The organism is Clostridium sp. Marseille-P3244 (genome assembly GCF_900120155.1).
Classification (GTDB): domain Bacteria; phylum Bacillota; class Clostridia; order Lachnospirales; family Lachnospiraceae; genus Mediterraneibacter.
Map to the genome: position 1 here is coordinate 920,514 of NZ_LT635549.1, position 57,330 is coordinate 977,843.

Below are 57,330 nucleotides of genomic sequence, written 5' to 3' on the forward strand. Positions count from 1 at the left end.
TATGGAGAACGCTGCGTCGAGTATTTCGCGGGGAAAAAGGGACTGTTTCCCTACAGGGTGCTGTATGTGGCAGTGGCGCTGATCGCTCCGGTTCTTGCGCTGGATCTGGTCTGGAAGATCGCGGATATTCTTAATGCCTTGATGGCAATCCCTAATCTCATCGCGGTACTCCTTTTATCACCGGTCATTGTAAAAGAGACAAGGAAATATATACATAATCTGGATGCTGTGGATGATACGCCGGTTCCGGTTGTAAAGACAGGCGTAAGAAAATAACAGAACGGGCCGGGAGGCAGTGACAATAGGAGCAGGGATAAAGATGATAGCAATAATTGATTATGATGCCGGAAATATTAAAAGTGTGGAGAAAGCTCTTCTGCTGTTGGGACAGGATGTGAAGATCACCGGGGATGGCAACGAGATCTTAAAGGCAGATAAAGTTGTACTTCCGGGAGTGGGAGCTTTTGGCGACGCGATGAGGAATATAAAAGACAGGGGCCTGGAGAGAGTGATCCGGGAAGTTGCGGAGAAGGGGACTCCTTTTCTGGGGATCTGCTTAGGGCTCCAGCTGCTTTTTGAGTGCAGCGCTGAGGCTCCGGGGGTGAAAGGCCTGGGAATTCTAAAAGGAGAAATTTTAAAAATACCGGAACAAAAAGGACTTAAGATTCCTCATATGGGGTGGAATTCACTGCATCTGGAAAATAGTGGAAGACTTTTTCAGGGAATAAAAGAAGGATCATATGTATATTTTGTTCATTCATATTATCTGAAAGCGGCGGATGAAAAAATTGTAAAAGCATCTACAGAATACGGGACACACATTCATGCGTCTGTGGAGCAGGGCAATGTATTTGCCTGTCAGTTTCATCCTGAAAAAAGCAGTGATGTGGGACTGGCGATACTACGTAATTTTGTGGAGCTGTAAGAAGAGTTCTGAGGAGAAACGTTATGCTGACAAAGAGAATTATCCCCTGTCTGGATGTAAATGACGGCAGAGTGGTTAAGGGTGTCAATTTTGTGGACTTAAAGGACGCCGGCGATCCTGTAGCGATCGCAAAAGCCTATGATAAAGCCGGGGCGGATGAACTGGTGTTTTTGGATATTACGGCTTCTTCGGATAACAGAAGGACCGTGGCCGATATGGTGAGAAAAGTTGCGGAGTGCGTGTTTATCCCGTTTACTGTGGGTGGGGGAATCCGTACGGTGGATGATTTCCGGGCCATCCTGAGAGAAGGAGCGGACAAAGTTTCCATTAATTCATCCGCGATCAATACACCAGAACTGATCCGACAGGCGGCGGACAAGTTTGGGAGCCAGTGTGTTGTGGTTGCCATTGACGCAAAGAGGAGAGCGGACGGATCAGGATGGAATATCTATAAAAATGGCGGACGGATCGACACAGGACTGGACGCTGTAGAGTGGGCCAGACACGTGGAGAAGCTGGGAGCCGGGGAAATACTGCTTACCAGCATGGACTGCGATGGGACAAAGGCAGGGTACGACCTGGAACTGACCCGGGAGATCGCAGAGAACATCTCTATTCCCGTAATCGCCTCCGGCGGTGCCGGACGACTCGAACATTTTAAAGATGCCCTGACGGTGGGAAAGGCGGATGCGGCGCTGGCTGCATCCCTGTTCCACTATAAAGAACTGGAGATCCGACAGGTGAAAGAGTATCTGCGAGAAGAAGGCGTGGCAGTTAGAATGTGAAAAAAGTGTGAACGGGGACGTGTACCTTTTAAAAAGTGCCTGTCCCCTTTTTAAAGAATATTCAGACAATAAAGGAGATCAGCGATGGCCGGGTTAGATGGAGACTGGTATGAGGCCCTGAAGGGTGAATTTTCGAAATCTTATTACAGGAAACTTTTTGAGACGGTAAATCAGGAATACAGGACAAGGAGGATTTTCCCTCCGGCGGAGGATATTTTTAATGCTTTTCATCTGACGCCGCTTAAGGATGTGAAGGTAGTGATCCTGGGACAGGATCCGTATCATAACAACGGGCAGGCGCACGGGCTGTGTTTTTCTGTCAGGAAGGGCGTAGAGATCCCGCCTTCCCTTGTAAATATTTATCAGGAACTTCATGATGATCTGGGCTGTACGATCCCGAGTCATGGATGCCTGACAAAATGGGCGGAGCAGGGGGTGCTCCTGTTGAATACGGTCCTTACGGTGAGGGCTCACCAGGCAAATTCGCATCGTGAGATCGGCTGGGAAGAGTTTACAGACGCGGCGATCAAGGTTTTGAATGAGCAGGACAGGCCTATCGTGTTTATTCTGTGGGGCGGCCCCGCGCAGAGGAAGAGATTTATGCTGAATAATCCCAAACATTTAATCCTTATGGCTCCGCACCCTAGCCCGCTGTCCGCTTTCCGGGGATTTTTCGGCAGCAGGCCGTTCAGCCAGACAAATGAATTCTTGGAAAGCCATGGGGTCAGCCCGATCGACTGGCAGATTGAATAGCAATGGTGTCATAAGAAATATTCGAACGGTACAGAAAAATTTCTTGCATTTTGATAAAAACAGCGGTATAATCTTTTCGTGCCGAATGCAGATGTAGTTCATCGGTAGAACACCAGCTTCCCAAGCTGGGGAGGCGGGTTCGATTCCCGTCATCTGCTTGTGATTTTCCCGGAAATGCTGAAAACACAGCATTTCCGGGTATTTTTTATTCAAAAGAGAAGGGAAAACTTTATGATTCTTTTTGGTACGGAGCACCTGGAACTGTTCAATTATATCATTCACCATTTCCTTCAGATAGAAATATTCGAGGGAAGACAGGATGCCTCAGAGGCAGATGATATGGCGGTTGGGGATGCCATCGAGGTTTTCATGCCTAAATATTTGTTCCGGGAACAGTATGCCAGATGTGTGCAGGTCTTCCGTCAGTTGTTTTACTGGACAGAGGATGAGTTCTGCCATGAGATGGGAGCGCTTCATGAAGTGGCATTATATGGATTTTTGAAATATATGTCCGATCTAAGGGAAGATACAGAAGATTTCGACAGTATTTATTTTGACGAGAAAAGCCGCAGACTTATCCAGGAAGCAGCCCGGTGGGATGTCCGGGAGGACGGTGAGGCTACGTTGGAAGAAGCAATGGAGCTTTATTACAATATATGGAACTATCCGGATCTGATCCTGGAAGATGAAGACTTTCAGGTAATACCGGCTCTGTATAACAGAAGGATCAAAGGAGATCCTTCTATGGAAAACTTTCTGGGGATCAACATAGACTATTTTTTTGATATTCTTCCTGTGGATATCCAGAAAAAATACAGGACCGGATGCATTACACTGACCGGAGAGATAGAGAGGCTGCTTGCTTATATTCAGGACCGGATCAGCCATGGGAGCCTTTACCGGCTGTTCTGGGAAAACGGGAAACCTGTAAATGAAGGGAAGATTCAGGTGATCCTGGAAAATATCATGGATGCTTATTTTCACGGTCAGGAGATCGACATCACAAGAGAAGCTCTGCTGGGGACCGGACAGGTAGATTTTAAACTTTACCGGGATCACGGGGAAGACGGGAAGATACTGATCGAGATCAAAAAGGCGGACAGCCCCGCTCTGAGAAAAGGCTATGAGAAGCAGCTGACAGAATATATGCTTTCGTCCAGATATAAAAATTCATTTTATCTGATCGCGTGTTTCACGGATGAAGAATATGAACGGGCGGACCGGTTTATCAGAGAGCACATTTATACGGACACAGTCCAGCTGTACATCAATATAGCCGTGCTAGACCTGCGTATCCGGAAGACGGCGTCAAAAATGTAAGCAGGGCCGTCTCCGGGACATTTCTGTAAATATGCGCATCACTGTTTATTCCTCGATCACCTGGATCTCCAGATAATCAAAATCGATGGAATCAACGAAATTGTCCTGGTAGAACCTGGCTTTGGCATGCCTTTTGAATTCGGCAATAGTGGAATCAAGCCAGATGGGCTTGCTTAGATCAAATTCATAGCAGATCTGATCCAGCGCATTAAATATTTTATGGGTGCGGGTATCATCCGTGCTGTCACAGATGACGGTGTCCCTGAGCATCCGATTGTCCTTAAATTCTTTACCCCATAAACGAAACATAGGTCTACTCCTTTCCATGCAGCTATTCTAACACAGAAGAGAAAAAGGGAAAAGTGATTTCTTCCATTGCCGGGAAAGACACTTTTTGATATAGTGTTAAAGGACGGGAGGTAGATGGGAAATGATCAGACTTTGTACAGAGGCAGACAAAGAGCCCCTGACAGACTATTTGAAGGATGAGCCATATGGCAGGGCGATCGCGGCAGCTATAGAAGAATTTGGCCTGGACGTCCGGTTTCAGACAGTGTATTTGGATGAAGCCCTCAAGGAAGAAGGCGAATGTGAGAAGGAGATCCGCGGGGTCTATCTTTGGATGTACAATAACCTTCTCCTCTATTCGAAAGAAAATCAGATTGAGATTGATTTCCTGGAACAGATGATGGGGATACAGGCGCCGGAAAGGGTGGCGGGCAGGAAAGATAATGTGGATATTGTCAGCTGGCTTCTTACGGATTATCATATGGAAACAGGGAATACACTGCCGGAGATCACCGGGGAAAACGGAAAAACGGTGGAGTGCCTGGACAGGCGGGAACACGAAGGAGAATGGGCAGTACTAACCAGATAAAGGGGAAAATATTATGAAAAAGTTTTTGGACAGGATATTTATTGAGGGATTAAGTGGTATGGCGCAGGGCCTTTTTGCCACATTGATCATCGGTACAATTATTCAGCAGATCGGTACTTTTATCGGAGGAAACGCCGGGGATCTGATCTATACTCTGGGGAAAGTGGCCGCCGGACTGACCGGCGCGGGCATCGGCGTTGGAGTGGGAAGAAAGCTTGACGCCGGGCATCTTGTGATCGTATCCGCCGCGGTGGTCGGGATCGTGGGAGCATTCGCGGGTGATCTTCTGTCAGGGGACATCCTTGTAGATGGAAATCTTGTTCTGTCGGGCCCGGGAGAACCTCTGGGAGCTTTTGTGGCCGCTTATATTGCCATTGAAATCGGAATCCTGATATCCGGCAGGACGAAACTGGATATTATACTGACCCCGCTTGTATGTATCGGGATCGGCTCTGCGGTAGGACTGCTGGTAGGCCCTCCGATATCGGGATTTATGACATGGCTGGGGTCACTGATCAACTGGGGGACAGAGCAGCAGCCTTTCCTGATGGGGATTGTTGTATCTGTGCTGATGGGAATGATCCTCACGCTTCCGATCAGTTCGGCGGCTCTGGGCGTGATCCTGAATCTGTCAGGTCTGGCGGCAGGAGCGGCAACGGTAGGGTGCTGCTGCAACATGATCGGGTTCGCCGTGGCCAGCTGGCGTGAGAATAAATTCGGCGGATTTCTGGCTCAGGGGATTGGGACGTCTATGCTGCAGGTGCCCAATATCGTGCGGCATCCTCAGATCTGGCTTCCGGCGATCCTGTCCAGCGCCATTTTGGGACCGTTAGGCACGATGGTGTTCCATATGACCAACAATGCCACCGGCTCCGGGATGGGAACCGCGGGCTTGGTCGGCCCTCTGATGACATGGCAGGTTATGACCCAGACGGAACCCGGGACAATCGTACTGCTCAAGATTATTCTGATCCAGTTTGTACTTCCGGCGGTGGTGACACTTCTTATTTCAGAATTTATGAGAAAGAAGAGATGGATCCATCCTGGAGATATGAAACTGGAACTGTAAAAAATCATAAAAAAAGAGTGAACTCTGTGACAGAGTACACAAAAAATGATATACTAAACAAAACGAAACAACCAATGGGGGATATCCGCGATGAAAGGTGAACAACAGGTGGAGGCTGCATTGAAGAGCTACGAGGATGTCGACAGTTGGAAAACAGTTATATTTCTATATAATGCAGCTTTAAAAGAGGTTGGCACAAAGCTGGAGATCCTGAATGACGAATTCCAGCATGTGCATCAGTATAACCCGATCGAGCATATCAAGACAAGGATCAAGACGCCGGAGAGTATTGTAAAGAAGCTGAAACGATATGGTTATGAGGCTTCTATTGAAAATATGGTACGTTACATAAATGATATCGCCGGGGTACGCCTGATCTGCTCTTTCACGTCAGATATCTATCGTCTGGCTGAAATGATAGGAAATCAGAGCGACCTGAAAGTGATCTCCATCAAGGATTATATAAAGAATCCCAAGGAAAGCGGCTATAAAAGTTATCATATGCTCGTATCTGTTCCGATTTTTTTGTCTGACAGTGTAGTTGATACAAAGGTAGAGATACAGATACGGACCATTGCCATGGATTTCTGGGCAAGCCTGGAACATAAGATTTATTACAAGTTCGAAGGGAACGCGCCGGATTATATCAGCAGGGATCTACAGGAGTGTGCCAAGATGGTGTCTGAACTGGATGAGAAGATGCTGTCACTTAATGAGGCGATCCAGGAGTGTATCATTCACGACGAAAGACAGGATAATATGGATGATGTTCTGGATAATGTGATCGGGAACAGAAAAGAACAAAATCAGTTACAGAAGATAAAATAGAAAATGGGGACAGGTACCTTTTAAAAAGTACCTGTCCCTTTTTGCCATCTCCCGGAAGCGCCACATGGAAGCACAAGCCCGGATGATGTTACGGGAAGGCCGATCTCCTGGGAGTCCACGTGGCCTCCCCAGGGTTTCAGTTCAGTGGCGATCATATAGGTGAGCACAGCGGGAGCCAGTCCTGTTGTGTACGAATTTACAAGGAAAAACAGAGCATCTCTGGACAGGATTTTTGTACACAGCCTGATCAGAGGATGGATCATATCTTCGATCTTCCAGATTTCGCCTTTGGGGCCTCTGCCGTAAGAAGGTGGATCCATAATGATAGCGTCGTAAGTATTTCCTCTCCGGATCTCCCGTTCTACATATTTCACACAGTCGTCTACAAGCCAGCGGATAGGAGCGTCTTTCAGGCCGGAAGATACGGCATTTTCCTTCGCCCACGCCACCATTCCTTTTGAGGCATCAACGTGAGTGACGGAAGCGCCGGCCGCGGCGGCAGAAAGTGTGGCTCCGCCGGTGTAGGCAAACAGATTGAGTACTTTCACCGGCCGGCCGGCACCACGGATGATCCCGGAGAACCAGTCCCAGTTAGCCGCCTGCTCCGGGAAAAGACCTGTGTGTTTGAAACTAAACGGCTTCAGATTAAAAGTGAGGTTTCCATAATGGATCTGCCACTGTTTGGGAAGGCTGAAGAATTCCCATTCACCTCCACCCTTCTTGCTGCGGTGGTAATGTCCGTTTCTGTTCTCCCAGCCTTTATTTTTACGGGGTGTATCCCAGATTACCTGTGGATCCGGGCGCACGAGGATATATTTTCCCCACCGTTCCAGTTTCTCCCCTTTCGAGCAGTCAATGATTTCATAATCTTTCCAGTTCTTTGCGATCCACATAAAACGAATCCTTTCTATGACAATATTTCTGCGGTATGATTCCTATAAATGAAGTGTATCTGGTTTATTATAACATAGATCTTGGAAGCGGGCATGTTTTCTTTCAAATGCCGGAGGAAGGATTAGAAACGTGTATCCAGGCATATGAAATCATGTTATAATGTACTCAGTTATAAAAAGGAGGAATGTGCCATGATCACGGTGAATGCGGTAGGAGATATCTGTCCGATCCCGGTCGTTAAGACCAAGAAAGCACTGGGAGAGCTGAATGGGCCGGGGCAGATCGAAGTCTTTGTGGATAATGAAACAGCGATGAAGAATGTAACCAAAATGGCAAAAAATTCCGGCGCCAAGACAGAGCAGGAAGTGCTGGAAGAAGGCCGGTACAGGATATTGATCACAGTTGGAGAAAGTGTACAGAATACCCGCACCAATGAAGGGGACGGCAGGATGGAGCAGACAAAAGTCCCGGCTTTGGTATCGGACCGGGATCCGGTGTGCAGGACCTGTGTCGGCACAGTTGTGTCTGTCGGCTCGGACCGGATGGGGGACGGAAGTGATGAACTGGGCCATATTCTCATGAAGAGTTTTATATTTGCAGTGACCCAGCTCGATGAGCTGCCGGACAAGATGATCTTCTACAACGGCGGCGCCAGGCTGACAGTGGAAGGGTCAGAGAGTCTGGAGGATCTGAGAAACCTTGAGGAACAGGGAGTGGAGATCCTGACATGCGGCACATGTCTCGATTACTATGGCCTGAAGGAAAAACTGGCCGTAGGGGGAGTGACCAACATGTACAGTATTGTGGAGATCCTGCAGAGTTCAGTCAGCGTGATACGCCCCTAAGTGACCTGCAAGAGCTTCAGACGGCACGAAAGAGGCCGCAGAAGGAAAAGGGAGAAGAAGCATGAACGAAAAAATTCGGTTAACACAGTTCGCAAAACATGGAGGATGCGCGGCGAAGATCGGACCCGATACCCTTTCCAAAGTGCTTGGAAAGCTGCCGCGGTTCAGTGACCCGGAACTCCTCGTCGGTTTTGAGACATCGGATGATGCGGCAGTCTATAAGATAAGCGACGATACAGCGGTGATCCAGACTCTGGATTTCTTTACTCCGGTAGTGGATGACCCTTATACATTCGGCCAGGTGGCTGCCTCCAACGCGCTCAGCGATGTGTACGCTATGGGAGGAGACCCCCGGATTGCGCTGAACATCGTATGCTTTCCGGAAGATCTGGATCCGGATGTGCTGGGTGAGATCCTGCGGGGCGGTGCAGATAAGGTGAGGGAAGCCGGCGCAGTGCTTGTGGGAGGGCACTCCATACAGGACGACGTCCCAAAATACGGGCTGTCGGTGATGGGAGTGGCCCATCCTGAAAAGATTTATAAAAATTTCGGGTGCCGGGAAGGGGATGTGCTCATCCTGACCAAACAGATCGGAAGCGGAATCGTAAATACAGCGGTGAAGGCGCAGATGGCGTCCGCGGACGCAGAACAGGAAGCAGTCCGAGTTATGACATCACTGAACCGCAGAGCAAAGGAAACGATCCAAAACTATACGGTCCATGCCTGTACAGATGTAACCGGGTTCGGACTTCTCGGGCATTGTTCCGAGATGGCCTCAGCCAGCGGGGCGGTTCTCGAGATCCATGTAAGAGATATCGCTTATATCCGCGGAGCAAAGGAATATGCCCAGATGGGCCTGATCCCCGGCGGAGCGTACCGGAATCAGAGGTACGCCGAAGATCTGCTGGATCCCGGGGATGTGGAAGAAGTGTACGTGGACCTGGTCAGTGATCCGCAGACATCCGGGGGGCTTTTGCTGGCGGTGCCGGAGGATGAGGCGGGCTCACTGCTTAAGGATCTTGGAAAAGCGGGCCTGGGTACGGAAGTTTCTGTGGTCGGCCGGGTGGCCGGATGCGGGGCCAGACCTGCGATACGCCTGAGATAAAGGAGCAAAACAGATGAATTTGAAACAACTGGAAGCATTTGTCAGAGTGGCAGAGACAAAAAGCTTTTCGGCTGCCGCGCGGCAGCTGTATCTGACGCAGCCCACGGTCAGCTCCCATATCTCCGCCCTGGAACAGGAACTGAACGCCTGTCTGCTGATAAGGAATACAAAGGGCGCCGCATTGTCTGAAGAAGGGAAAAAGCTTTATGCATATGCAGAGCAGATGCTGGAGTTAGAGCAGAAGATCCGGGAACAGTTCGGGCTGGAGGGAGGACGGAAAGGCTGTGTTCTGCGGATTGCCGCGTCTACAGTTCCGTCTCAGTATCTTCTTCCGGAAATCCTTGCAGAGTTTCATTCCAGGTATCCGGAAGAACAGCTGAAAGTGCTGGAGACTGACAGCGAAGGTGTGATCGATCAGATCTTGTCTCATAAGGCGGATATCGGTTTCACCGGAACCGTTCTGGAAAAAGGAAACTGTACATATCTTCCGTTCTACCAGGATGAACTGGTCCTCATTACGCCGGCTTCGGAACGGTTTCAGGAAAGAGTGGGACAGGACATATGGTCCTGGGTTGCGAAGGAGCCTGTTATCCTGAGAGAAGAAGGATCGGGAACCAGGAAAGAAGCGGAACGGATATTTGCCCGGATGGGGATCCCCATGGAGAGTTTCCGGACAGCGGCTGTCATAGAGAATCCGGAGACGATCAAACGCACAGTGGCAAACGGCACCGGAATCTCTGTATTGTCCCGCCTTGCCGCGGCAGAAGAGATCAGCAGCGGGAAACTGCTGGCATTTCCTCTGGGAAGCGGAGGGGGAAAACGCAGCATCAATCTGGTCTATGATTCCGGATATCCTGTCCTTCCGGCAGCAGATAAATTCATTGAAACTGTAAGAGCGATGTATGAAAAGACAGGTTGTCTTTAAAGGAGAAGGCAGAATAAAACAGCCTCTCTTATAGATTTTTTCTATAAGAGAGGCTGTTTTATTCTGCCTTTTGATTGGACGAAAAAACAGAAGGAACCTATACTGAAATTACAGCAGTATGTACCCGGCGTCACGAAAGGAGCGGTCAGGAAATGATCTACATGGATAACGCGGCGACAAGTCTGCAAAAACCGGCTGAAGTCAGCCAGGCTGTACTGAAGGCGTTTGAAACCATAGGAAATGCCGGACGGGGAGTTTCAGAGACTGCCCTGTGCGCGGCACGGATCATCTATGGGACACGGGAAAAACTGGCCCGTTTTTTTCACGCGGAATCCCCGAACCGGATTGCTTTCACGGCCAATTCGACGGAAAGTCTGAACATGGCGATCAAGGGAACGATTGCTCCGGGAGACCATGTGATCACTACCGTGCTGGAACATAATTCTGTTCTGCGTCCCCTCTATGAATGTCAGAGGCAGGGAGCAGAACTCACGATAATTGGCTGCGATGAGAAGGGGAATGTCTCCTGCCGTGAGATGGAGGCTGCCATCCGCGGAAATACGAAGGCCATTGTCTGCACTCATGCATCGAATCTGACCGGGAACATGATCAATATAGAAGCTGTGGGCAGCATGGCAGAAAAGCACCGTCTTCTTTTTATCGTCGACGCCTCTCAGACGGCGGGGGTGTATCCGATCGATGTCAGTAGAATTGGGATTGACATCCTCTGTTTTACCGGGCATAAGAGCCTGCTGGGGCCCCAGGGGACCGGAGGCATATATGTCAGGCCGGGAGTTGAGGTCCGGCCGCTGCTGAGCGGGGGAAGCGGGGTGGATACCTATAACCGGCACCACCCTTCCCAGATGCCGACTGCTCTTGAGGCAGGCACTCTGAACGGACACGGGATCGCGGGGCTGGGAGCGGCGCTGGACTATCTGGAGTCTGTCGGTCTGGAGCAGATCCGGAAAAGAGAGCTGGCATTGATGTGGCGGTTTTATGAGGGAGTTTCCCAGATCCCCGGGATTAAAGTGTACGGAGATTTTGACACGGAAGACCGTGCCCCTATCGTTGCTCTCAATATCCGGGATTATGATTCTTCCCAAGTCAGTGACGAGCTGGATACAGAATACGGCATTGTTACCCGCCCGGGCGCACACTGCGCGCCTTTGATGCACCAGGCATTGGGAACAGAGGGACAGGGTGCCGTGCGGTTCAGTTTCTCCCATTATAATACGGAGGAAGAAGTTGATAAGGCTGTAAAGGCAGTAGCAGAACTGGCGTGCGGGTAAAGTGCAGGTGGAAAAGAAAAAGGAACAAAAGGAAAACAGGAGGGAAACATGAATTTATCTGATTCAAAGAAAAAACTGGCGCTGGCCGGTATTATATGCGGTCTTGTGGCTGCATGTCTGGCTTATTTCGGGAATCCGGCCAATATGGCTTTCTGTATCGCGTGTTTTATACGGGATACGGCCGGTTCTCTGGGACTTCATTCTGCGGAGACTGTACAGTATGCAAGGCCGGAGATCATAGGACTTGTGCTGGGCGCATTCCTGATCTCCGTGGCGACAAAAGAATACCGCTCCATGGCAGGATCTTCTCCGGCAGTACGTTTTGTGCTGGGAATGATCATCGTCATCGGCTCCCTGGTATTTTTGGGCTGCCCGCTTCGGATGATCATCCGTATGTCCGCGGGAGATCTGAATGCCTGGATCGCGCTGATCGGATTTATACTGGGAGTGGGAACAGGCGTGTTTGCGCTTAAGAAGGGATTCAGCCTGGGACGGGCGCATATGACGAACCGGATGAGCGGAGCCGTACTTCCGGTACTCATGGCGGGCATCCTGGTTCTCGCGCTGGCCACGACTCTGCTGAAGAGCAGTCAGAGCGGCCCCGGGAGTATACATGCCCCGATCATTATTTCTCTGGCAGGGGGACTGATTTTCGGCGCTGCCGCGCAGAAATCAAGGATGTGTTTTGCGGGAAGCATCCGGGATGTAATCCTGATGAAGAATTTTGATCTGCTGACGATCATCGGGGCCTTCTTCGTGGTGATGCTGATCTTTAATATTGCCACCGGAAGATTCATCCTGGCTTTTGATACGCCGGGGATCATCGCCCATTCAGATCATCTCTGGAATATTCTTGGCATGTACGCGGTGGGGTTTGCCGCAGTGCTGGCAGGAGGATGCCCGCTGCGTCAGCTTATACTGGCAGGCCAGGGATCCTCGGATTCTGCGGTGACCGTGATCGGCATGTTTGTAGGAGCGGCGCTGGCCCACAATCTGGGACTTGCAGGCAGCGCTACAGCAGTAAATGCAGAGACGCAGGAGATCACGGCCGGAAGTGTGCCGTTTAATGGAAAAGTGGCAGTGATCATCTGCATTATCGTATGTTTTATCATTGCATTCGGCAATAAGAGAAGCGAAGGAAAGTAAGGAAGAAATATTTCTTTCATATGAAAAAGGAGGAAAGGATCATGAGGGAAGTAGACGCCAGGGGGCTTTCGTGCCCGGAACCGGTCATGCTTACAGAAGAGGCGATCAGAGAGGAGAAAGGCCCTGTCCGGGTTCTGGTATCAGAGCCTCATCAGAAAATGAACATCGAAAAATGCGCGAAGGATCACGGAAGGAAGACTGTGACTACAGAGACCGAAGACGGATTTGCCGTGACGATCGAGCCTTAATATGGTAAAATATGATCCATGAGGAAAAAGGAATTAAAACTTGTTGTAACATTTCATACGACAGCAGATGCCATGGCAATGGAGGAAGCCTGCCGCAGGGAGAAGATCCCCGGCAGGCTGATTCCCGTGCCAAGGAGCATATCCGCGGGATGCGGGATGGCCTGGTGCGCGCCGCCGGATCAGAGGGATGCTCTGGCCGGTGTAATGCAAAGACACGGGCTCGGGCAGGAGGGAATCCATGAGTGTATGTTGTAGAAGCTGTGCGGCAGCAGGCCGCAGTGCATGAGGAACACAAGAGTTTATCACATTTATAACACAAAAGATTCACACTATTTTGTTACCGTCTTCCATATACTGTAATATATTCAGGAGGGTAAAACATTGATCGAAGTGAGGAATCTGGTAAAGAAATATGGGACTCATCTGGCCGTAGACCACCTGAGCTTCAAGATTGAAGCCGGGCGGATCTACGGTCTTTTAGGTCCGAACGGAGCCGGGAAATCTACGACCATGAATATCATGACAGGATATCTGGGCGCCACCGAAGGTGAAGTGATCATTGACGGACATGACATTTTGAAGGAACCGGAAGAGGCGAAAAAGCATATCGGATATCTCCCGGAACAGCCGCCGCTGTACATGGATATGACTGTGAGGGAATATCTGGAGTTCGCGGCTGAGCTGAAAGGGATTTCCAGGGGGAAACGGCAGGAAACGATTGAAGAGGCAGAGCGTCTGGTGAAGATCCAGGATGTGGAACACCGGCTTCTCAAAAATCTTTCCAAAGGATACCGGCAGAGAGCGGGCCTTGCGCAGGCTGTACTGGGGTTTCCCGAGATCATTATCCTGGATGAGCCCAGTGTGGGACTGGATCCGAAACAGATCATTGAGATCCGGGAGCTGATCCGCAAGCTGGCAAAACAGCATACGGTTATTTTAAGTTCCCATATCCTTGCGGAAGTGAGAGAGGTATGTGATCATATCCTGATCATTTCCAGAGGAAAACTGGTGGCCAGCGATACGCCGGAAAATCTGGAGAAACAGCTGGGCGAACATAATGAGATAGAGATCGAGACGGAAGGATCTCTGGCAGAGATCCGGAATATTCTTAAAAATGTGCCTGGTATCGAAAGGATTGAAGGCAGGGGAAACAAAGACGGTCTTACCTGCGCGTCAGTCACCGAAAAAAAAGGAGAGGACGTCAGACGCCAGGTCTTCACGGCGTTCGCTTCGGCAGGGGTTCCCCTCCTTACGCTGAAATTGTCGGGAACCAGTCTGGAAGATGTGTTTATGGAACTGACACAGAATGATACGGTGCCGGACGCGTTTTCAAAGCATATCAGGGATCGAGAGAACGCAGATAGGCCCGCAGGAGAAGAGGAACAGGATACTTCTGAACAAGATGCTGCTGAGCCGGACATAGGAGAGGAGGATGAGGACAATGCTGGCGATCTATAAAAGAGAACTGAGATCTTATTTTCAGTCCATGGTAGGGTGCGTGTTCGTGGCATTTCTCGTGGCGTTTACAGGGATCTATTTTATGGCGTACAACATGACCATGGGATATCCGTACTTTTCCTATACATTGTCCGGGTCGCTGATCGTATTTCTGGTGGGGATCCCCCTGATCACGATGCGGAGTTTTTCGGAGGAGAGAAAGAACAAGACAGATCAGATGCTCCTGACAGCTCCGGTCAGTCTGGGTAAGATCGTAGCCGGAAAATATCTGGCGATGGCCACAGTGATCGCAATTCCCAATGTGATCTTCTGTATTTTTCCACTGATCATAAAGGCACAGGGGACGGCATATCTTGCGGTGGATTATATTTCCATCGGAATTTTCTTCCTTCTCGGGTGTGTGTATGCCGCCATCGGAATGTTCCTGTCCTCTCTTACGGAGAGCCAGATCATCGCGTTTATCAGTACATTCGGCATTCTCCTTGTCTTATATTTATGGGACGGGATCCTGTCCCTGCTTCCCGCTTCGTCAGTCAGTGGGCTGGTGGGGATCCTGATCCTGCTGGCGGCGATCGTGGTATATGTATGGCAGATGACGGGAAATTCCGTTCTGACGGGAGAGATCGGTATTATCGGAGCGACGGCAGCGATCATCGTTTATATCGTCAGATCAGAAGTGTATGAAAATCTGCTGACCAGACTTCTTGGCAGACTGGCGCTGGCCAATGTGTTTACGGATGTTACTGCCAACAGCATTTTAGATGTATCTGGTATAGTCCTGTATCTGTCAGTGATTGCCGTGTTTCTGTTCCTTACTGTTCAGGCGATCCAGAAAAGACGCTGGAGTTAGGAGGGTCGGACTGTGAAGAAACTATTAAAGACAATAAACAGCAACAGCGAAAAAGGTGGAGCCAGAGAGGGCAGGAGTATCAAGGAGAGATTCCGCACAGCGGGAACAAAGCATGGGACTTACAGCGTAGGGATTACCGTTCTGGTGATCGCGGTGGTGATCATCGCGAATCTGATCGTGGGCCAGTTCCCCGAGGCATTCCGCAGCATTGATGTGAGCAGCACAGGGATCTATGATATTTCCGATACGTCAGTGGAGCTTCTGGAAGGGCTTGACCGGGAGATCGACATGAAGGTACTGGCGGTAAAGGATGAAACAGATGAGCGCATCACTACGTTCCTGAATAAATACGCGGCGCTTTCCGACAGGATTACAGTGGAATGGATTGATCCGGTACTTCATCCGTCAGCGCTGACGGAATACGATACCACAGAAAATACGATTGTGGTTTCCTGTGAGGAAACAGGTAAGACAACTACAGTCTCGTTCGGGGATATCCTTGTGATGGATGAGTATTCTTACTATTATTACGGAACTACTTCCTATACAGAGTTTGACGGCGAGGGGCAGCTTACCAGTGCCATAAACTATGTGGCCAATGATGTAGAGAAGACGATTTATCAGACAACAGGCCACGGAGAGTCACAGCTGTCTGCGACGATCACAGACCTGATGGAGAAAAATAATTATAATCTGTCAGAATTAAATCTTCTGATGACGACGGAAATGCCGGAAGACTGCGATCTGCTGCTGATGTACGCTCCGACGGCGGATCTGTCAGAGGAAGAGACTCAGATGCTGACAGATTATCTGTCAGGCGGCGGGAAAGTCATGATCCTCCTGGGAGATACCAATGCCACAGAGCTTCCGAACCTGGAGGGAATCCTGGAAGAATACGGGATAACGGCGGCCGATGGATACATTGCGGATCCGGAAAGAGCTTACCAGGGAAATTATTACTATATTTTTCCGGAACTCTCCGTTTCAGGCGATCTGGCGGAGGGAATCTCTTCCCAGATGGTGCTGCTTACCAATACACATGGCATGAACCTGACAGATCCGGCCAGAGACACCATTTCCACCACGCCGTTCATGACGTCCTCGGATCAGGCATATGCCGTTACGGAGAATTCTCAGGAGCAGGGAACCTACACTCTGGGCGCAGTGGCGGAGGAAACGGTCGGCGGCGAAGAGAGTGAAGATACAGAATCAACGGAATCCGGGACAGAAGATACAGAAGACGCAGACTCAGAAGAGACAGACTCAGAAGATTCTGAAGGCGGAAGTGAAGAATCAGCGCAGAGCAGGCTTACCGTTATCTCTGCCGGCAGCCTGATCAGCCAGGAGATCACGGATACATTCCCCCAGCTTGAGAACACCCAGCTGTTTATGAATGCGGTGACAGCAAATTTTGAAGGGGTTCAGAATCTGTCTATTGAAGCCAAAAGCCTGAGTGTGGAATATAATACGGTACAGCACGGAGGACTGTTCAGTCTGCTGATGATCTTCGGGATCCCGGCCGCCATTCTGATCTCAGGATTTGTCGTATGGTTCAGGAGGAGGAAAGCATGAAAAAGAAGCAGAGAAGGATCCTGGCGCTGAGCGTGGTCCTTGTGGTCCTGGTGGCAGTATATCTGGGAATGGATGCATGGAACAGGAAAAAAGAACAGACGGCAGAAGAGGAAGAAAAAGCCTCCGTGATCCATGTGACAGATACTGAGGCAGAAGAGATTACAGGGATCAAACTGAACGTAACGAACGGAGAACTGGAATTTATAAAAGAGGACGGAACATGGTACTATGCCCCGGACAGAGATTTCCCGCTGGATCAGAGCTATCCTGAAGAGATCGCTGCCGTCGTCGGAAATATTACGGCAGACCGGCAGCTGGAAGATGGCGACACCATGGAAGATTACGGATTGGATGAGCCGGTATATACCGTAGAATATACAGACAGCGGGGGAAATACTACAGAGGTGTATTTCGGGGATCAGACCGGAGACTGGTATTATGTGACGGTGGGGGATACCGGTGTTGTATATACGGTAGAAAACACGGTCATTGACGGGCTGGATTATTCATTGGACGAGGTAGCACTCCTGGATGATTATCCCAGTATCGGAAGCGGAAATCTGGTGAGAGAAGTTATCACACAGAACGGACAGACCACCACATATGACAGTGAAGATGAAGACCAGTCAGAAGATATCGCGGCGATAGCCGGCGGGCTTGGCGCAGTGACACTTTCCGAGGCTGCGGACTATTCTGTTGAAGATGAAGATCTGGGCGACTACGGCCTGGATGAAGCGTCACGGATCACCGTGGAGGCAGTATATACGAATGATGGCGAAGAAGAGGTGCTTACGCTGTATATTGGCGGCGAAGACGGAAACGGCGACAGATATGTGATGATCAATGACTCACAGATCGTGTATCTGATCTCAGATGAGATATGTCAGAATATTCTGAACAATTGATCAATCGGGGTCAGGCACCTTTTAAAAGGTGCCTGACCCCGATTCCCAGAATATTCTGAACATTTAATTTAATATGAATTTTATTGACTTTCCGGGGAAAACGGTGGAAAATATATCCCATAGTATTTTTCGACAATTTTTGAAAGGTGAAGACAATATGAAAGAAAAACTGATACGTTTTATGCAGGGAAGATATGGAGTGGATCAGCTTTCTAAATTTCTTCTTATTGTGGGCCTGGCTATCATACTGATATCTGCTTTTTTTGGAGGACATGTGGCCGGGATGATCTGTTATGTACTGGGATGGGTGGTCCTTATATACTGTTATTTCAGGACTTTTTCCAGAAATGTGTCCAAACGTTACGCGGAGAATCAGACGTTCCTGACGAGGACATACCGGGTCCGAAGCTTTTTTCAGAGACAGAAGAGCCTTTGGGCACAGAGGAAGAATTATCATATTTATACATGCCCGTCATGTAAGCAGAAAATACGTATCCCGAGAGGAAAAGGCAGGATCGAGGTACGCTGCCCGAAATGCGGGACAACATTTATAAAAAAGAGCTGAGTGTATGACAGTTTGTATAAAAAGAGTGCAGGCAGAATGTCGGCCGCCGGCTTGAAGAAAATCTGGGAGGGAATATACGGGAAATGTCAGATCCATACAGTGTGCTGGGGGTAGACAGGAGCGCGTCGGATGAGGAGATTAAGAAAGCTTATCGGCGTTTGAGCAGGAAGTATCATCCGGATGCCAATATTAACAATCCTCATAAAGAAGCGGCTGAGGCAAAATTCAAGGAAGTTCAGCAGGCATACCAGCAGATCATGGATGAGAGACAATACGGTTATGATGCTGGCGGTGCCGGGGAGAATGAATACGGTCCATTCGGGTACGGCCCATTCGGGGGATTCGGAGATTCCTGGACCAACAGCAGACAGAACCGACAGGAGACAGAAGAGGATGTTCATATGCGCGCGGCTGCGAATTATATCCGCAGCGGACATTATAAAGAAGCCTTGAATGTACTGGATGGCATCAAAGAAAAAAGTGCGCTCTGGTATTTCTACAGCGCTTCTGCAAATTCAGGACTCGGTAATAATGTAACAGCAATGGAACAGGCCAGGGAGGCCGTGAGGCTGGAACCGGAGAATATGCAGTATCAGATGCTGCTTCAACGCCTGCAGAACGGAGGGACATGGTATGAGCAAAGGCAGCAGTCTTTCTTTGGCTATGGAGGGACATTTGATACGAGCTGCTGCGCGAAGCTCTGTGTGGCAAATCTTCTGTGTAATTTATGCTGCAGTGGAAGTGGATTGTGCTGCGGAGGCTATGGAGGCGGCCGCTACATCTGAGCGGGGCAGAAAATATTGCGGCAACAGTCATGATATGCCACATTTTCAGCCTGGGGCGCAGTGGTAACGGGATTTTAGCGGGAACGGACAGCGCCGATGCCCAGAGCACCCGGGCCCGTATGAGTTCCGATGCTCATAGTGAGGGGAAAATAAATCAGTTCCATATCGGGGAAATTCTGTTTTAATTCTGTTTTAAATCTCTCCAGTTTTTCGGGATCCATTTGTGTGTTGGCAATCCCGATTTTTAAATTCCCTTGTTTTTTGACGGGATATAATCGGGTTTCCACGTCCGTTTTAAGGGCATCAAGCATGATCTGAAAAGCGGATTTCATTCCTCTTGCTTTTGCGTAAGAATCCAGCTTGTCCCCCTGGATAGTGAGGACAGGCTTTAATTTAAGAACGGTACCGATCGCGGCCGCGGCTGGTGTGATCCGTCCGCCTTTTTTAAGATATTCGAGAGTATCCACCGCAATATAAATGGTGGCATCCAGTGACTGCTGTTCTAAAATGTTTCGGATTTCTTCTCCGGTCTTGCCTTCACGGGCGAGACTAACCGCGTCCAGGACGGCCAGAGCCTGAGTGACAGAAATACGGTGATTGTCCACCACAAATACTTTTCCTTTATAGGGTTCTTCATCAGCAAGGGAAAGCGCTGTCTGGCAGGTGTTGCTGAGTCCCGATGACATAGGGATGAAGACGATCTCCTTATGAGATTCCAGAAGACTGTCCCACATGGCTTCCACATCTCCCGGTGAAGGCTGAGAAGTAGTGATAGAAGCACCCTCAGTCTGCTTTTTATAAAAAGTTTCCGGGTCAATGTCTAGTCCTTCGTAGTATGTCCTGCCGTCTATAATAACTGGCATTGGCAGGATATGGATACCATAAGTTTCTTCTTCTGAAGGCATGATTCCGCAGTTGCTGTCTGTCATAATAGCAATTTCCGGCATATTGTTCCCTCCTGATCTGTTGACCGTTACTTTAACAGGTGTTAAAATTATAGCAAACTCACGTATGTTTCTCAATGTACAATAATCAGAAATTGTAAAGTATTTATACAAGAAAGGATAAATGTTAAGAAATGGAAGACAGACGTATCATGAAAACTAAGCGCAGTCTGAAGTCTGCCATGATCGCCATGCTGGCCGCAGAAGATTTTGAACATATTTCTGTCACAGAGCTGTGCAGGGCTGCGGAGATCAGCAGGATCACATTTTATTCTCATTATAATGACAAGTATGCTCTCCTTGATGATATATTTAATGACATGCTCCGCACAGGAACGGAGGATTATTACAGGAGACAGAGGGAAGGAAATCCCGCGAACGGTCTGGCGGCCGGTTATGTAAATATGCTGGACAGTATTCTGGAGCTGTATTATGACAGATTTGATTTTTTCCAGTATACAAATCCGGAGAAAAATCCATATCTGGCTTCCCGCCTTTACAGTATTATCCTGGAAACAGTGGAGATGCACACAACACATGTAAAACAGAGGCTGAAACTGCGCTATTCACCCAAAAAGATCGCAGGATTCGTTTGTTTTGGCATGTTGGGATTTGTAAATGAGTCCCACGAAGAGAAAATCCCTCTGGAGCAAATCAAAAAAGAGGCCAGGATGCTCCTTACTGACCTGCTGAAGTCAGGTATATTAACGGAAAATGACAGTTGAGCCGTAAGGTAGTACGGATTTGTTTCCCATGATGGTAAATAAATTAAAATCTGTATATAAATCCGGGGGAGACTGTACAGAAGATCTGAGACTTAAAATAAAAAAGAGCCTGAAAAATGGAAGCAATGGGGCTCGAACCCATGACCTCTCGCGTGTGAGGCGAACGCTCATCCCAGCTGAGCTATGCTTCCATGTGCATTATTATAACACTCTGTGGGGGAAAATCAATACTTGTTTTTCCTAAAAATAAAATCCCGCAATCGCATGGATTACGGGATATATGCGGAAGAAGAGACTTGAACTCTCACAGGATTAACTCCCACTAGAACCTGAATCTAGCGCGTCTGCCATTCCGCCACTTCCGCTCGACAAATGGTATTCTACCATAACAGGCACTGTTTGTAAACCCCTAAATTTAATTTGTGACCTCATGTCTACGGTCCGTAGACATAAGGAAAAGGAGCGTGTATTGTAAAATTTCCCGGGTTTGTTATGATAGTTAAGGAAACTGGATCAATCATTACGAACCATAAAGGAGGAGTATGGATAATATGACGGGAGAATTTATTGCCCGGCGCAGAAAAGAACTGGGGCTGACTCAGAGAGAACTGGCAGAACAGCTGGGCGTTACCAATAAAGCTGTATCAAAATGGGAGACCGGGCAGGGAATGCCGGACGTAGGAACCCTCCTGGAATTAAGCAGGGTCTTACAGGTAAGTGTAGATGAGATCCTGGCGGGGGAAGCTGCAGGAAGCAAGGGACAACAGGACTCTTCTAAAGATTATGAAGGAAGACTTCTGGATCTTGCGGTGGACAGGGCGGAGAAAAAGATTTCGGAACTGCATATGGGATTTCTGGATGTATTCGGCGTGGTCCTTTTTCTTCTGGCACTGGCGGTGATCTTTATTCAGATATGGTATTTGGTGAAGGGAAGAGGCGGGGGACTGGTATATCTTTCAGTCTGGATTCCATGCGTGTTGTGTGGTATGGCAGTCTTGCTCATCTGGTCTGCCGGGATCTGTATTAAGAGGACGCGCTCAGTCTGTCTGAAACCAGTTGTCATGATCATAGCTGTTGTTCTGTTTGTCGGCGGGATAGCTGCGAATGCGGTACTTTTTTCAGCGGGGAAAGAGATCCTCAGCATGTCTCCGGACTTTTCTCAGGTAATGTGCCTGAAAACAGATGAAAGCGGGAGAGCGGTATTATACAGACAGAGGGCAGTTATCTTTGCTGCCCAGGCAGATGTATTTCCTTTTACTGTAAAGAATGAGATAAAAGTTCAGTGGCTGGAGGATGATGTATGCGCGATGACCTATGAATCTCCGGACGACGGAGAGACGCATCAGTATGTAGCCACATATGGCGACAGAAATGAAGGAGTATCCTATTATTATGTATTCAATGCGGTTGAAGGAACATGGCGGGCAGAAGGAAATTATGAGGATTGCACCATTGAAGTACGGATGGGGGCGAATGCGGGAATCTATCTCAGTACACCGGAGGGAACGGAATTTTATTCTGCAGAGGAGTGTCTCCAGTATGGGACGCTTGCTATGGTATTTCCAAATGACGGGCCCAGATGGACCCTGGTGTTGAATAAAGACTGTGTCATAAAACCAGGAGAATCCGCTGTAGCAGAGGGAGGAACGCTCACACTGTGCCGGGTTGATATGGACAGAACGGCTCCGCTGATCATGCGTAGATAATCAACAGAGGGAATGACAGATATGGGAAACAGGACAGAGAATAAAAACAGGAAGAAAAGACGGATCATTTTTACTGCGGGACTTATTGCCGCAGTCTTTGGAGCTGTCATGCTGGCAGTTTTTGCAGGAACGGGTATCTGCCGGGCACTGAAAGACTATTTCCGGTATTCCTCCATGCAGGGAACAGGAGTGATTCTGGAAGAACAGGGACTGAATGGGCTTTTTGAATGGATCAGAGAACAAAACGATGTGCCGGAGGTCGTTAATATCTCTTATCTGGAACTGGATCTGGCAGAAAGCGGAGAAATTTATGATTTTACTTTATCTCTTCAGGAATTTGACGCAGAAAAGGAATATATACAGGATGTGCGTTTCTGGTATGACAGCACAACAGGAGAACTGGGGCGGCAGGAAGAGACGGTTACAGCTCTTGCGGCAGTGTATGATCCCAACGCAGAGCCCGGGTATCTGGATCAGCAGATAAAACAGATCCCGTTTAACCGGGAAATGGATGTGCTTTATTTCGACCAGTATGTTGTAAGATTTATGAAAGACAGCAAGCCGGAAGCCGGCGCTCCGGTCATTGACGGCACAGATGGAATGGGATTTCCCGTGCTGACATGGGAAGAGTACCGGCAGGGGGCCGGGGGTGTGAGCGACGGAAGTTCCCAGGTGATCCTTTCTCTGACAGACGGAACCGGTACGACGGGAAGAAGTGTTGACTATTCCTCCCCTCCTGCAGATGAAGATGCCCTGGCCGGAAGTCCGGAGACTGTCATGCAGACAGATTATAAATTTGAAGGGGAAGATCTGATGCTGACGGATGACCAGGGAGAAACCTGGGTTTCTGCCGGACTTACGTCTGCACAAATTCAGGAGACGCTGGATACATACCAGAAAGGACAGATCCTGCCGGAAGAGAGTTTCTGTTCGGACGGGAACGGCATGTTTGCAGTATTTTACGGACAGGATCCTGTGCTTCATCTGTCCCGTGACGGCGGAGATACATGGGAGGATATTTCTTTTTCGCTGGAATTTCCCCGTGCCTGCATTGCCAGGACGATTGAATTCCTGGACAGTGAGAACTGGTACGCGGGACTGGGGACAGACTGGTCCATGGGAACCGGAGGCGCTGCCTATGTGTGCTGGACTCATGACGGAGGCGCCACATGGACGACAGTTTCTGTCGGGGATACGGACGGAAAGATCCTGAACGGTCTTGTGTTTACAGATACAGAAAACGGGCTGATGTCAATGGAAGATCTTTATGGAGACGGGCAGTGGCCTCATATCTATGTCACGGGAGACGGGGGAAAAAGCTATACAGAGATCGGACTTCCCTGGGACACACTGCCGGATGATGTGACATTTTTAAATAAAATCGACAGTCTTGTCTATGAGAATGGGATGTATACTCTGACGCTGGGACAGGGAGAATATGGAAACAAAAAGGCAGAATTTACAAGCAGTTCCCCGGGAGAGGGATGGACATATCAAGACAGCTATACGGGAACCACACATACATGGGGATAAAACAAAAGAAAACCACAGAGAACCGCAGAACAGATCTGTACGGTTCTCTGCATCCGGTGTTTCAGGTACAGACATCAGCGGTACCGGAGGATTTTATGGAAGCTTATAGCAGGCCATCCCATAGGGAATGAAATATCCCTGTTCATGCCGGCATACCGGACATATCTTCGGAGCCTGTTTCCCTTCATGGATGTATCCGCAGTTGGTGCACATCCACCGGGCAACGTCCTCGGATGCATAATAAGTGCCGGATTCAAGCATGTCGGCAAGACCTTTAAACCTCTCTTCATGAATGTGTTCAATCTCCGCGATCTGGAAGAACGCTGAGGCGGCCTCAAGAAAGCCTTCTTCTTCTGCCATTTTCCCGAATGCCTGGTAGACATCCGCGAATTCTTCATGTTCATTGTGCTCTGCGGCCCTCAGCAGGCCTGCCAGGGAATCCTGTTGGTCTACAGGGTATGCGCCGTCAATGTGTATGGTCTCTCCCGACAGTTCTTTTAAGAGATCATAAAACCGTTCCGCATGGGCGCGCTCCTGATCTGCGGTGTATCTGAAAACTGACGCGATCGTAATCATTCCCAGGTTTTCTGCGCGCTCAGCGGCGATTGTATATCGGTTCCTTGCCTGACTTTCCCCGGCGAATGCCCGCATCAGATTTTCTTTTGTCTTACTTTCCGAAAAATGAACAGCCATAATATATTGCACACTCCTTTTTGATAAAAAGTATGTGCCAGAACCTGTGGGATTATTCCAAAATAAGGGCCGGTACAGTAATTTTTATTTTTGATGTTTTAAGAAGAGAAAATGACATGATATAATAAATTAAAATGATTTTTCTGGGAGGGAAAAATGGACGAGAGGATCCTGCAGTTTTTTGACGGGCACGAAGAGGCTCTGCCGCTGTATGAGAAATTTGAATCAGAAGTTCTCTTTCGGATACCCGAAACAGAGATTAAAGTGCAGAAAACACAGATTTCATTTTATAATAAGCATATGTTTTCCTGTGTTTCTTTTGCCAGAGTAAGGAGAAAAAAGGAATGTCCCGACAGTTATATTGTTATTACCTTCGGACTGAGCCGCAGGGAAGAGTCACCTCGGGTCGATGTTGCCACAGAGCCTTACCCCGGAAGGTGGACGCACCATATACTTGTCTCAGAAGCCGGGGAGATCAATGACGAACTTATGGGATGGATCGAAGAGGCGGCTCTCTTTTCCGCCGGGAAATAATTTCGGAAACAGCCGGTCCCATTGCGGACCGGCCGTTTTTGTCAGTTAAATCCGATCAGTCTTCTTGCCACGGTGTATGCAAGAGAGGATACTTTCCGCCCCGACCGTCCCGGAAGGTTCATGGTCTGCCCGAGAATACCGTAGCGGATCTTCAGATAAGTTTTATAATCTTTTCGTTTGAGATAATTCCACAATTCTTTTTTCTTGCCAAGGTTTTCCTGCTTTTTTGAACGGATGCACAGGATAGAGGATACCGTCATCATGATAGCCAGATAGTTGATCATATATTTCCGCAGCTTCTTGCTGGTAATCATGCGGAGTTCATACATGGCGATCATCGTTTTCGTGACAAACAGCTGCTGATCGATCCGGCTGATCATGACTTTCTCATTGACGGACTGATCTTCTCTTCCGATAAAATATCTGTAAAAATCTACGTTCAGATAATACAGCGTCCGCACGTGGGGCAGAGGATAATATACATAGATATTATCTACGTAAAATGTATGTTTGGGAAGCTCCAGCTGGCACAGCTTGAGCATTTCCGTACGGTAGATGACCGAGTGCATAAGAATGTACTGATCCAGGCGGAAATGGCCGATATCGTCCCAGCGGAAAATCTGGTTCTCCGGAAGTACATTATCATAGCGGATGACTTTTTTATGGGCCATGCCGACTTTCTCATACACATAATTGGAGATCACCATATCTACCGGAGAATCCGCATCCACAAATCCTTTGACTGCCTCAAGGATCTTGAAGAGGGAATCTCTGTCTACCCAGTCGTCGCTGTCGACGACTTTAAAATATTTACCGGTAGCGTGGGCCAGGCCGCTGTTGACAGCGTCACCGTGCCCGCCGTTTTCCTTATTGACGGCTTTCACTATGGTCGGGTATTTTCTGGCATACTGTTCGGCGATCTCCTGTGTATTGTCGCTGGAGCCGTCATTAACGATGATGATTTCCACATCCTCTCCACCCGCCAGTATGGAATGGATTGCTTTTTCCATATAAGCTTCTGAATTATAACATGGAATGGCAAATGAAATATATTTCATAATCTTTCTCCCTGTCTGAATTTTAAAATATTTGTTATTCTGCATTATACCATTGTTCTTTCTGAGTTGTAAAATTTATTTTTTTTCGATATAGTATGTATATTGGCTGAATCAAGAGTGTTTTATGTATATATTTGTAACCGCCGGGAAGATTGTGTACCCGTAAGCCAAAAAGACTGAAGGAGGAGACAAATGAAAAAAAATGTGATCGTAGGGCAGTCCGGAGGTCCTACAGCAGTAATCAACGCCAGCCTGTACGGAGTGGTGCGGGCTGCTCTTGAAAGAAAAGATTCTATTGGTTCGGTGTATGGGATGATCAACGGGATCGAGGGATTTTTAAACGGGCAGATCATGGACATGGAGCCGCTGGAGATTTCAGGAGAGCTGAAGCTGATCCGGACTACCCCCGGTTCTTATCTGGGATCGTGCAGATACAAGCTTCCGGAGGATCTGACAGATCCCGTCTATGAGAAATTGTTTCAAAGATTCGGGCAGTACGGGATCGGGTATTTCTTTTATATAGGAGGTAACGATTCCATGGACACGGTGAGCAAGCTTTCCCGGTATGCCGACAAGGCCGGAAGCGAAATCCGGTTTATCGGGATCCCAAAGACCATCGACAATGATCTTATGTATACAGATCATACGCCGGGGTTTGGGAGCGCGGCAAAGTATGTGGCTTCTACGGTCCGGGAGATCGCAGTGGACGCCGCCGTCTATGATAATAAAAGTTCTGTTACGATCGTAGAGATTATGGGCAGGCATGCGGGATGGCTTACGGCAGCGGCGGCTCTGGCCAGAAAATGCGAAGGGGACAATCCGGTATTGATTTATCTGCCGGAAACCGCATTTGATGAAGAGCAGTTTGTACGTGATGTTAAAAGGTCTCTGGAAACGGTCCCCAACCTGGTGGTGTGTATCTCGGAAGGGATCAATGACGGAAACGGGACATTTATCTGTGAGCGCTCCAGCAGTGTGGGAGTGGATACCTTTGGTCATAAGATGCTTACAGGTTCCGGAAAATATCTGGAAGAGCTTGTGAAGGAACAGCTGGGAGTCAAAGTCCGGTCCATTGAGCTGAATGTATGCCAGAGGTGTTCCTCCGCTATGCTGTCAGGCACGGATCAGGCCGAAGCCGAAGCGTCCGGCGCCCGGGGAGTTGAGCGGGCTCTTGAGGGAGAGACAGGAAAGATGATCGCGCTTGAGAGGCTTCCGGGAGAAGGATATCAGATCGAGTATAGGACAGAAGACGTGGATCTGATCTGCAATCAGGAAAAGACGGTGCCGAAAGAGTGGATCTCAGAAAATGGATCTGATGTAAGGAGGGAATTTATTGACTATGCGCTGCCCTTAATCCAGGGAGAGGTATCAGTGCCCCGGGAAAACGGCCTTCCACTTTTTGCCTGGAGAAAGTAGAGGTCGGCGACCGCATAATCAGGTTTTCTGCGCATAAATATATACAGTATGCAGAATGTCTGTGTATGGATGCCGGGGAAAACGGCAGGAAATTATGAGTATGCGGGAGGAAGAGATAATGAGCCAGAAGATGGAAAATATTTTAAATCTGGCCCTTGAAGCGACCCCTGAGGAACGAGAGCGCTCAGGAGAACTTGAAGTAGGGTATAATCCTGATACAAACGCCTGGGAAGTGATTGTCAAGTATTCCGGTTCTCTCGAAGAAGTGCGCGGCATTGCGGTGTCAGTGACCGAACTTCTGAACGGTTACGCAGTAGTCGTTATAGAGGAAGAACGTCTGGAAGATCTGGCAGGACTGCCCCAGGTTGAATTTATCGAGAAGCCAAAGAGCCTGTATTTTCAGGCAGATGTGGGAAGAAGGGTATCCTGTATCGATTCGGCACAGGCGCCTCCTTTCTCTCTGAGAGGAGAGGGAGTACTCATCGGTGTTGTGGACAGCGGGATCGATTATGAAAACGCGGCGTTTCGGAATAATGACGGATCGACCCGTATTGTATCTCTGTGGGACCAGACGATCCAGGGCAGGCCCCCCGAAGGATACGCCTCCGGTACGGAATATACCAGGGAAGAAATCGACAGAGCGTTGTCAGAACCGGTACCCGAGGCGCGTTTCCGCGTAGTGCCCAGCAGAGACATCAGTGGGCACGGAACGGCAGTTGCCGGGATCGCGGCCGGAAACGGGGCAGGGAGCGCCGGAGGGCAGTACCGGGGGACAGCCCCGGAATCAGAATTGATCATAGTAAAACTGGGGGCTCCCCGCACCGAAGGATTTCCAAGGACAACAGAGTTGATGCAGGGAGTGGATTACGTCATCCGCAAGGCGCTTGAGCTGAAAAAACCTGTGGCTGTTAATATCAGCTTCGGAAATACGTATGGTTCCCATGACGGGACTTCCCTGCTGGAGCGATTCCTCGATGATATATCAGATTCATGGAAAAATGTAATCTGCGTGGGCAGCGGAAACGAGGGAACAAGCGCGGGACACGCGGCCGGGACCATCCGCAGCGAAGAAGAGGAGACAGTCCAGTTTGCGGTCCAGAGTATGGAGCCGGCATTAAATATTCAAATATGGAAATCCTATGTGGATGAAATAGATATTTCTATTGTCAGTCCTTCCGGTATGCGGACAGGACCGTTCCAGGAGATTCTTGGTCCTCAGAGATTTATTATGGGTGGCACAGAGCTTCTGATCTACTATGGAGAGCCAAAGCCGTACAGCGTCAAACAGGAGATTTATCTGTCGTTTATCCCGCGCGGATCCTATGTAGAAAGTGGTGTATGGAGGATCATCCTGACTCCCCGCAGGATCGTGGACGGCAGATATCAGATGTGGCTTCCCGCCCAGGCCGCTTTAAATACAGGCACCGCGTTTCTGCTGCCGTCCAGCTCTTCCACACTGACGATCCCATCCACGGCGTCTCTTGTAGTGACCGTGGCGGCTTATGATGCCCGGACGTTTTCTTATGCGGACTTTTCCGGCAGGGGGCCGGCTTCAGGGTATGAAGGGACTGGCGTTCCGAAGCCGGATCTGGCCGCGCCGGGAGTGGCAGTGACAGCTCCGGTTCCGGGAGGAAGCTACCGGGAGTTCAGCGGGACTTCATTTGCCACGCCCTTTGTGACCGGAAGTGCGGCACTTTTGATGGAGTGGGGGATCATCAGGGGAAACGATCCGTATCTCTATGGTGAAAAAGTGAAGGCATATCTGCGCCGGGGCGCCCGTGAACTTCCCGGATATGAAGGATGGCCCAATGCTTTGCTGGGATATGGGACACTTTGTGTTCAGGACAGTATTCCATGAAAAACGATCATTTCCCCTGACAGTGGGGATGCGCGCCGGACAAATTTTTATTCCTGCGTGCTTTTATATGTGGTAGAATGAATAGGAAAAACGGGAGTGAAGAATTCAGGGAAAGCAGGACATAACGTGGGATCACTTTTTATCTATCTTAAGGATTATAAAAAAGAAACCATATTGGCGCCTCTGTTCAAAATGTTAGAGGCATCTTTTGAGCTGATGGTACCTCTTGTCATGGCTGCGGTCATAGACGTGGGGATTGCCGGGAAGGACAGGCTCTATATCATAAAAATGTGCCTGGTGTTAATCGCGCTGGGGCTGATCGGACTTGTCTGTTCCATTACAGCACAGTATTTTTCGGCAAGGGCGGCGGCAGGGTTCGGTACGGGAGTCCGCCATGCTCTGTTTGTCCATATTCAGGAACTGACATTTACGGATATGGATACTCTGGGAAGTTCCACTCTGATCACCCGTATGACCAGTGATATCAATCAGGCTCAGTCAGGAGTCAATCTGATGCTTCGTCTGTTTTTGCGGTCACCTTTCATTGTATTCGGAGCTATGATCATGGCATTTACTGTGGATGCTGAGGCAGCGCTGATTTTTGTAGTGGTAATTCCGCTTCTCTCGGTGGTGGTATTCGGGCTCATGTTGATCACCATGCCTCTGTACCGAAAGGTGCAGTCAAATTTGGACAAGATACTGCTTACAACCCGGGAAAATCTTTCAGGCGTACGCGTGATACGGGCATTCAACAAACAAGAACCAGAAACCGAACGGTTTGAGCGGGAGAATAGGACACTGACAGACGCTCAGAAATTTGCAGGGCGTATTTCCGGGCTGATGAATCCTTTGACGTATGTGATTGTCAATGGGGGGATCATAGCGCTGATCTATGCGGGAGCGATCCGGGTGGATGCGGGAAATCTGAGCCAGGGGCAGGTGGTGGCGCTGATCAACTATATGTCGCAGATCCTGGTGGAACTGGTGAAGCTCGCGAATCTGATCATTACCGTCACAAAAGCGGCGGCCTGCGCAAAGCGGATCCAGAGTGTGCTGAGCGTCCGTCCGGATATGGAATGTGGCAGTCGTACATGGACAGAAGCCGGGGAGGAGAGCAGAACAGGCATCGACAGAACCGCAGCGGTTTCATCACAGGCTGCCGTGGAATTCTCTCATGTGTCTCTGACTTACAGGGGAGCAGGAGGAGAGTCTCTGTCAGACATTAACTTCCGGGCAGAAAAGGGACAGATCATCGGTGTGATCGGAGGTACCGGTTCCGGGAAGTCGTCCCTGGTAAATCTGATCCCCAGGTTTTACGACGCGACCCGGGGAGAGATCAGGATCTTCGGAGCAGGGATCAAGGAATATGAGCCGGACAGTCTGAGAAGTCATATCGGAGTAGTGCCGCAGAAAGCGGTGCTCTTTAAAGGGACGATCCGGGAAAATCTGCGATGGGGAAATGAAGACGCGACAGAAGAAGAACTGGAAGAAGCGCTTTGCCTTTCCCAGGCAAAAGAGTTCGTGGACGCAAAAGCAGAAGGCCTGGATTTCCAGATTGAGCAGGGGGGACAAAACCTGTCCGGGGGACAGAAACAAAGACTTACCATTGCCCGCGCGCTTGTCAGAAAACCGGAGATCCTGATCCTGGACGACAGTGCTTCTGCTCTGGATTACGCCACGGACGCGGCGCTCAGAGAGGCTATTGTGGGGATGAGAAAGAGACCTACGGTGTTTCTAGTCTCTCAAAGAGCGGCATCTGTGCAGTACGCAGATCAGATCATTGTACTGGATGACGGAAGAATGGCGGGGATTGGGACCCATGACCATCTGATCAAAACCTGTCCGGAATACCAGGAGATCTATTACTCACAGTTCCCGGAGGAGGAGGTGTCAAATGGCTGAGATTAAACAGAATTCCGGACAAACAGAAGAGAACAAGAGGCAGGGCCAGACACTTCGAAAAGTATTCCGCAGACTTGGCAGGTACAGGATCTTTGTTGTATTTTCAGTTCTTCTGGCTGCGGTATCTGTGGCATTGACTCTCTATATACCGAAGCTGACCGGGTATGCGGTAGATGAGATCGTGGGACCGGGAAAGGTAGATTTCCCGGGGGTGTTCCGCGTTCTGATCCAGATTGGAGTGTGTACGCTGATCACTGCGCTGGCCCAGTGGCTTATGAATGTATGCAATAATAAGATGACATATCAGATCGTACAGGATATCCGAAATGAAGCTTTCAGGAAAATCCAGATCCTGCCGCTGAAATATATCGACGGGCACCCCTATGGAGAAGTGGTCAGTAAAGTAATCGCCGACGTAGATCAGTTCGCTGACGGACTTCTGATGGGATTTACCCAGCTTTTTACCGGAATCGCGACGATCGCGGGGACTTTCGGATTTATGCTGTCAGTAAATGGGAAGATTACTTTTGTAGTGGTACTGATCACACCGGTTTCTTTCTTTGTGGCAAATTTTATTGCAAAACGGACATTTGCGATGTTCCGGCTGCAGTCTGAAGTCAGAGGAGAACAGACAGGGCTTATTGATGAAATGATCGGCAATCAGAAAATTGTGCAGGCGTTCGGTCGTAGGAAACAGGTGACGGAGCAGTTTGATGAGATCAACGAGAGGCTTGGAAAAGCTTATTTAAGAGCCACATTTTTCTCGTCGATCACAAATCCGTCCACACGGTTTGTCAACAGTCTGGTTTATACAGGAGTGGGGATCACAGGCGCTCTGGCAGTCATTAATGGATCGCTGACCGTGGGACAGCTCTCCAGTTTTTTGAGCTATGCAAACCAGTACACCAAGCCTTTTAACGAAATATCGGGAGTCGTTACAGAGTTTCAGAACGCAGTGGCCTGTGCCGGCAGGATCTTTGACTTGATCGAGGAAGAACCTCAGACACCGGAGCCGGAAGGAGCAGTGGATCAAAGGAATATCAGTGGAACTGTAGACGCAAGAGATGTGTATTTTTCATATATTCCGGGACAGAGTCTGATCGAAAAATTCAATCTCAGTGTCCTGCCCGGACAGAGGATCGCCATTGTGGGCCCTACCGGGTGCGGCAAGACTACACTGATCAACCTGCTGATGCGTTTCTATGATGTAAATGCCGGAAGTATCTCGGTGGACGGGATCGATATCAGGGAAATGACCCGCAGGAGCCTGCGGGCTGGATTTGGGATGGTACTGCAGGATACCTGGCTGAAGACAGGGACGATCCGTGAGAATATTGTGATGGGAAAACCAGATGCCACGGAAGAAGAAATGATCGAGGCAGCGAAAGCCGCCCATATCCACAGCTTTATCCGGCGGCTTCCTGACGGGTATGACACCTGGATTACAGAGGACGGCGGAGGTCTGTCGCAGGGGCAGAAACAGCTTCTGTGTATCGCCAGAGTTATGTTGTTAAGACCACCTATGCTGATTCTGGATGAGGCCACTTCTTCTATTGATACCAGGACTGAACTGAAGGTGCAGGAGGCATTTGCCAGGCTGATGGAGGGCAGGACTACATTTATTGTAGCACACCGTCTGTCCACGATACGGGAGGCAGACCGGATCCTGGTAATGAAAGACGGAAAGGTGATTGAACAGGGCACCCATGACTGTCTGCTCAAAGAGGGAGGCTTTTACCGGCATCTGTATGAGAGCCAGTGGAGCCATATTTCCGGATAAATCGAACCGGCGGCAGAGTAGTTATGCCATTGTGGGAGCGGAAGCACAGGAGGAAAGAAAGATATGGAAAAACTCAGTACATTGTGCTATATCGAGCGGGATGATAAATATCTCATGCTTCACCGCACGGTGAAAGAAAATGACGTAAACGAAGGAAAATGGATCGGTGTAGGAGGACATTTTGAATATGGAGAAAGTCCGGAAGAATGCCTGCTCAGGGAAGTGAAGGAGGAGACCGGATACACGCTGACTTCATGGAAATACCGGGGAATAGTGACTTTTGTATACGGCGATGACATTGTGGAGTATATGTCCCTGTACACAGCGGATGAGTTTACCGGGGAACCGATTCCGTGCGACGAAGGAGAACTGGCATGGGTGGACAAGTCAGCGATCGGGGACCTGGAGTTATGGGAGGGAGACAGGATCTTTTTTCATCTGCTGGATGAGAGAAGAGACTTTTTTTCTCTGAAACTGGTTTATGACACACAGGATGAGCTCAAATATGCGGCTGTTGACGGGAAGTCTGTAAAACTTCCCTGGAGCCGGCCCGGCAGGCAGAAAGGAATCAGGTGAAGACATAGTTATGACAGAGACGGGAGTAATACATGGAAGATTTCAGGTACTTCATTTAAAACATATGGAATATGTCCTGGCGGCAAAAATGAGATGCAAAATCCTGTATGTAGGGATTACACATCCGGATATCGTAACATATCCTGCGGCATCTCCTCTGGATCAGCACGGAACAGAGGACAGGGATAATCCTCTGTCATATTTTGAACGTTATGAGATCATACGGGACGCGCTCCTTGATTTCGGGCTGAAGAGAACGGAGTTTGAGATTATACCGTTCCCGGTGAGCAGGCCGGATGTTCTGTTGAAGTATGTTCCACGGAACGGGGTGTATTATATGAGTATCTGCGGAGAATGGGATGAAGAAAAATACCGGATCCTGACCTCTTTGGGGCTGAAAGTTGAAGTGCTCTGGAGGAGGAATGAAGAGGAGAAAGGTATTACAGGTACCCGGCTCAGAGAGATGATCGCCAGAGACGATAACTGGCAGCAGTATGTGCCGAAAACAGCCGTGTCTTATATTACAGAGCACGAGATTGATCAGAGGATAAAACAATTGTATTATGTCGGATAAAACAAAAAACGCCGCAGGTATTTTCTGCGGCGTTCGGTAACTTCAGGGAAGAAGAAAGGCATACATTACTACGAAATGGCAGACACTTCCGCCCATAACAAACAGGTGAAAGATCTCGTGACTGCCGAAGTTTTTGTGTCTGCTGTTGAAAATGGGAAGCTTCAGAGCGTATATTACGCCTCCCACGGTGTAGATGATACCTCCGGCCAGCAGCCAGCCGAAAGCGGCCGGAGACATATTGTTCAGGATCTGAGTAAAGGCCAGAACACAGGTCCATCCCATCCCGATATAAAGAACAGAAGAGATCCATTTCGGGCAATAGACCCAGAATGCTTTGATCAGGATGCCGGCGATGGCAATGCCCCATACGACAGAAAGAAGGATGATGCCGGTTCTGCCTTTCAGTACGATAAGGCACACAGGAGTATAACTTCCCGCGATCAGGACAGAGATCATCATGTGATCGATCTTTTTCAGGATGGTATTAACTTTTTTCGAAATATCAAATGTATGGTAAGTTGTGCTTGCCGCATATAATAAAATCAGGCTTGCCGCGTAGATCGTCAGAGAGATAATGTAGACTCTGCTCGGTTCATGGGCTGCTTTTATCAACAGAGGAACTGCCGCGAATATTGCCATGAGCATTCCGATAAAATGAGTAATGGCACTTCCGGGTTCCTTGATATGTGTTTTTTTCTCCATAATATACGCACCTCCATGATGTCTGGAAAATAACAAGTAGTTTTTAAAACTATATTAAGCATATGCATATATTACATCAAGAATTCATAAAAATCAATATGAAATTGAGTTTTCATAAAAAAGGATGGGGGATACCCCCCATCCTAACGGATCACAGTTCCGGTCTTTCCTTTCAGAGCGTCTTTTACTTTGTCAAAAGAAGTGATAAAAGCACATCGCCCCTTCCGTTTTTCAATAAATTCCACAGCTGCCCGAAATTTGGGAAGCATATTGTAAATGCCGAAATGGCCTTCTTCCATATAAGCTCTGGCCTGATCCACGGTGATCTCTCCAAGAGGCTCCTGGCCTTCCTTCCCCAGATTCAGATATACTTTTTCCACATTGGTCAGGATGATGAGCATGTCAGCATTGATGCCTTCTGCAAGTTTCCCCGCGGCCAGATCCTTTTCTATAACAGCGCTGGCACCCTTCAGATGATTGTCCTGTTCCATTACGGGAATCCCGCCGCCTCCCGCGGCAACGACGATCTGATCCGCGTCCAGGAGAGCGTTGACAGCATCCAGTTCAACGATCCTGACCGGATTCGGAGCGGATACTACACGGCGAAAGCCTCTGCCCGGTTCCTCGATCACATAGTTACCTTTCTTCCGTTCTTCATTCGCTTCTTCCGCGTTCATGTAGCGTCCCAGGACTTTGGTCGGTGTATAGAACGCGTCGTCATAGGGATCTACGATCACCTGAGTAAGTATGGTGCTGACAGTCCGGTAGATCCCCCGGTCCAGCAGTTCCTCCCGGATGCCGTTCTGAAGGTCGTATCCGATATAACCCTGGCTCATGGCAGAGCAGACAGACATAGGCGCCGGAGTATATTCCGGATGGGCCTTTGCGAATTCATTCATGGCTGTGTGGATCATACCTACTTGAGGAGCATTGCTGTGTGTAATGGCAACCTGATACCCTTCTTCGATCAGATCAGCAATACATTTCGCGGTATGTTTTACAGCGACTTTCTGCTCCGGAAGCGTGGTCCCCAGAGCACGGTGTCCAAGTGCTACAACAACTCGTTTTTTCATGATGATCTCCAATCCGCCGCACAGGCGGCACAGTAATAAAGTAACTTACTAGAAAGTTTACTATTATTTCTATAAAAAATCAACGAAAAAGATCGAGACACATATATCAGCAAGAAAGAGCAGTGACAGGATCACACTTACGAGGATCCGTCTTGAACGGCCCAATTTCATATAAGTCTCTGTCCATCTGGGCGCCAGATAATAAAGAAAGGCGCATCCCAGCAGGGCGAAAGAAACAGAACCTCCCAGATAGATCCGGCCGTTGAGATTCAGGAAAAATTCACTGTAATCTCGCAGAGGACTTCCGTACACCAGCTCAGAGACAAAATTTACACTGTATTCGAGCGCGGTGTAAACCCCAAAGTTCAGTAAGAAGACAAGAACAGGGTTCTGGCAGAAACGTTTGGCTAGAAAAAGGATCAGCAGGCCATAAATTCCATAAAGAGGGATCCAGGGTCCGGGCAATAAGGCAGAAATTTCCGGACTGCCGCTGCGCATGAGATGGATCAGTGTTTCCAGTATCCAGCCAAAGATAGAGAATGCGTGGAACAGAAAAACGCAGGAAAAGATATCATATTTTCGATCGGTTTTTACCTGGGCTTTCACCGCTTTTACCGGCGGCTGTACGGAAAAGAGAAATACAGGATACTGTTCAGGCGCAAAATACGAGATCTTTGTATAGGGGCCCTGGGAATCATCGTAAAGCGCCTTGCTGATGAGCAGTTCATCCTCTGAAAGAACGTGTTCCAGATAGGAATCATTCAGCAGCTCATATCTCTGCGAGCGTGACAGAACATAATTTCTTCTCAGAGTGAGATAAAGCTCTGCCTGGCTGGCCATGCGGTAGGGATTTGTAAAAATAAAATCAGCCAGACCCAGGGTCAGAAGAGAGAGGATCTCCCAGCCCAGAAAAGAAACATCAAGGAAAAACAGCTTGCGTTTGTTGCGGCGCATCAGCTGCCGGGAGAGAAAGAAAGCGTCCTTTCTGGAGAGCTTGGGATTTTCAGCCAGGATAAACGGGATCATACGGTATTCATAGTGTTTGATGATTCCCCCGATGACGGTAAGATTCCAGAGCAGCTGAAAAAGTGTCCGACAGAACATGACCCATGCGGGATGTATGACGCAGCGCAGTTTATAAAGGAAAAATATTTTAGAGACAGCTGTTTTGTGATAATTCCGATTTTCCAAAAAAAATCTTTTTTCTCCGATCACCAGGATATTGTTGACAAAAATAAGATACAGAAAAGCCAGCAGGATGCCGATCAGAGGAAAGATTATGGCAGACCATGGATGTTCGGCAGAAAAAATATTAATGGATCGTAATATCGCGAAAAATACGGAGACACCGGTTGAATAAAAGTCGATGACAAGAGAACTGACCCGGGCGATTGGCCCCCGGAACAGGCTGATCAGCGGAGTATTTTCAAGAAATCGGTCCACGATGTCCTTGAGGACTTCTGAGTTGGGTATCCCTGTGGTATAAGACGCGTCGGAATAGTAGGGTCCCGGAGAAAGCCGGAGATTAAAGAATGTGGTGGAGACTGCGTAAGATGCAGTGAGCATGGCAATGAGAAAGCAGACAGAGATCATTCTCCAGTAGCTCTGCTTCATCGCTGCGCGTGCTTTTTTCTTCAGTACCCTTCTTTTCCACATGGCTCTCTCTCCCATAGAATGAATTTCGGTGTGCGGAGGATTTTCCGTATGCCCAGGCATTAATGATAGTTTATTTATTATAAGTTATCAGTCAGAGATTTGCAAGCCGGCCGCCATTGACAGCCGGCTTCCATTGGGAGAGCCGATAAAGTCAAAAAAATTTTATATAAGATATGTTAAAAATGTAAAGTATGCTTGACAGGACATGTAAAGTAAACTATACTTAAAATGTAAAGTTAACTATACAAAACAGAAAGGAGCTGGAGTCGTGGAGAACCGGATCCATGAGCTCCGCAGAAAGCGGGGGATCACGCAGAGTGAACTGGCAGACGCGGTGGAGGTAACCCGTCAGACGATTATTTCTCTGGAAAGCGGAAAATATAATGCGTCATTAATTCTGGCGCATAAGATCGCCCAGTATTTTGGACTTGCGATTGAAGAAATTTTTATTTTTGACAAGGAGGAAGAGAACATATGATGATAAAAACAGTGTTTCAGGGGGCAAAGACAGATGAGGAATTCAGGGAAAAACTGGGGGCAAGGCAGAAGATCACGGGACTGGCCGCTGCCATGGGAGCAACCGGGATCATATGTGGGATACTGATGGTGTGCCTTTTGCCTGATACACGCCAGAATGCCTTTATGTCAGGAGTATACTGCGGAGTAGGAGCAGCGGCAGTGGTTATGGGGATCATGGAATTGAGAAAGATCAGAAAAATGCTGAAGGACAGTACGATACTGCGCAGAGAGCGGATCAAAGAAGGCGATGAGCGGTCCGCGGAGATCGGCAGGATGGCGTCAGGACGAGCAGCTCTGATATTTTTATTTGCCATGATGTTCGCGCTGCTGATATCGGGCTTCTTCAGTATGGAAGTATTCTGGACGCTTTGGTGTTCCGTGTTGGGATACAGTGTGATCTGCAAACTGTCAGAAATATATTATAGAAAGAAAATATAAATAATGGTATCTGCTCAAAAACAGCGGAATATGCGGTATCGGGAGAGGCTGTGCATACTTACGGATGCATAGCCTCATGTTCTTTTTTGATCTCGGAAAAACAGTCTGCTGCGGTCCACGAACTGTTAGTTGGGGTGAGGATGGCTTTGTAGGGAAAGGGACCTGCGCCGGACTTCCTCAGAGCGGCAAGCGCCAGATTGAGGCGGTTGTCTTCAAAGAAGCAGAAAACGAACATTGTGTCCGGAAGTTCCGACCCGGTATAAGAACCGTCCACAGGCTGCATGTCTTTGATCCCGGCGAGTACGCCCAAAGGCTGGTTGTAGTCGGACAGCCGGACACGTTTCAACCTGACATGCAGAGGGAACAGAGCCATCTCGATCTTCAAAAGCTGATCCCTCTGCGGCGGGTTAAAGAGTAAGATTGTTTCTTTCATAATCATAAGCTCCTGATTCTGTATTTGAAATACAGCCAGTGTATTTCTTTATTATTGTAGTATAGGAAAAGGAGAAAGGGAAGGGGGATTGTTACAATTTTATGAAGGGGGACGTGTACCTGTTAAAAGGTGCCTGTCCCCTTTTAACAGGTACACGTCCCCCTTCATACAATAGTAACAGAAAATATCAGGGAGGGGCAGGTATGCGGATCTGTGAACTGAGGGACAAGGAAGTTATCAATATATGCAGCGGAAGACGTCTGGGATGTATCGTAGATGTAGAGATCAATATCTGCACCGGCGAGGTGGAAGCGGTCATTATTCCGGGGCCGGGAAAGATCTGTGGATTTCTCGGGACAGACTGTGAGTATGTCATCCCCTTTGCCTGTATCCGAAAGATAGGTCCGGATATCATCATTGTGGAAATCCAGGAAGAAAAATTTTTGCAAAAGTTCTGACGGTCGTGTATAATAAACGCAGATTGCAGAATCGGGACGAAACATGTTCCGGAGAAAGGCGGATAACATTATGAGATGTCCATATTGCGGCAACCCGGACACAAGAGTCATTGATTCCAGACCGGCGGAGGACAAGAGCTCCATTCGAAGGAGACGTTCCTGTGATGAGTGTGGAAGAAGGTTTACTACCTATGAGAAAGTGGAGACGATTCCACTGATCGTTATTAAAAAAGACAACAACCGTGAGCAGTATGAGAGGGCAAAGATTGAACATGGGGTGTTAAGCGCATGTTATAAGCGGCCGGTTCCGGCGGAAGCGATACAGAAAACTATTGACGCCATAGAGTTAGAGATCTTTAACCGGGAAGAAAAGGAAGTTTCCAGCAGCGTGATCGGTGAGATCGTTATGGAGAAGCTTAAAGATCTGGATCCTGTGGCGTATGTGAGATTTGCCTCAGTTTACCGGGAGTTCAAGGATGTGAATACATTTATGGACGAGCTGAAAAAGTTCCTGCAGTAATGGCTTGAAAGTGGCTTGACAGAAGGAGAAGCTGACATGAAACTGATATCATGGAATGTGAATGGCATACGGGCATGTGTCCAGAAGGGATTTCTGGACTTTTTTCACGAGTCGGACGCGGACATCTTCTGCATCCAGGAGACTAAAATGCAGGAAGGACAGCTTATGCTGGATCTTCCGGGATATTTTCAGTACTGGAATTATGCTGTGAAAAAAGGGTATTCCGGCACAGCGGTATTTACCAGGAAAGAGCCTCTCTCAGTGTCCTATGGGATCGGGATAGAGGAACATGATCAGGAAGGACGGGTCATTACCTGTGAATTTGACGATTTTTATTTCGTTACGGTGTATACGCCCAATTCTCAGAATGAGCTGGCTCGTCTGGATTACCGCATGAAGTGGGAGGATGACTTCAGGACCTATCTGAAGAAACTGGAAGAGAAACGGCCGGTCATTGTTACAGGAGACATGAACGTGGCCCATCAGGAGATCGATCTTAAGAATCCGAAGACGAACCGGAAAAATGCGGGATTTACAGATGAAGAACGGCAGAAATTTACCGAACTTCTGGATGCGGGATTTATCGATACATTCCGCTATTTTTATCCTGACCGGGAGGGAATATACTCCTGGTGGTCTTATCGGTTCAGCGCCCGTGCCAAAAACGCGGGCTGGCGCATCGACTATTTCTGTGTCTCCCAGTGCCTGAAGGACAGGCTGGAAGATGCGAAGATATTGACCAATGTAATGGGATCAGATCACTGTCCCGTAGAACTGGATCTGAAATAGAGCAGAGCCGGGCAGAAGCGTCCGGACATTCAGTCATCATATCAAGGAAGGTGGAGCAATATGACAAAAATAGACATTATTTCAGGATTCCTCGGCGCCGGGAAAACGACGCTGATCAAGAAACTGCTCGCAGAGGCTTTTGCAGAGGAGCAGGTTGTGCTCATTGAGAATGAGTTTGGAGAGATCGGCATTGACAGTGGATTTCTGAAAGAATCCGGGATCGAGATCAGAGAAATGAATTCAGGCTGTATCTGCTGTTCCCTGGTGGGAGATTTCGGAAAATCTCTCCGGGAAGTGGTGGACACATATCATCCTGACCGGATCCTGATCGAGCCGTCGGGGGTGGGAAAGCTTTCAGATGTGATCAAAGCGGTGCAGGATGTGCAGGGAGATATCGACGCGCGGCTTAACAGCTTCAGCACAGTTGTAGATGTGACGAAATGCAGGATCTACCGGAAAAATTTTGGTGAGTTCTTCAGCAATCAGATCGAGTATGCGGGCGCGGTCATTCTGAGCCGGACAGACAGGGCGAAGCCGGAGAAGATCGAGGAGAGCGTGAATCTTCTGAGGGAACTGAATGCAAAAGCTCCGTTTATCACTACTCCTATCGCTCAGCTGTCTGGGAAGAAGATACTGGAGACGATGGAGGAGAGCAGATCTCTGGAAGAAGAACTTTTAGGGGAGATTACATGCCCGGAGTGCGGACATGTCCACGATCATGATGGGCACTGTGGCCATTCGGAACATGATCACCATGAGGGCCACGATCACGACCATCATAAAGCGCACGATCACGGTCATGACCATGATCATGACCATCATGAAGCCCACGGCCATGATCACGCCCATCATCACCATCACGAGGGCCATCATCATGCGGATGAATTGTTTGTCAGCTGGGGGCGGGAGACGATCCACCAATATACAAAAGAACAGATGAATGAGATATTAAAGCGTCTGGAAACAGAAGATATCTACGGAAATGTACTTCGCGCCAAGGGGATGGTAGCCGGAACGGACGGCCAGTGGATTTATTTTGATATGGTACCGGAGGAATATGAAGTTCGCGAGGGCACACCTGAATATACCGGCCGCATCTGCGTGATAGGGGCGGAACTGAAAGAGGACAGGCTGGCCGAACTGTTTGGGCTTTCCTGAAAAGCGGGATCAGAACAGGAGAGGATAAGAATGAATGAACCAAGAGTAATGGTCTATCTGATGACCGGATTTCTGGACAGCGGAAAGACGCAGTTTCTGGATTTTACACTGAAGCAGGATTATTTCCAGATTGACGGAAAGACCCTTCTGATCCTTTGCGAGGAGGGAGGGGAAGAATATGATCCCGCAGAGATGCTGAAGTACGGCGTGGTGATCGAGAAAATAGAGGATCAGGCGGATCTGACGGAAGAGTGGCTGGAGGAGATGGAGACTAAACACCAGCCGGAGCGGGTCGTGATAGAGTACAATGGGATGTGGAAGGTGAGCGATTTTGAGAGACTCCGTCTGCCGGAAGGATGGGGGATCGAGCAGAAGCTGACTACTGTAGATGCCAGTACTTTTCAGATGTATCTGACGAATTTAAAGCCTCTTTTTGTGGAAATGGTGCGGGACGCCGAGATGGTTCTGTTCAACCGGTGCGGGGATATCGGGCCTCTGGCAGGTTACAGGCGCAGCGTAAAAGTGGTAAGCCCGCAGGCAGAGGTGATTTTTGAGGATGAGAACGGAGAGATTGAAAATATATTCGGGGATGACGTGCCCTATGATCTGGAAGCTCCTGTCATAGAGATCCTGAAAGAAGATTATGGGATATGGTATGTCGATATGATGGAGAATCCGGACCGCTACAGAGGAAAAGTTGTAGAGTTTACGGCAAGAGTGCTCAAGCCGAGAGGATTCCCGGATAAAGTGTTTCTTCCGGGGCGCATGGCAATGACCTGCTGCGCGGATGATACAACATTTTTAGGATATGTCTGCAGGAGCTCGTACGCACCGAAGCTGAAGCCAGGCGACTGGATTACGGTGAGGGCGAAAGTGAGATTCGCCAATCTGTCGGTATACCGCGGAGAAGGTCCCATCCTGGAAGCGGAAAATATCACGCCGGCCGATCCCATCAAGGAGCTGGTATATTTTAACTGACAGCCAGATACAACTGACAACCGGATACAGCAGGCCGGGGCATCCGGCCGCATCGAAGGAGAAAAAAATGGAGAAAGAATATGATGTGATCGCTCTGGGAGAGCTTTTGATCGATTTCGCCGCAAGCGGACAGAGTGAACAGGGAAACAGCCTGTTTGAAGCGTGCCCGGGCGGCGCGCCCTGCAATGTTCTGGCCCTTCTGAATAAAATGGGAAAGAGGACGGCATTTGTCGGAAAGGTCGGGGAAGACCATTTCGGAATACTGCTCAGAAATACGATAACGGAAGCGGGTATCGATGCGTCCTGTCTTGTGACAGACAGCACGGTAAATACAACATTGGCTTTTGTCCATACTTATCCGGACGGAGACAGAGAATTTTCCTTTTATCGTGATCCGGGCGCGGATATGATGCTGCGAGCGGAGGAAGTAGATCCGGATTTTATCCGGCAGGCAAAGATCTTTCACTTTGGCACGTTATCCATGACTCACGACGGAGTCCGGGCAGCTACGAAGAAGGCGGTCCGCGCCGCTAAAGACGGGGGATGCCTGATCTCGTTTGACCCGAATCTGCGCCCGCCGCTTTGGACATCCCTTGATCTGGCGAGAGAGCAGATGGAATATGGGTTTGGAGTCTGCGATATCCTGAAGATTTCTGACAATGAGATCCAGTTTGTGTCCGGAAAGGAAGATTTTGATGAAGGAATCGCGTATCTTCAGGGAAAATATAAAATACCGCTCATCCTTCTGACAATGGGAAAAGACGGAAGCCGGGCTTACTACAGAGGGATGCGTGTGGAACATCCGGGATTTTCCGTGCGTACGATCGAGACTACCGGCGCCGGCGACACTTTTTGCGGAAGTGTTCTGACCTATATCCTGGAACATGATTTGGAATCGCTGACCGGGGAACAGCTGGGCGAGATGCTTACATTCTCAAACGCGGCGGCGGCCATCGTGACGACAAAGAAAGGTGCCATCAAGGCTATGCCGGACCGGAAGGATGTTTTAAAACTGGCCGCGACACAATGATCCGGAGTTTTTGCGATTGAATTTGACAACCAGATGTGGAGCAGATATAATGGAAAAATGAAACAAGGGCGTTTCTCACAGGAGGAGAACGCCCTTTTGTCTTAAAGGAGGGTTCGATTATGCATGACTACACAAGAGAAGATATCCTGCGGCTCGTAGAAGAGGAGGATGTAGCTTTTATCCGGCTACAGTTTACTGATATCTTCGGATCCATGAAGAACATGGCGGTGACGGGCAGTCAGCTGGAAAAGGCTCTGGACAACAGATGTATGTTTGACGCGTCCTCTGTTGAGGGATTGGAAGGAGAGGAGGATGCGGACATGTACCTGTATCCGGATCTGAGTACGTTCGAGATCTTTCCCTGGAGGCCCCAGCAGGGGAAAGTGGCAAGGATGATCTGCGATGTATACCGGCAGGACGGTACGCCCTATGAGGGAGATCCCCGGTATGTCCTGAAGAAAACAACGGCACAGGCGAAAGAGATGGGATATACTCTGAACGCGGGACCGGAGTGCGAATTTTTCCTGTTCCATATGGATGAAGATGGACTGCCTACGACACTGACTCACGAGAAAGGCGGTTACTTCGATGTAAGTCCTGTGGATTTCGGAGAGAACGCCAGGAGAGATATGGTGTTGACTCTGGAGGAAATGGGGTTTGAGATCATGTCATCCCACCATGAGATCGCGCCCGCTCAGCACGAGATTGATTTCCGCTATGATGAGGCCCTGGTGACGGCAGATAATCTTATGACCTTTAAGATGGTGGTCAAGACCATTGCAAAACGGCATGGACTGCATGCTACATTTATGCCGAAACCAAAGGCAGGGACATATGGTTCGGGAATGCATATCAATCTGTCTCTGAGCCGGGATGGTGTGAATGTATTTCAGAGCGCGGAAGATAAAAACGGGCTGAGCCGGGAAGGATATTATTTCATCGGGGGACTGATGAAGCATATGAAGGCGATCACCTGTATCACGAATCCGACCGTAAATTCTTATAAAAGATTTGTGCCGGGCTATGAAGCGCCGGTTTACATGGGATGGTCCGGAAAGACAAGAGGTCCCCTTATCCGTGTGCCTTCCGGAAGAGGAGAGAATACAAGGATCGAGCTGAGAAGTCCTGACGCGGCGGCCAATCCATATCTTGCGCTGGCTGTGCTTCTGGCAGCGGGATTGGACGGGATCCGAGATCAGATCATGCCGCCGCCAAGTATCGATGAAAACATTCAGAAAATGAGTCCCGGACAGAGGGAGGCGCTTGGAGTTCAGGAACTGCCCCGGTCTCTGGAAGAAGCACTGGATGAACTGGAAAAGGATGACCTGATCATCCGGGTTCTTGGCAGGGAGCTGACAGATAAGATCATCCGGGCGCGCCGGAAAGAATACAAAGATTACTGTATGCAGGTCACTGACTGGGAGATCGAGAATTATCTGTACCGGCTGTAAAACAGACTGGGGGAGCGAAACATCGCGAATAAGTGGTATGTACCGGAATGTGCCGTGCAGGCTCCAAGATCATGGCAGATGAAAGACGACGGGAGGCGGGACGGATTTGATCAATATAATAGTTGCGTTTTCAAAACGGGAAAATGCAGTGAATATTCGCAATATACTGGCTAAATCCGGATTCCAGGTGTCTGCGGTATGCCAGACCGGCTCTCAGGTGCTGCAGTATGCCGGCATGTGGGAAGAAGGGATCGTAATTTGCGGCGTACGGCTGCAGGATATGCATTATACCCAGCTGAGGGGATTGCTTGCCGCCGGGTTTGAGATGCTTCTGGCCGGTTCCCCTGCCAAATGGATGGATGATGGACTGCCCGACGGCGTGATCGGACTGCCTGCTCCAATAAAAGTTTATGATCTTGTGAATACAGTGGAGATGCTGTATGAGAATAAAAGAAGAAGGCATACCGCGAAGAGGCAGATCCGACACCAGAGGAACGAGGGAGAACGCCGAGAGATCGAACGGGCAAAAGCTCTGCTGATGGAGCGAAATCATATGACTGAGGAAGAGGCTCACAGATATCTGCAGAAAACCAGCATGGAGAGTGGGACCAATATGACAGAGACAGCGCAGATGGTGCTGACAGTGATGGGGGATTAAAGAAAAAGAGAGGGTTTTAAGATGAGATTTACGAAAATGCAGGGACTTGGAAATGATTATGTGTATGTCAACTGTCTGAAAGAGAAGGTCAAAGATCCGGCGGTGCTGGCAAAAAAGATCAGTGACCGGCATTTTGGCGTCGGTTCGGACGGCCTGATCATGATCAATCCCTCCGACTGTGCCGACTTTGAAATGGAAATGTATAATGCCGACGGATCCCGGGGAGAGATGTGTGGTAACGGGATCCGCTGTGTAGGGAAATACGTATATGACTATGGGCTCACAGATAAGAAACATATTTCTGTCGACACACTGGGCGGGATCAAATTTCTCGACCTTACGACAGAGGACGGGAAAGTGAAGCTGGTAAAGGTGGATATGGGGAGGCCGGAGCTTCAGCCGGAACTGGTGCCGGTGACAGCAGACGGGAAAGAGGTTGTTAACGCGCCGATCACGGTGGACGGGGACGAATACCGTATGACCTGTGTTTCCATGGGAAATCCCCATGCTGTCGTCTTTGTGGACTGTGATGTGAGAGAACTGCCGCTGGAAAAGATCGGTCCAAAGTTCGAGAACCATGAAAGATTTCCCCAAAGAGTGAATACGGAATTTGTTAGAGTAACAGACCGCCATACAGCAGAGATGCGGGTGTGGGAGCGGGGCTCCGGAGAGACCCTCGCCTGTGGGACAGGAGCATGCGCTGTGGCGGTGGCCTGTGTGCTGAACGGTCTGACAGAAGATGAGGTAACAGTAAAGCTCCTGGGAGGCGATCTGTTCATCCACTGGGACCGTAAGAAACATACAGTCTATATGACCGGTCCTGCGGAAACAGTGTTTGACGGAGAGTGGCCGGAGTAGAAAGCCTGATATGGAATGTCTTTCTTAAAGCATAAAAAACGCAGAGTCTATAGACCAGACTCTGCGGTATCTTATAATAATCGGAGTGACAGGATTCGAACCTGCGGCCTCTACGTCCCGAACAATTCAGGAGCATTTTTCTTTAATGTCATTGAATGTCCTGTAGGTGCCTGAAAGTGCCTAGATTACGGCACTTTCGGCAGGAGAGAGCAGTAACAAATGAATTCCTGCACTTCATCAATAATAGTAACTGTTAGAATAAGTGTTAGAACGGGCAGATATCATTATAACCAAATGCGAAATGAATATTTTCTTCATATTTACATATAATCTAGTATTAAGGAAGGAGTGTATTAAGTGCTCAAGTTTTTTTCAAATACTATATTAGCGTATTTAGAAACTGATATAAATAACTTTATAAATCAAAATAATTGCACTGTAATAAGTCTGTACTATACTCCTCTAGTATATGAGGGTGAAATTATGCATAATATAGTATTGTACTATACAATTCCCACAGAATAAGTAGCAATTTCTTTGTATATGATAGTAAGCCAATTAATAAAAATCGGATTTAAGGCCTCAAAAATATCCCGTTTATCGTAACTTGTGTCATAAAAATTATCTCCACCCTTTCCAATTAGCATGTGAAAAAAATGATTTCTGATAGTTATTATAAGATCAATAACATTAGCAAAGCCAATATGCATAGTATTACCATCGAACGAATAATAATTTTCTTTAATAACTCTTTGAAATTCAGCTTCAATTAAAAGTTCTGTTCCATTCATAAAAAACACGTCAAACTTATATCTCTCATATATATCATTATCTTTAAATAACACTTTCAAAAATCTTTTAAAAAATTTCAGTTCTCCCTCTGATTCTCCTCCCATAAAGTCCTTTAAGTGCTTATATGATCCTCTATAATCCATAGATTTAGACGCATATATCAACGGGAAAGAATAGCTCATAAATTCCAAAGCTCTATATATATGAACAAAAGATTCAATTGGTGAATCTTTTATGGTAATTAATGCATTTGTTAACTCCGCTAATAGTTGTCTGTGAACAAAATTATTTCTCCTATTTATTTGTATATATTTATTTATCGCTTTTTTTTCCGTTTGTCCATAGTGATCCAAAGAGAAAAAATCTTGAATTATTTTCTTCTTAAAAGTTGTATTATCATCTCTTCCTGGAATAGCATAATTTGTCAGTTGCAAACGTTCTGAATATTCTCCATGTACAGGATATGTAACTTTTAAAGTTCCAGATAATAATCTTATTAATAATGCTTCATGAGCTATTTCATCACGAATCAGCAATTCTGTAGGCATGTTCGTACTACTAATTCCATCTAAACCATCTTCAAATATAAACAGATCTTTCTGAACAGAACACATATTATAACTCCTGAGAAATAGCATCTAATAAGTCTGAATAGCTATATTGAGAAAATTTAACAATATTTTCAAAATAGTATTTTACCATTCTTCGTCTAGATAAACCGAGTTTTATCTTAGAAACATCAATCGCAGAAAATACATCCTCAAACATTTCTATTAAATTTTTTAACTCATCTTTGTTCAATTCGCATACTTCAGAAAAAACAGTATTCATTGCTGCTGAAAATCCAATAAAATTATTAGCAATTTTAAACCAACTATTCAAATATTCATCCTCTAGCATAGTAGAAATATAGTCAATCACATCCTTAAACTCACCATTTTTAGATGCTATATTTGAATTCAAAATTTTATCAGCAATTAATTCATTCATTTTTTCTTCTATTATCTTTTGATTATCAATGTTCACAGAATTACTAATATAGGCCAAATATCCCTTAATCAGGTTTTCTTTGTTCATACTTTCATCTTCACTTTTTCTTCTTGTTTTTTTAGCCTTCTCTGTAACACTTAGTATTGGCAACGAATCAAAATCAAATATATTTCCTGCTAATATTTCTATTTGATGGCGCGCAGACATTGGCTTTTGACCATTATTTAGCGTGATCATTCTATAAAGCAATCTATCCATAGAATCGCATATCAGAATATTACAATATAACATTCTTGATAGATCCAACTTAGACCGATCGATTCTGTTTAAAGTAGTCAGCCTTTGGATACCATCTAAAATAAATGCGTTTTTCATATTTTTATTGATATACACATCACTTATTTCTTCTTCTTCTGGCATTTTATCGTCAACTTTAATAGCAACAGTGATATTCGGCATAATACATCCCGTTTGAATATCCTCTTCTAACCTTTTATAAAAAGAAGCTCTCAAAGGATTTCTTTGAAATTCCAATTTATTAATTAACGGAACTAATTTTTCGATAGCATATTCATAATCTACACCTGTTGTTAAATAAAAACTTCTTATCACCTTGTCATACTGTATATCATATAATTTTAAATCCATTACTTTTCCTTCTTTCTAAAGCATACGTTCTAACTGTTATATGTTTTCATGCAAAGTTTTCGAATAATTTGATTAGGCGAATTAGGGCTACCCTCCACCTCAATTTTTAACTGTTTTCGCAAACCATTTATTGCATTACGAATGGTTGTAACTTGATAACCTTCATTAGTTAAAGTGTCTCTTAATTTTTTTCGGGTTATTTGGTCAGTATTTTCTAATTCTACTAAAATACGCTTGGTACAAGGCAGACCTCCCTGGGGTCTGTTTTTCTTTATAGCACCTGCTGGTTTATCACCTGCCCATTTAGATAATATATTATATCCTTTTTTATGCTTAGCATCTCTATTTTTTGCTGCCGGGATGCATATCTTAGCGCTATTGTCTCCAAAATCATGTCTGCCAGAGCATTTTACTGTTTCAGTAGCCAATTTATAACTAATATATCCATAAAGCGAATAACCTGATTGCCCTTTTTTTACACCACCAGATATATTATCCCACATAACACCTTCTATTTCTGAAATAGGCACTTCACTACAGATATAGTCCGAAGGAGTTCTACTAATCACAACATATAATTCATCATCCATCTTTAATTATCCTTTTCCAAATATTTCTTCACTGCATCTACAAATTTTTCCGCTTTTTCATACTGTTCCACAGCATCATTTCTGGACACCAGAAAGAAATCAGCATAGTCACAGTTGTTCCTGATCTGGAAAGCGCTACTTATGTATTTGGAATATTCTTTATCAAATTTTCCAGTCTTTACATATTCCTTCTGGAAATAAGCTATTACCCCTGCATGTTTAGAGAAGTCCACTTTATCCAATGCAAGTATAGCTCTGATAGCTGAAAACATGGCATAGTAAGATCTTCCGATCGAATCTTTATATTCTCCGGCATCAAGCAGGATCTTAGCAGAGTGAAGTTTTTCCTGCGCAGTCTCTAAACGATATTCAACAAGTTCCTTTTGATAGTCAGGCACTCAGCTTCACTCCTTCCCGCGCGATATTTCTATAATAAGGGAGTATATCTTTATAAGTTTCAAATTCACTATATGGAATTACAGTTGGGGAAATGATCACCTCATAATCTAATTCCAGATCTGAAACAACGTCCCATATTTTCTTTAACTGATTTTGCAGTTCCCGTCTTTCGCCTTTTACGATCGCCACAATATCAATATCTGACTCTGTATTATAGTCTCCCCTGGCATATGATCCATACAAATAGATATCACACAAATTCTGATTATAGATACTGCGGTATATTATAACGATTTTCTTCAATAATTTTTCGAGATCGTTCTGTGTACACATATCATATGATCTCCTTCCCAAAACTAAAAAGCTACAAGTTTATATGTTTGAAATTTCTTATATAATTATTATACCTGCAACTTATATTTTAAACAATTACTTTCTTTGGAAGCGTAGAATACGTATCAGAATATCTTCTGCAAGATTCCGAAACGTATTCTACACATTGTTTTTTGCTGCATAAATTCTGAGCGGCTCACAGGAGTCCTGATGCCCCATAATTCAGCTTTGCCGGGGGAAGTGTTAGAACAGGTGTTAGAACAACCTCAAAAAGATGATGATTTCCATACAAAAGCAGCAGGATAGAAAAGTAAAAGAAAAACCGCAAAGCCCATAACTCAAGGCTTTGCGGTATCGCAATAAAAAAATCGGAGTGACAGGATTCGAACCTGCGGCCTCTACGTCCCGAACGTAGCGCTCTACCAAGCTGAGCCACACTCCGGAAATATAACAGGAAATAAATTTTAAAAATTCCCATTATGATGAAATAAGGAATCTGCCCCAGGCAAATTCCCAGCTACGGAAAAGGGACTTGAACCCCTACTAACAGAGTCAGAGTCTGCTGTGCTGCCAATTACACCATTCCGCATCATTGTCGCCGGCTGTCGCAGGCAACACGATTATTATAACAGACTTTTCAAAAAAATCAAGCATTTTTTAAAAAATCTTTTCTGACCCTTGAATGAAAAACTAAATTCCACTTACATGCTGAATTTAGTCTTACAATGCCATGACTGTTCTTAGGCTCCTGAGCCAGAGGTTTCATATACAAGCCATCCCGTGAGGGACTTGCTCTTGATGGGACGAAAAAGAAATGCTATACTACCCCAAACACGACGAGCGAATTTGACTGTTCTTGAGTTCTTCGCCGTCGGTAATAGTCTAAATGCATTTCTTTTTTGGGCTGTCAAGAGTGGCGTAGCTAGATACAGAATTTAGTCTTGCAAGACATTCCTGCTACGTCCTATTTGTGGTATACATTTTTCTATAGCTGCATTTTTTTCACCTAATTGTCGTTTATTTTGTAAGACTTAATTCCACAATAAAGAGTAAATTCCGTTCAAATATGGCTTTTAGTCTTCAGTATGGAATTTGCCTTTACATGCGGAATTTACTTTTTCACTCAACCAATCTTTTCTGACTGACGGGCAGGGAATATTTCCCCGTCGGTGGGGAATATAATATGGCAGGAACAGCAGGATGGCAGGAAGAGGATGAAGATCAACATAAACTGGAAGGATAACAGGATAAAACTATATATAGAAGCGGGACTGGCAGTTCTGCTTATCCTCACTTTAACTTTGGCGGGCGCGTCAGGGATGTTATCTTCCCGCGAAAACGGACAGGAGACGCAAAGCGCGGAAGGGACGCATGCAGAGAGCGTGCAGCAGGCGGCGGGAGAAGATACAGAAGAAGCACAGACGGCGCAGGCCGAAGAGGCCATTGCAAACGGACAGTATCCCATCATGGGAAGCAGTTCAGTGACAGTTCAGGAGATGGTGGATTATTTTCATTCTTCCGGGGAGGAATATCCGGCCGAGGAGCTTGCGGAAGGCGGCGCGGCCACCATAGAGACATTTTGCCAGATGTATTATGACGAAGCGGCGGCGGAGGGGGTGCGCCCGGAGGTGGCCTTTGCGCAGACGATGAAGGAGACCGGATTTCTGCAGTACGGAGGCGATGCCAGCATCGAACAGTTTAATTTCGCGGGACTGGGGACGACCGGGGGAGGCGTGCCGGGCAATTCCTATCCGGATGTGCGCACCGGGATCCGGGCACAGATCCAGCACCTGAAAGCCTATGCCACGGCAGACGCCCTGAATCAGGAGTGCGTGGACGACCGGTATGAATATGTTAAGAAGGGGGCAGCTCCTTATGTGGAGTGGCTGGGTCAGCAGGAAAATCCGGAGGGACTTGGCTGGGCCACGGGTGACAATTACGGATATGATATTGTGAGTATGATCCAGGATATGATGGGATAAATCAGGGGCCAGGGGCTTTCTTAAGATTCTCTAAATATCTTGACAAATCGGCATCTTACGGATATAGTAGGTGATAGTTTTTAAAGTAGCCAAAAGGCAAAAGGTGTCGAGGAAGAGGAGTACACCATTCCTTCCGACAGAGAGGACTGCCCGGGTGAGTGTCTTATTAAAGAGGCGACTTTCCGGCTGGAAGGCAGTTCGGGATAAAGGATGGTGGAAGGTAGCTTCTGAACCGGATAACTGAATGGCGCGGCAATAAGCAGACGCAGGTAAGATATCCCGGAGTTGTCCACGTTACAGGACTTTAGAGAGATAAAATAAGGTGGTACCGCGGAATTTTCGCCCTTTACGTTTTTGGTAAAGGGCGATTTTTTAACTGTGAAGATTCCGTGAACAGGGGAAAACAGTGACAAGGAGAAGAAGATGAGTAAAGAACTGGCAAAGACCTATGATCCGAAAGCAATTGAAGAAAAACTTTATGACAAGTGGTGCGAGAAGAAATATTTTCATGCGGAGGTAGACCGAAGCAGAAAGCCTTTTACTACGGTAATGCCGCCTCCGAACATTACGGGAAAGCTGCATATGGGGCATGCCCTTGACAATACCCTGCAGGATATCCTGATCCGGTATAAGAGGATGGAAGGGTACAATGCCCTCTGGATTCCCGGGACAGATCATGCTGCCATCTCCACAGAGGTGAAGGTGACGAACCAGCTGAAAGAAGAAGGTATCGATAAAAAGGAGCTGGGCCGCGAGGGATTTTTAAAGAGGACCTGGCAGTGGAAGGAAGAGTACGCCGGTACCATAGAAGGTCAGCTTAAGAAACTGGGTGTGTCCTGTGACTGGGACAGAGAGCGGTTCACCATGGATGAGGGATGTTCCAAGGCCGTAGAAGAAGTATTCATTAATTTATATAAGAAGGGATACATTTACAAAGGATCCAGGATCATCAACTGGTGTCCTAAGTGCAAGACTTCTCTTTCCGACGCGGAAGTTGAGCATGAGGATCAGGAAGGACATTTCTGGCATATCAAATATCCGATCGTGGGAACAGACCGGTTTCTTGAGATCGCGACCACACGTCCGGAGACGATGCTGGGCGATACCGCCATCGCGGTTCATCCCGACGATGAGAGATACAGAGATATCGTGGGGAAACAGGTGATCCTGCCGCTGGTAGGACGGGAAATTCCGATCGTGGCTGACTCCTATGTAGACAAAGAGTTCGGAACCGGCGCGGTTAAGATCACGCCGGCTCATGACCCGAATGACTTTGAAGTAGGAAAAAGACACGGTCTGGAAGAAATCAATATTATGAACGATGATGCTACCATCAATGCCAACGGTGGGAAATATGAGGGCATGGACCGCTATGAGGCGAGGGAGGCCATCGTAAAAGATCTGGAAGAACAGGGCTACCTGGTAAAAGTGGCGCCGCACAGCCATGCGGTGGGAACCCATGATCGCTGTGGGACGACAGTGGAGCCGCTGATCAAACAGCAGTGGTTCGTAAAGATGGAAGAACTGGCGAAACCGGCCATCAATGCGCTGAAGACCGGGGAGCTGAAGTTTGTTCCGGAGCGTTTTGACAAGATCTATCTCCACTGGCTGGAAAATATCAAGGACTGGTGTATTTCCCGGCAGATCTGGTGGGGGCACCGGATTCCGGCATACTATTGTGACGAGTGCGGGGAGCTGATCGTGGACCGTCACGCTCCAAAGAAGTGTCCGCACTGTGGCTGCGTTCATTTTACACAGGATGAGGATACACTGGATACATGGTTTTCATCTGCCCTGTGGCCCTTCTCCACACTTGGATGGCCGGAGAAAACGGAAGATCTGGACTATTTTTATCCGACGGACGTACTGGTGACCGGGTACGATATTATCTTTTTCTGGGTGATCCGCATGGTATTTTCCGGGCTGGAGCATACCGGGAAGTCACCGTTCCACACCGTGCTCATTCACGGGCTGGTGCGGGATGCCCAGGGACGCAAGATGAGCAAATCGCTGGGCAACGGGATTGATCCTCTTGAGATTATCGACAAGTACGGAGCAGACGCTTTGAGACTGACGCTGGTGACAGGAAATGCGCCCGGAAATGACATGCGCTTCTATAACGAGAGAGTAGAGTCCAGCCGGAATTTTGCCAACAAGGTATGGAACGCTTCCCGTTTCATCCTTATGAATATGAAGGAAAACGTGACGGAGAAGCCGGATGACGCGCTTCTTACCTCCGCAGACAGATGGATCCTGTCAAAAGTCAATACCCTGGCGGCTGACGTGACAGAAAATATGGACAAATATGAGCTGGGCATCGCGGTGCAGAAAGTCTATGATTTTATCTGGGATGAGTTCTGCGACTGGTATGTGGAGCTGGCAAAATACCGGATCTATCATGCGGAGGAAGATCCGGCCGCGGCAAACTGTGTGCTCTGGGTATTGAAAACAGTGCTGGGACAGGCTCTGAAGCTTTTGCATCCGTTTATGCCGTTCATCACGGAGGAGATTTACAGCGCCTTGGTTCCGGAAGAAGAGTCTCTGATGATGTCCTGTTGGCCGGAGTATAGAGAGGAGTGGGCATTCTCGAGGGACGAAAATGTGATGGAACACGTAAAAGCGGTGACAAAAGGCATCCGGAATATCCGTTCAGAGATGGATGTGGCAAACAGCCGTAAGACGAAAGTGTATATCATCAGTGAGGATCCGGAGATCTGTGATGGGATCGCGGCTCTCAGCGAGTCTGTAAAGTCCCTCATGATGGCAAATGAAATCCTGATCCAGAAAACGAAAGAAGGGGTCGCGGACAACGCAGTGTCTGTGGTGGTTCCGGACGCGGTGGTGTATCTTCCTCTGGAAGATCTGGTGGACCTGGAACAGGAGAAGAAACGGCTGGAAAAGGAAGAAGAGCGGCTGGGGAAAGAGATCAGAAGAGCTGAGGGCATGCTTGCCAATGAAAAATTTGTGAGCAAGGCACCCGCGGCGAAAGTTCAGGAAGAGAGGGAAAAGCTGGAAAAATACAGACAGATGCTCGCCCAGGTAAAAGAGCGGATGGCGGGACTCAGGAAATAAAAGGAAGAGGTCACAGATGAAGCATTTCCATATCAGAAAGCCGAAAATTAAATTTAAAAAACCGGATATCAAAGGTTTTTTTACAAAACTGAAAAATTTGAAAAAAGAAGATATTAAACGGCATTTTAAAGAGAGGAAGGAGCGCAGACAGCGCATTTTGGAGAAACGGCGCAACAGCAGGTTTGCCCGCAGGATGCAGCCGGTATACAAGTGGATGAACCGGTTTTCCCTGCCGCTCCAGTTCCTCCTGGCATGTGTCATCAACTTTCTGATCGAAGTGGTTTCCCGTCTCTCTTTGTTTGAGGCATGGGATTATCTGGTGGGAACGCCCCTGGTATTTTTGTATAACGCGTTCATGATATTTGTGACATTTTCCATCGTATATCTGGTGCGCAGAAGAGTATTCGCGCGGATTCTGCTGAGCGTATTCTGGCTGTTTCTGGGGATCTGTAACGGATATCTTCTGACAAAGCGGGTGACGCCTTTTAACGCTCAGGATCTGAAGGTGCTGTCTGACGCGTTGGAACTGACAGGCAATTATTTTAATACATTTGAGCTGGTCATGATCATTATCGGTGTTGTGGCTCTTGTGTTCTGGGTGGTATCTATGTGGCGCCGGGGCGGTCAGTTTACCGGGAAAATGCACAGATTTCTTGCTTTGGGAGGAGTGGTCGTGTCCTTTGCGGCGTGCCTGTTTCTGACAGATGTGGCGATTGACAAGAGAGTCATATCTAATTATTTCGGGAATATTGCGTTTGCCTATGAGGATTATGGATTTCCCTACTGTTTTTCTGCCAGCCTGTTTAATACCGGTATCAACAGACCGGCAGGCTACAGTGAAGAGACCATGGATGAGATCAGCAATAACGGGGAGATCACGAAGAATGAAACCGGACGTTCGGAGGACGAACTGCCCAATATTATCGTGGTCCAGCTGGAGTCTTTCTTTGATCCCACGGAGGTAGAGTGGCTCCGCTTTTCAGAGGATCCGATCCCCAATCTGAGAAAACTGTTCAGTGAATATTCCACGGGATACTTCAAAGTCCCGTCTGTGGGAGCAGGAACGGCAAATACAGAGTTTGAGGTACTTACGGGGATGAGTATGCGTTTCTTTGGCCCCGGGGAGTATCCATATAAAACTTATGCAAAGTTCAATACTTTGGAGAGCGCGGCCAGTGCGCTGAAAGCATTGGGATATGGCGCGGAAGCTCTCCACAATAATGGCGGAAATTTCTACAGCCGTGCCCAGGTGTTCAACAACATGGGATTTGACCACTATACAAGCAAGGAATTTATGAATATCCTGCAGACGACTCCAAAGGGCTGGGCGACAGATGATATTCTTGTGCCTAATATCATG

At 47.7% G+C, this 57,330-nt stretch carries 59 protein-coding genes and 5 tRNA genes (2 of these 64 running past the window's edge); 46 read left to right on the forward strand and 18 right to left on the reverse strand.

Going from position 1 to position 57,330, the window contains the following annotated elements; all coding sequences use genetic code 11:
• The 6 genes from BQ7367_RS06095 to BQ7367_RS06120 all read left to right on the forward strand — a co-directional run.
• Positions 1-276, forward strand: the 3' end of a protein-coding gene (locus BQ7367_RS06095; RefSeq protein WP_072526101.1) for an alanine/glycine:cation symporter family protein. It extends 1,125 nt beyond the left edge of the window; 276 of the gene's 1,401 nt are visible here — the last part of the coding sequence; its start codon lies off the left edge, out of view; the stop codon is at positions 274-276.
• Positions 277-319: 43 nt separating this feature from the next.
• Entirely contained in the window at positions 320-925 is a 606-nt protein-coding gene (gene hisH, locus BQ7367_RS06100; protein ID WP_072524641.1) for an imidazole glycerol phosphate synthase subunit HisH, read from the forward strand.
• A gap of 23 nt (positions 926-948) precedes the next feature.
• The gene (gene hisF, locus BQ7367_RS06105; protein WP_072524642.1) at positions 949-1,710 is read left to right on the forward strand and encodes an imidazole glycerol phosphate synthase subunit HisF; all 762 of its coding nucleotides are present in this window, start codon (positions 949-951) and stop codon (positions 1,708-1,710) included.
• A gap of 84 nt (positions 1,711-1,794) precedes the next feature.
• Positions 1,795-2,463, forward strand: a complete 669-nt coding sequence (ung, locus tag BQ7367_RS06110) for a uracil-DNA glycosylase (protein ID WP_072524643.1) — start codon at positions 1,795-1,797, stop codon at positions 2,461-2,463.
• 87 nt (positions 2,464-2,550) lie between these two features.
• Positions 2,551-2,621, forward strand: a tRNA-Gly gene (locus BQ7367_RS06115).
• Between the two features lie 73 nt (positions 2,622-2,694).
• A complete protein-coding gene (locus BQ7367_RS06120; protein WP_143142965.1) occupies positions 2,695-3,783 on the forward strand; it encodes a hypothetical protein in 1,089 nt (362 codons plus the stop codon).
• Between the two features lie 45 nt (positions 3,784-3,828).
• Here the strand turns inward: BQ7367_RS06120 and BQ7367_RS06125 are convergent, their stop codons facing one another.
• Positions 3,829-4,092 carry a hypothetical protein gene (locus tag BQ7367_RS06125; protein WP_072524645.1) on the reverse strand — a complete coding sequence of 88 codons (264 nt, stop codon included), beginning with the start codon at positions 4,090-4,092 and terminating at the stop codon, positions 3,829-3,831.
• Between the two features lie 121 nt (positions 4,093-4,213).
• Here BQ7367_RS06125 and BQ7367_RS06130 point away from each other — a divergent pair, with 121 nt between their 5' ends.
• The 3 genes from BQ7367_RS06130 to BQ7367_RS06140 all read left to right on the forward strand — a co-directional run bounded on the left by BQ7367_RS06130 (position 4,214) and on the right by BQ7367_RS06140 (position 6,557).
• Positions 4,214-4,660, forward strand: a complete 447-nt coding sequence (locus BQ7367_RS06130; RefSeq protein WP_072524646.1) for a hypothetical protein — start codon at positions 4,214-4,216, stop codon at positions 4,658-4,660.
• 13 nt (positions 4,661-4,673) lie between these two features.
• Positions 4,674-5,729: a PTS sugar transporter subunit IIC gene (locus BQ7367_RS06135; RefSeq protein ID WP_072524647.1), complete on the forward strand. Its 1,056-nt coding sequence runs from the start codon at positions 4,674-4,676 to the stop codon at positions 5,727-5,729.
• Between the two features lie 90 nt (positions 5,730-5,819).
• Positions 5,820-6,557, forward strand: a complete 738-nt coding sequence (locus tag BQ7367_RS06140; RefSeq protein WP_072524648.1) for a GTP pyrophosphokinase — start codon at positions 5,820-5,822, stop codon at positions 6,555-6,557.
• A 20-nt stretch (positions 6,558-6,577) separates the two neighbouring features.
• Here the strand turns inward: BQ7367_RS06140 and BQ7367_RS06145 are convergent, their stop codons facing one another.
• Positions 6,578-7,450 carry a class I SAM-dependent methyltransferase gene (locus tag BQ7367_RS06145; RefSeq protein ID WP_072524649.1) on the reverse strand — a complete coding sequence of 291 codons (873 nt, stop codon included), beginning with the start codon at positions 7,448-7,450 and terminating at the stop codon, positions 6,578-6,580.
• A gap of 144 nt (positions 7,451-7,594) precedes the next feature.
• Between BQ7367_RS06145 and yedF the strand changes: the two genes are divergently transcribed.
• The 13 genes from yedF (at position 7,595) to BQ7367_RS06210 (ending at position 19,144) form a co-directional block, all read left to right on the forward strand.
• Positions 7,595-8,296 carry a sulfurtransferase-like selenium metabolism protein YedF gene (gene yedF, locus BQ7367_RS06150; RefSeq protein WP_442855358.1) on the forward strand — a complete coding sequence of 234 codons (702 nt, stop codon included), beginning with the start codon at positions 7,595-7,597 and terminating at the stop codon, positions 8,294-8,296.
• A 61-nt stretch (positions 8,297-8,357) separates the two neighbouring features.
• Positions 8,358-9,401, forward strand: coding sequence for a selenide, water dikinase SelD (selD, locus tag BQ7367_RS06155; protein WP_072524651.1), 1,044 nt, complete (start codon positions 8,358-8,360; stop codon positions 9,399-9,401).
• A 13-nt stretch (positions 9,402-9,414) separates the two neighbouring features.
• Positions 9,415-10,326, forward strand: coding sequence for a selenium metabolism-associated LysR family transcriptional regulator (locus BQ7367_RS06160; protein ID WP_072524652.1), 912 nt, complete (start codon positions 9,415-9,417; stop codon positions 10,324-10,326).
• A 152-nt stretch (positions 10,327-10,478) separates the two neighbouring features.
• Positions 10,479-11,615, forward strand: coding sequence for an aminotransferase class V-fold PLP-dependent enzyme (locus tag BQ7367_RS06165; RefSeq protein ID WP_072526102.1), 1,137 nt, complete (start codon positions 10,479-10,481; stop codon positions 11,613-11,615).
• Between the two features lie 48 nt (positions 11,616-11,663).
• A complete protein-coding gene (gene yedE, locus BQ7367_RS06170; protein ID WP_072524653.1) occupies positions 11,664-12,761 on the forward strand; it encodes a YedE family putative selenium transporter in 1,098 nt (365 codons plus the stop codon).
• Between the two features lie 41 nt (positions 12,762-12,802).
• Positions 12,803-13,009: a sulfurtransferase TusA family protein gene (locus BQ7367_RS06175; protein ID WP_072526103.1), complete on the forward strand. Its 207-nt coding sequence runs from the start codon at positions 12,803-12,805 to the stop codon at positions 13,007-13,009.
• A gap of 18 nt (positions 13,010-13,027) precedes the next feature.
• Positions 13,028-13,264 (forward strand): putative Se/S carrier protein, encoded by a 237-nt coding sequence (locus BQ7367_RS06180; RefSeq protein WP_072524654.1) that lies wholly within the window; start codon positions 13,028-13,030, stop codon positions 13,262-13,264.
• 126 nt (positions 13,265-13,390) lie between these two features.
• Positions 13,391-14,467 (forward strand): ABC transporter ATP-binding protein, encoded by a 1,077-nt coding sequence (locus BQ7367_RS06185; RefSeq protein ID WP_072524655.1) that lies wholly within the window; start codon positions 13,391-13,393, stop codon positions 14,465-14,467.
• The gene (locus tag BQ7367_RS06190; protein WP_072524656.1) at positions 14,451-15,317 is read left to right on the forward strand and encodes an ABC transporter permease subunit; all 867 of its coding nucleotides are present in this window, start codon (positions 14,451-14,453) and stop codon (positions 15,315-15,317) included. Before BQ7367_RS06185 ends, BQ7367_RS06190 begins: the two co-directional genes overlap by 17 nt.
• A 12-nt stretch (positions 15,318-15,329) precedes the next feature.
• Entirely contained in the window at positions 15,330-16,889 is a 1,560-nt protein-coding gene (locus BQ7367_RS06195) for a Gldg family protein (RefSeq protein ID WP_442855360.1), read from the forward strand.
• The gene (locus BQ7367_RS06200; protein WP_072524657.1) at positions 16,886-17,794 is read left to right on the forward strand and encodes a DUF4340 domain-containing protein; all 909 of its coding nucleotides are present in this window, start codon (positions 16,886-16,888) and stop codon (positions 17,792-17,794) included. The genes BQ7367_RS06195 and BQ7367_RS06200 overlap by 4 nt, the downstream gene beginning before the upstream one ends.
• A 157-nt stretch (positions 17,795-17,951) precedes the next feature.
• Entirely contained in the window at positions 17,952-18,359 is a 408-nt protein-coding gene (locus BQ7367_RS06205; RefSeq protein WP_072524658.1) for a zinc ribbon domain-containing protein, read from the forward strand.
• Between the two features lie 83 nt (positions 18,360-18,442).
• Positions 18,443-19,144, forward strand: a complete 702-nt coding sequence (locus tag BQ7367_RS06210; protein ID WP_072524659.1) for a J domain-containing protein — start codon at positions 18,443-18,445, stop codon at positions 19,142-19,144.
• Between the two features lie 74 nt (positions 19,145-19,218).
• On the opposite strand, the gene BQ7367_RS06215 is transcribed toward BQ7367_RS06210, so the two are convergent.
• Positions 19,219-20,091: a DegV family protein gene (locus tag BQ7367_RS06215; protein ID WP_072524660.1), complete on the reverse strand. Its 873-nt coding sequence runs from the start codon at positions 20,089-20,091 to the stop codon at positions 19,219-19,221.
• 131 nt (positions 20,092-20,222) lie between these two features.
• On the opposite strand from BQ7367_RS06215, the gene BQ7367_RS06220 reads away from it, so the two are divergent.
• On the forward strand, positions 20,223-20,813 hold the full coding sequence (locus BQ7367_RS06220; RefSeq protein WP_072524661.1) for a TetR/AcrR family transcriptional regulator: 591 nt from the start codon (positions 20,223-20,225) through the stop codon (positions 20,811-20,813).
• Between the two features lie 117 nt (positions 20,814-20,930).
• Here BQ7367_RS06220 and BQ7367_RS06225 read toward each other — a convergent pair.
• Both BQ7367_RS06225 and BQ7367_RS06230 read right to left on the reverse strand, forming a co-directional pair.
• Positions 20,931-21,004 (reverse strand) — tRNA-Val (locus BQ7367_RS06225).
• A gap of 90 nt (positions 21,005-21,094) precedes the next feature.
• A tRNA-Leu gene (locus tag BQ7367_RS06230) sits at positions 21,095-21,178 on the reverse strand.
• Between the two features lie 177 nt (positions 21,179-21,355).
• On the opposite strand from BQ7367_RS06230, the gene BQ7367_RS06235 reads away from it, so the two are divergent.
• A complete protein-coding gene (locus BQ7367_RS06235) occupies positions 21,356-22,519 on the forward strand; it encodes a helix-turn-helix domain-containing protein (protein WP_072524662.1) in 1,164 nt (387 codons plus the stop codon).
• Between the two features lie 21 nt (positions 22,520-22,540).
• Complete coding sequence (locus BQ7367_RS06240) at positions 22,541-24,052, forward strand: WD40/YVTN/BNR-like repeat-containing protein (protein ID WP_143142966.1); 1,512 nt, start codon at positions 22,541-22,543, stop codon at positions 24,050-24,052.
• 93 nt (positions 24,053-24,145) lie between these two features.
• On the opposite strand, the gene rbr is transcribed toward BQ7367_RS06240, so the two are convergent.
• Positions 24,146-24,745, reverse strand: coding sequence for a rubrerythrin (rbr, locus tag BQ7367_RS06245; RefSeq protein ID WP_072524664.1), 600 nt, complete (start codon positions 24,743-24,745; stop codon positions 24,146-24,148).
• 156 nt (positions 24,746-24,901) lie between these two features.
• Here rbr and BQ7367_RS06250 point away from each other — a divergent pair, with 156 nt between their 5' ends.
• A complete protein-coding gene (locus tag BQ7367_RS06250; RefSeq protein WP_072524665.1) occupies positions 24,902-25,279 on the forward strand; it encodes a DUF5655 domain-containing protein in 378 nt (125 codons plus the stop codon).
• Positions 25,280-25,320: 41 nt separating this feature from the next.
• Here BQ7367_RS06250 and BQ7367_RS06255 read toward each other — a convergent pair whose 3' ends face one another.
• Positions 25,321-26,337 (reverse strand): glycosyltransferase family 2 protein, encoded by a 1,017-nt coding sequence (locus BQ7367_RS06255; protein WP_072526105.1) that lies wholly within the window; start codon positions 26,335-26,337, stop codon positions 25,321-25,323.
• Positions 26,338-26,529: 192 nt separating this feature from the next.
• On the opposite strand from BQ7367_RS06255, the gene BQ7367_RS06260 reads away from it, so the two are divergent.
• The 6 genes from BQ7367_RS06260 to BQ7367_RS06285 all read left to right on the forward strand — a co-directional run bounded on the left by BQ7367_RS06260 (position 26,530) and on the right by BQ7367_RS06285 (position 34,443).
• The gene (locus tag BQ7367_RS06260) at positions 26,530-27,753 is read left to right on the forward strand and encodes a 6-phosphofructokinase (protein ID WP_072524666.1); all 1,224 of its coding nucleotides are present in this window, start codon (positions 26,530-26,532) and stop codon (positions 27,751-27,753) included.
• Positions 27,754-27,871: 118 nt separating this feature from the next.
• The gene (locus BQ7367_RS06265; protein ID WP_072526106.1) at positions 27,872-29,611 is read left to right on the forward strand and encodes a S8 family peptidase; all 1,740 of its coding nucleotides are present in this window, start codon (positions 27,872-27,874) and stop codon (positions 29,609-29,611) included.
• A 126-nt stretch (positions 29,612-29,737) separates the two neighbouring features.
• Complete coding sequence (locus BQ7367_RS06270) at positions 29,738-31,513, forward strand: ABC transporter ATP-binding protein (RefSeq protein WP_072526107.1); 1,776 nt, start codon at positions 29,738-29,740, stop codon at positions 31,511-31,513.
• The gene (locus tag BQ7367_RS06275) at positions 31,506-33,293 is read left to right on the forward strand and encodes an ABC transporter ATP-binding protein (RefSeq protein ID WP_072524667.1); all 1,788 of its coding nucleotides are present in this window, start codon (positions 31,506-31,508) and stop codon (positions 33,291-33,293) included. Before BQ7367_RS06270 ends, BQ7367_RS06275 begins: the two co-directional genes overlap by 8 nt.
• 63 nt (positions 33,294-33,356) lie before the next feature.
• On the forward strand, positions 33,357-33,869 hold the full coding sequence (locus BQ7367_RS06280; RefSeq protein WP_072524668.1) for an NUDIX hydrolase: 513 nt from the start codon (positions 33,357-33,359) through the stop codon (positions 33,867-33,869).
• Positions 33,870-33,879: 10 nt separating this feature from the next.
• Entirely contained in the window at positions 33,880-34,443 is a 564-nt protein-coding gene (locus tag BQ7367_RS06285; protein WP_072524669.1) for a nucleotidyl transferase family protein, read from the forward strand.
• Between the two features lie 42 nt (positions 34,444-34,485).
• Here the strand turns inward: BQ7367_RS06285 and trhA are convergent, their stop codons facing one another.
• The 3 genes from trhA to BQ7367_RS06300 form a co-directional block, all read right to left on the reverse strand.
• Entirely contained in the window at positions 34,486-35,145 is a 660-nt protein-coding gene (gene trhA / locus BQ7367_RS06290; RefSeq protein WP_072524670.1) for a PAQR family membrane homeostasis protein TrhA, read from the reverse strand.
• 143 nt (positions 35,146-35,288) lie between these two features.
• Positions 35,289-36,218: a carbamate kinase gene (arcC, locus tag BQ7367_RS06295; protein WP_072524671.1), complete on the reverse strand. Its 930-nt coding sequence runs from the start codon at positions 36,216-36,218 to the stop codon at positions 35,289-35,291.
• Positions 36,219-36,287: 69 nt separating this feature from the next.
• Positions 36,288-37,874: a DUF975 family protein gene (locus tag BQ7367_RS06300; protein ID WP_072524672.1), complete on the reverse strand. Its 1,587-nt coding sequence runs from the start codon at positions 37,872-37,874 to the stop codon at positions 36,288-36,290.
• A gap of 268 nt (positions 37,875-38,142) precedes the next feature.
• Here BQ7367_RS06300 and BQ7367_RS06305 point away from each other — a divergent pair, with 268 nt between their 5' ends.
• Positions 38,143-38,352 carry a helix-turn-helix transcriptional regulator gene (locus BQ7367_RS06305; protein ID WP_072524673.1) on the forward strand — a complete coding sequence of 70 codons (210 nt, stop codon included), beginning with the start codon at positions 38,143-38,145 and terminating at the stop codon, positions 38,350-38,352.
• A complete protein-coding gene (locus BQ7367_RS06310) occupies positions 38,349-38,831 on the forward strand; it encodes a hypothetical protein (protein WP_072524674.1) in 483 nt (160 codons plus the stop codon). Before BQ7367_RS06305 ends, BQ7367_RS06310 begins: the two co-directional genes overlap by 4 nt.
• A gap of 58 nt (positions 38,832-38,889) precedes the next feature.
• Here the strand turns inward: BQ7367_RS06310 and BQ7367_RS06315 are convergent, their stop codons facing one another.
• Positions 38,890-39,264, reverse strand: a complete 375-nt coding sequence (locus BQ7367_RS06315; RefSeq protein ID WP_072524675.1) for a DUF3783 domain-containing protein — start codon at positions 39,262-39,264, stop codon at positions 38,890-38,892.
• Between the two features lie 203 nt (positions 39,265-39,467).
• On the opposite strand from BQ7367_RS06315, the gene BQ7367_RS06320 reads away from it, so the two are divergent.
• From BQ7367_RS06320 to dapF, 9 genes are all read left to right on the forward strand, one after another.
• The gene (locus tag BQ7367_RS06320; RefSeq protein ID WP_072524676.1) at positions 39,468-39,722 is read left to right on the forward strand and encodes a PRC-barrel domain-containing protein; all 255 of its coding nucleotides are present in this window, start codon (positions 39,468-39,470) and stop codon (positions 39,720-39,722) included.
• Positions 39,723-39,792: 70 nt separating this feature from the next.
• Positions 39,793-40,242, forward strand: a complete 450-nt coding sequence (gene nrdR / locus BQ7367_RS06325) for a transcriptional regulator NrdR (RefSeq protein WP_072524677.1) — start codon at positions 39,793-39,795, stop codon at positions 40,240-40,242.
• Positions 40,243-40,278: 36 nt separating this feature from the next.
• Complete coding sequence (locus BQ7367_RS06330) at positions 40,279-41,031, forward strand: exodeoxyribonuclease III (RefSeq protein ID WP_072524678.1); 753 nt, start codon at positions 40,279-40,281, stop codon at positions 41,029-41,031.
• Between the two features lie 60 nt (positions 41,032-41,091).
• Positions 41,092-42,189 carry a CobW family GTP-binding protein gene (locus BQ7367_RS06335; RefSeq protein ID WP_072524679.1) on the forward strand — a complete coding sequence of 366 codons (1,098 nt, stop codon included), beginning with the start codon at positions 41,092-41,094 and terminating at the stop codon, positions 42,187-42,189.
• Positions 42,190-42,219: 30 nt separating this feature from the next.
• Positions 42,220-43,167 carry a TIGR03943 family putative permease subunit gene (locus BQ7367_RS06340; protein ID WP_072524680.1) on the forward strand — a complete coding sequence of 316 codons (948 nt, stop codon included), beginning with the start codon at positions 42,220-42,222 and terminating at the stop codon, positions 43,165-43,167.
• Positions 43,168-43,234: 67 nt separating this feature from the next.
• Entirely contained in the window at positions 43,235-44,197 is a 963-nt protein-coding gene (locus BQ7367_RS06345) for a carbohydrate kinase family protein (RefSeq protein ID WP_072524681.1), read from the forward strand.
• Between the two features lie 119 nt (positions 44,198-44,316).
• Entirely contained in the window at positions 44,317-45,648 is a 1,332-nt protein-coding gene (glnA, locus tag BQ7367_RS06350) for a type I glutamate--ammonia ligase (protein ID WP_072524682.1), read from the forward strand.
• A gap of 106 nt (positions 45,649-45,754) precedes the next feature.
• Positions 45,755-46,306: an ANTAR domain-containing response regulator gene (locus BQ7367_RS06355; RefSeq protein WP_072524683.1), complete on the forward strand. Its 552-nt coding sequence runs from the start codon at positions 45,755-45,757 to the stop codon at positions 46,304-46,306.
• 21 nt (positions 46,307-46,327) lie between these two features.
• Positions 46,328-47,164: a diaminopimelate epimerase gene (dapF, locus tag BQ7367_RS06360; protein ID WP_072524684.1), complete on the forward strand. Its 837-nt coding sequence runs from the start codon at positions 46,328-46,330 to the stop codon at positions 47,162-47,164.
• Between the two features lie 503 nt (positions 47,165-47,667).
• On the opposite strand, the gene BQ7367_RS06365 is transcribed toward dapF, so the two are convergent.
• From BQ7367_RS06365 to BQ7367_RS06395, 7 genes are all read right to left on the reverse strand, one after another.
• Positions 47,668-48,570, reverse strand: a complete 903-nt coding sequence (locus BQ7367_RS06365) for a hypothetical protein (RefSeq protein ID WP_072524685.1) — start codon at positions 48,568-48,570, stop codon at positions 47,668-47,670.
• Between the two features lies 1 nt (position 48,571).
• A complete protein-coding gene (locus tag BQ7367_RS06370; RefSeq protein ID WP_072524686.1) occupies positions 48,572-49,594 on the reverse strand; it encodes a hypothetical protein in 1,023 nt (340 codons plus the stop codon).
• 29 nt (positions 49,595-49,623) lie between these two features.
• Positions 49,624-50,184 carry a hypothetical protein gene (locus BQ7367_RS06375; protein ID WP_072524687.1) on the reverse strand — a complete coding sequence of 187 codons (561 nt, stop codon included), beginning with the start codon at positions 50,182-50,184 and terminating at the stop codon, positions 49,624-49,626.
• 2 nt (positions 50,185-50,186) lie between these two features.
• Positions 50,187-50,582, reverse strand: coding sequence for a HEPN domain-containing protein (locus tag BQ7367_RS06380; protein ID WP_072524688.1), 396 nt, complete (start codon positions 50,580-50,582; stop codon positions 50,187-50,189).
• Positions 50,575-50,916, reverse strand: coding sequence for a nucleotidyltransferase domain-containing protein (locus BQ7367_RS06385; RefSeq protein WP_072524689.1), 342 nt, complete (start codon positions 50,914-50,916; stop codon positions 50,575-50,577). The genes BQ7367_RS06380 and BQ7367_RS06385 overlap by 8 nt, the downstream gene beginning before the upstream one ends.
• A 368-nt stretch (positions 50,917-51,284) precedes the next feature.
• Positions 51,285-51,358, reverse strand: a tRNA-Pro gene (locus BQ7367_RS06390).
• Between the two features lie 75 nt (positions 51,359-51,433).
• Positions 51,434-51,505: transfer RNA gene (locus tag BQ7367_RS06395), tRNA-Gln, on the reverse strand.
• 580 nt (positions 51,506-52,085) lie between these two features.
• Here BQ7367_RS06395 and BQ7367_RS06400 point away from each other — a divergent pair.
• The 3 genes from BQ7367_RS06400 to BQ7367_RS06410 all read left to right on the forward strand — a co-directional run.
• Positions 52,086-52,898, forward strand: a complete 813-nt coding sequence (locus tag BQ7367_RS06400; RefSeq protein ID WP_442855361.1) for a glucosaminidase domain-containing protein — start codon at positions 52,086-52,088, stop codon at positions 52,896-52,898.
• A 423-nt stretch (positions 52,899-53,321) separates the two neighbouring features.
• The gene (locus BQ7367_RS06405; RefSeq protein WP_072524691.1) at positions 53,322-55,970 is read left to right on the forward strand and encodes a valine--tRNA ligase; all 2,649 of its coding nucleotides are present in this window, start codon (positions 53,322-53,324) and stop codon (positions 55,968-55,970) included.
• Positions 55,971-55,986: 16 nt separating this feature from the next.
• Positions 55,987-57,330, forward strand: partial view of an LTA synthase family protein gene (locus tag BQ7367_RS06410; protein ID WP_072524692.1) — the 5' portion only. The gene runs 894 nt beyond the window's last position; the window shows 1,344 of its 2,238 coding nt (coding positions 1-1,344); its start codon is at positions 55,987-55,989; the stop codon falls past the right edge of the window.

Bases quoted from the DNA above. Each gene is read 5' to 3' on its own strand.
- hisH (WP_072524641.1), top strand. From the start codon at position 320: ATGATAGCAATAATTGATTATGATGCCGGAAATATTAAAAGTGTGGAG.
- hisF (WP_072524642.1), top strand. From the start codon at position 949: ATGCTGACAAAGAGAATTATCCCCTGTCTGGATGTAAATGACGGCAGA.
- ung (WP_072524643.1), top strand. From the start codon at position 1,795: ATGGCCGGGTTAGATGGAGACTGGTATGAGGCCCTGAAGGGTGAATTT.
- BQ7367_RS06120 (WP_143142965.1), top strand. From the start codon at position 2,695: ATGATTCTTTTTGGTACGGAGCACCTGGAACTGTTCAATTATATCATT.
- BQ7367_RS06125 (WP_072524645.1), bottom strand. From the start codon at position 4,092: ATGTTTCGTTTATGGGGTAAAGAATTTAAGGACAATCGGATGCTCAGG.
- BQ7367_RS06130 (WP_072524646.1), top strand. From the start codon at position 4,214: ATGATCAGACTTTGTACAGAGGCAGACAAAGAGCCCCTGACAGACTAT.
- BQ7367_RS06135 (WP_072524647.1), top strand. From the start codon at position 4,674: ATGAAAAAGTTTTTGGACAGGATATTTATTGAGGGATTAAGTGGTATG.
- BQ7367_RS06140 (WP_072524648.1), top strand. From the start codon at position 5,820: ATGAAAGGTGAACAACAGGTGGAGGCTGCATTGAAGAGCTACGAGGAT.
- BQ7367_RS06145 (WP_072524649.1), bottom strand. From the start codon at position 7,450: ATGTGGATCGCAAAGAACTGGAAAGATTATGAAATCATTGACTGCTCG.
- yedF (WP_442855358.1), top strand. From the start codon at position 7,595: ATGAAATCATGTTATAATGTACTCAGTTATAAAAAGGAGGAATGTGCC.
- selD (WP_072524651.1), top strand. From the start codon at position 8,358: ATGAACGAAAAAATTCGGTTAACACAGTTCGCAAAACATGGAGGATGC.
- BQ7367_RS06160 (WP_072524652.1), top strand. From the start codon at position 9,415: ATGAATTTGAAACAACTGGAAGCATTTGTCAGAGTGGCAGAGACAAAA.
- BQ7367_RS06165 (WP_072526102.1), top strand. From the start codon at position 10,479: ATGATCTACATGGATAACGCGGCGACAAGTCTGCAAAAACCGGCTGAA.
- yedE (WP_072524653.1), top strand. From the start codon at position 11,664: ATGAATTTATCTGATTCAAAGAAAAAACTGGCGCTGGCCGGTATTATA.
- BQ7367_RS06175 (WP_072526103.1), top strand. From the start codon at position 12,803: ATGAGGGAAGTAGACGCCAGGGGGCTTTCGTGCCCGGAACCGGTCATG.
- BQ7367_RS06180 (WP_072524654.1), top strand. From the start codon at position 13,028: ATGAGGAAAAAGGAATTAAAACTTGTTGTAACATTTCATACGACAGCA.
- BQ7367_RS06190 (WP_072524656.1), top strand. From the start codon at position 14,451: ATGCTGGCGATCTATAAAAGAGAACTGAGATCTTATTTTCAGTCCATG.
- BQ7367_RS06200 (WP_072524657.1), top strand. From the start codon at position 16,886: ATGAAAAAGAAGCAGAGAAGGATCCTGGCGCTGAGCGTGGTCCTTGTG.
- BQ7367_RS06205 (WP_072524658.1), top strand. From the start codon at position 17,952: ATGAAAGAAAAACTGATACGTTTTATGCAGGGAAGATATGGAGTGGAT.
- BQ7367_RS06210 (WP_072524659.1), top strand. From the start codon at position 18,443: ATGTCAGATCCATACAGTGTGCTGGGGGTAGACAGGAGCGCGTCGGAT.
- BQ7367_RS06215 (WP_072524660.1), bottom strand. From the start codon at position 20,091: ATGCCGGAAATTGCTATTATGACAGACAGCAACTGCGGAATCATGCCT.
- BQ7367_RS06220 (WP_072524661.1), top strand. From the start codon at position 20,223: ATGGAAGACAGACGTATCATGAAAACTAAGCGCAGTCTGAAGTCTGCC.
- BQ7367_RS06235 (WP_072524662.1), top strand. From the start codon at position 21,356: ATGGATAATATGACGGGAGAATTTATTGCCCGGCGCAGAAAAGAACTG.
- BQ7367_RS06240 (WP_143142966.1), top strand. From the start codon at position 22,541: ATGGGAAACAGGACAGAGAATAAAAACAGGAAGAAAAGACGGATCATT.
- rbr (WP_072524664.1), bottom strand. From the start codon at position 24,745: ATGGCTGTTCATTTTTCGGAAAGTAAGACAAAAGAAAATCTGATGCGG.
- BQ7367_RS06250 (WP_072524665.1), top strand. From the start codon at position 24,902: ATGGACGAGAGGATCCTGCAGTTTTTTGACGGGCACGAAGAGGCTCTG.
- BQ7367_RS06255 (WP_072526105.1), bottom strand. From the start codon at position 26,337: ATGAAATATATTTCATTTGCCATTCCATGTTATAATTCAGAAGCTTAT.
- BQ7367_RS06260 (WP_072524666.1), top strand. From the start codon at position 26,530: ATGAAAAAAAATGTGATCGTAGGGCAGTCCGGAGGTCCTACAGCAGTA.
- BQ7367_RS06265 (WP_072526106.1), top strand. From the start codon at position 27,872: ATGAGCCAGAAGATGGAAAATATTTTAAATCTGGCCCTTGAAGCGACC.
- BQ7367_RS06275 (WP_072524667.1), top strand. From the start codon at position 31,506: ATGGCTGAGATTAAACAGAATTCCGGACAAACAGAAGAGAACAAGAGG.
- BQ7367_RS06280 (WP_072524668.1), top strand. From the start codon at position 33,357: ATGGAAAAACTCAGTACATTGTGCTATATCGAGCGGGATGATAAATAT.
- BQ7367_RS06285 (WP_072524669.1), top strand. From the start codon at position 33,880: ATGACAGAGACGGGAGTAATACATGGAAGATTTCAGGTACTTCATTTA.
- trhA (WP_072524670.1), bottom strand. From the start codon at position 35,145: ATGGAGAAAAAAACACATATCAAGGAACCCGGAAGTGCCATTACTCAT.
- arcC (WP_072524671.1), bottom strand. From the start codon at position 36,218: ATGAAAAAACGAGTTGTTGTAGCACTTGGACACCGTGCTCTGGGGACC.
- BQ7367_RS06300 (WP_072524672.1), bottom strand. From the start codon at position 37,874: ATGTGGAAAAGAAGGGTACTGAAGAAAAAAGCACGCGCAGCGATGAAG.
- BQ7367_RS06310 (WP_072524674.1), top strand. From the start codon at position 38,349: ATGATGATAAAAACAGTGTTTCAGGGGGCAAAGACAGATGAGGAATTC.
- BQ7367_RS06315 (WP_072524675.1), bottom strand. From the start codon at position 39,264: ATGAAAGAAACAATCTTACTCTTTAACCCGCCGCAGAGGGATCAGCTT.
- BQ7367_RS06320 (WP_072524676.1), top strand. From the start codon at position 39,468: ATGCGGATCTGTGAACTGAGGGACAAGGAAGTTATCAATATATGCAGC.
- nrdR (WP_072524677.1), top strand. From the start codon at position 39,793: ATGAGATGTCCATATTGCGGCAACCCGGACACAAGAGTCATTGATTCC.
- BQ7367_RS06330 (WP_072524678.1), top strand. From the start codon at position 40,279: ATGAAACTGATATCATGGAATGTGAATGGCATACGGGCATGTGTCCAG.
- BQ7367_RS06335 (WP_072524679.1), top strand. From the start codon at position 41,092: ATGACAAAAATAGACATTATTTCAGGATTCCTCGGCGCCGGGAAAACG.
- BQ7367_RS06340 (WP_072524680.1), top strand. From the start codon at position 42,220: ATGAATGAACCAAGAGTAATGGTCTATCTGATGACCGGATTTCTGGAC.
- BQ7367_RS06345 (WP_072524681.1), top strand. From the start codon at position 43,235: ATGGAGAAAGAATATGATGTGATCGCTCTGGGAGAGCTTTTGATCGAT.
- glnA (WP_072524682.1), top strand. From the start codon at position 44,317: ATGCATGACTACACAAGAGAAGATATCCTGCGGCTCGTAGAAGAGGAG.
- dapF (WP_072524684.1), top strand. From the start codon at position 46,328: ATGAGATTTACGAAAATGCAGGGACTTGGAAATGATTATGTGTATGTC.
- BQ7367_RS06365 (WP_072524685.1), bottom strand. From the start codon at position 48,570: ATGTGTTCTGTTCAGAAAGATCTGTTTATATTTGAAGATGGTTTAGAT.
- BQ7367_RS06370 (WP_072524686.1), bottom strand. From the start codon at position 49,594: ATGGATTTAAAATTATATGATATACAGTATGACAAGGTGATAAGAAGT.
- BQ7367_RS06375 (WP_072524687.1), bottom strand. From the start codon at position 50,184: ATGGATGATGAATTATATGTTGTGATTAGTAGAACTCCTTCGGACTAT.
- BQ7367_RS06385 (WP_072524689.1), bottom strand. From the start codon at position 50,916: ATGTGTACACAGAACGATCTCGAAAAATTATTGAAGAAAATCGTTATA.
- BQ7367_RS06405 (WP_072524691.1), top strand. From the start codon at position 53,322: ATGAGTAAAGAACTGGCAAAGACCTATGATCCGAAAGCAATTGAAGAA.